The organism is Virgibacillus halodenitrificans (assembly GCF_001878675.1).
GTDB lineage: Bacteria > Bacillota > Bacilli > Bacillales > Amphibacillaceae > Virgibacillus_Q > Virgibacillus_Q halodenitrificans.
In genome coordinates this window covers 230,222-287,892 of sequence record NZ_CP017962.1, presented here as the reverse complement: position 1 = coordinate 287,892, position 57,671 = coordinate 230,222, and the positions used below count along the sequence as shown (strand labels likewise).

General features: G+C 38.3%; 55 protein-coding genes and 2 riboswitches (2 of these 57 running past the window's edge). Of the genes, 12 read left to right on the top strand and 43 right to left on the bottom strand.

Annotated elements, in window-relative coordinates; translation table 11 throughout:
* Window positions 1–468: the 5' portion of a TrmB family transcriptional regulator gene (locus tag BME96_RS01545; protein ID WP_019379057.1), read on the bottom strand. The gene continues 291 nt to the left of window position 1, outside the view; the window shows 468 of its 759 coding nt (coding positions 1–468); it begins with the start codon at window positions 466–468; its stop codon lies beyond the left edge, outside the window.
* 142 nt (window positions 469–610) lie between these two features.
* Here BME96_RS01545 and BME96_RS01540 point away from each other — a divergent pair, with 142 nt between their 5' ends.
* Complete coding sequence (locus BME96_RS01540; protein ID WP_071648099.1) at window positions 611–1,765, top strand: MFS transporter; 1,155 nt, start codon at window positions 611–613, stop codon at window positions 1,763–1,765.
* 143 nt (window positions 1,766–1,908) lie between these two features.
* Complete coding sequence (locus BME96_RS01535) at window positions 1,909–2,280, top strand: carboxymuconolactone decarboxylase family protein (protein WP_019379055.1); 372 nt, start codon at window positions 1,909–1,911, stop codon at window positions 2,278–2,280.
* A 147-nt stretch (window positions 2,281–2,427) separates the two neighbouring features.
* Here BME96_RS01535 and BME96_RS19475 read toward each other — a convergent pair whose 3' ends face one another.
* The 3 genes from BME96_RS19475 to BME96_RS19745 all read right to left on the bottom strand — a co-directional run bounded on the left by BME96_RS19475 (window position 2,428) and on the right by BME96_RS19745 (window position 4,374).
* Window positions 2,428–3,387, bottom strand: coding sequence for a DUF5667 domain-containing protein (locus tag BME96_RS19475; protein WP_156035926.1), 960 nt, complete (start codon window positions 3,385–3,387; stop codon window positions 2,428–2,430).
* A 16-nt stretch (window positions 3,388–3,403) separates the two neighbouring features.
* Window positions 3,404–3,901 (bottom strand): hypothetical protein, encoded by a 498-nt coding sequence (locus BME96_RS01525; protein WP_071648098.1) that lies wholly within the window; start codon window positions 3,899–3,901, stop codon window positions 3,404–3,406.
* A 61-nt stretch (window positions 3,902–3,962) separates the two neighbouring features.
* Window positions 3,963–4,048: riboswitch (cyclic di-GMP riboswitch) on the bottom strand.
* Between the two features lie 176 nt (window positions 4,049–4,224).
* On the bottom strand, window positions 4,225–4,374 hold the full coding sequence (locus tag BME96_RS19745) for a hypothetical protein (protein ID WP_197035839.1): 150 nt from the start codon (window positions 4,372–4,374) through the stop codon (window positions 4,225–4,227).
* A gap of 169 nt (window positions 4,375–4,543) precedes the next feature.
* On the opposite strand from BME96_RS19745, the gene BME96_RS01520 reads away from it, so the two are divergent.
* Genes BME96_RS01520 through thrB form a run of 3 tightly spaced genes read left to right on the top strand, consistent with a single transcriptional unit; the run spans window position 4,544 to window position 7,789 of the window.
* Window positions 4,544–5,872 (top strand): homoserine dehydrogenase, encoded by a 1,329-nt coding sequence (locus BME96_RS01520; protein WP_071648097.1) that lies wholly within the window; start codon window positions 4,544–4,546, stop codon window positions 5,870–5,872.
* Window positions 5,841–6,902 (top strand): threonine synthase, encoded by a 1,062-nt coding sequence (gene thrC / locus BME96_RS01515; protein ID WP_019379050.1) that lies wholly within the window; start codon window positions 5,841–5,843, stop codon window positions 6,900–6,902. The genes BME96_RS01520 and thrC overlap by 32 nt, the downstream gene beginning before the upstream one ends.
* Entirely contained in the window at window positions 6,899–7,789 is an 891-nt protein-coding gene (gene thrB / locus BME96_RS01510) for a homoserine kinase (protein WP_026041509.1), read from the top strand. Before thrC ends, thrB begins: the two co-directional genes overlap by 4 nt.
* Window positions 7,790–7,839: 50 nt before the next feature.
* Here the strand turns inward: thrB and argF are convergent, their stop codons facing one another.
* The 3 genes from argF to BME96_RS01495 all read right to left on the bottom strand — a co-directional run bounded on the left by argF (window position 7,840) and on the right by BME96_RS01495 (window position 12,229).
* A complete protein-coding gene (gene argF, locus BME96_RS01505; RefSeq protein ID WP_060681764.1) occupies window positions 7,840–8,811 on the bottom strand; it encodes an ornithine carbamoyltransferase in 972 nt (323 codons plus the stop codon).
* Between the two features lie 295 nt (window positions 8,812–9,106).
* A complete protein-coding gene (locus BME96_RS01500) occupies window positions 9,107–10,303 on the bottom strand; it encodes a class I SAM-dependent rRNA methyltransferase (RefSeq protein WP_071648096.1) in 1,197 nt (398 codons plus the stop codon).
* A 669-nt stretch (window positions 10,304–10,972) separates the two neighbouring features.
* Window positions 10,973–12,229, bottom strand: coding sequence for a CYP152 family fatty-acid peroxygenase CypC (locus BME96_RS01495; RefSeq protein ID WP_071648095.1), 1,257 nt, complete (start codon window positions 12,227–12,229; stop codon window positions 10,973–10,975).
* Between the two features lie 204 nt (window positions 12,230–12,433).
* Between BME96_RS01495 and BME96_RS01490 the strand changes: the two genes are divergently transcribed.
* Window positions 12,434–12,874 (top strand): YaiI/YqxD family protein, encoded by a 441-nt coding sequence (locus BME96_RS01490; RefSeq protein WP_060680693.1) that lies wholly within the window; start codon window positions 12,434–12,436, stop codon window positions 12,872–12,874.
* 32 nt (window positions 12,875–12,906) lie between these two features.
* Here BME96_RS01490 and BME96_RS01485 read toward each other — a convergent pair whose 3' ends face one another.
* The gene (locus tag BME96_RS01485; RefSeq protein WP_060680691.1) at window positions 12,907–13,377 is read right to left on the bottom strand and encodes an acyl-CoA thioesterase; all 471 of its coding nucleotides are present in this window, start codon (window positions 13,375–13,377) and stop codon (window positions 12,907–12,909) included.
* A 118-nt stretch (window positions 13,378–13,495) separates the two neighbouring features.
* A riboswitch (cobalamin riboswitch) is annotated at window positions 13,496–13,675 on the bottom strand.
* Window positions 13,676–13,814: 139 nt separating this feature from the next.
* On the opposite strand from BME96_RS01485, the gene BME96_RS01480 reads away from it, so the two are divergent.
* Window positions 13,815–14,948 (top strand): conserved virulence factor C family protein, encoded by a 1,134-nt coding sequence (locus tag BME96_RS01480; protein WP_019379038.1) that lies wholly within the window; start codon window positions 13,815–13,817, stop codon window positions 14,946–14,948.
* A 282-nt stretch (window positions 14,949–15,230) separates the two neighbouring features.
* On the opposite strand, the gene BME96_RS01475 is transcribed toward BME96_RS01480, so the two are convergent.
* Window positions 15,231–16,181 (bottom strand): calcium/sodium antiporter, encoded by a 951-nt coding sequence (locus tag BME96_RS01475; RefSeq protein WP_019379037.1) that lies wholly within the window; start codon window positions 16,179–16,181, stop codon window positions 15,231–15,233.
* A 171-nt stretch (window positions 16,182–16,352) separates the two neighbouring features.
* Between BME96_RS01475 and BME96_RS01470 the strand changes: the two genes are divergently transcribed.
* Entirely contained in the window at window positions 16,353–17,120 is a 768-nt protein-coding gene (locus tag BME96_RS01470; protein ID WP_071648094.1) for a DUF3891 family protein, read from the top strand.
* 478 nt (window positions 17,121–17,598) lie between these two features.
* On the opposite strand, the gene BME96_RS01465 is transcribed toward BME96_RS01470, so the two are convergent.
* Together BME96_RS01465 and BME96_RS20030 are read right to left on the bottom strand one after the other, a co-directional pair.
* The gene (locus BME96_RS01465; RefSeq protein WP_040954131.1) at window positions 17,599–18,702 is read right to left on the bottom strand and encodes a mechanosensitive ion channel family protein; all 1,104 of its coding nucleotides are present in this window, start codon (window positions 18,700–18,702) and stop codon (window positions 17,599–17,601) included.
* 150 nt (window positions 18,703–18,852) lie between these two features.
* Complete coding sequence (locus tag BME96_RS20030) at window positions 18,853–18,975, bottom strand: hypothetical protein (RefSeq protein ID WP_019379033.1); 123 nt, start codon at window positions 18,973–18,975, stop codon at window positions 18,853–18,855.
* A gap of 224 nt (window positions 18,976–19,199) precedes the next feature.
* Here BME96_RS20030 and BME96_RS01460 point away from each other — a divergent pair, with 224 nt between their 5' ends.
* Both BME96_RS01460 and BME96_RS01455 read left to right on the top strand, forming a co-directional pair.
* On the top strand, window positions 19,200–20,795 hold the full coding sequence (locus tag BME96_RS01460) for a catalase (RefSeq protein WP_019379032.1): 1,596 nt from the start codon (window positions 19,200–19,202) through the stop codon (window positions 20,793–20,795).
* 179 nt (window positions 20,796–20,974) lie between these two features.
* Entirely contained in the window at window positions 20,975–21,637 is a 663-nt protein-coding gene (locus BME96_RS01455; RefSeq protein ID WP_019378839.1) for a GntR family transcriptional regulator, read from the top strand.
* Window positions 21,638–21,671: 34 nt separating this feature from the next.
* Here the strand turns inward: BME96_RS01455 and brnQ are convergent, their stop codons facing one another.
* The 15 genes from brnQ to BME96_RS01380 form a co-directional block, all read right to left on the bottom strand.
* Window positions 21,672–23,027, bottom strand: coding sequence for a branched-chain amino acid transport system II carrier protein (brnQ, locus tag BME96_RS01450; RefSeq protein ID WP_019378838.1), 1,356 nt, complete (start codon window positions 23,025–23,027; stop codon window positions 21,672–21,674).
* 191 nt (window positions 23,028–23,218) lie between these two features.
* A complete protein-coding gene (locus BME96_RS01445) occupies window positions 23,219–24,013 on the bottom strand; it encodes an SDR family NAD(P)-dependent oxidoreductase (RefSeq protein ID WP_071648093.1) in 795 nt (264 codons plus the stop codon).
* A gap of 38 nt (window positions 24,014–24,051) precedes the next feature.
* Window positions 24,052–25,065: an AraC family transcriptional regulator gene (locus BME96_RS01440; RefSeq protein WP_071648092.1), complete on the bottom strand. Its 1,014-nt coding sequence runs from the start codon at window positions 25,063–25,065 to the stop codon at window positions 24,052–24,054.
* Between the two features lie 273 nt (window positions 25,066–25,338).
* A complete protein-coding gene (locus BME96_RS01435) occupies window positions 25,339–26,670 on the bottom strand; it encodes a sensor histidine kinase (RefSeq protein WP_071648091.1) in 1,332 nt (443 codons plus the stop codon).
* A gap of 15 nt (window positions 26,671–26,685) precedes the next feature.
* Complete coding sequence (locus BME96_RS01430) at window positions 26,686–27,156, bottom strand: GAF domain-containing protein (protein WP_071648090.1); 471 nt, start codon at window positions 27,154–27,156, stop codon at window positions 26,686–26,688.
* The gene (locus BME96_RS01425; protein ID WP_019378833.1) at window positions 27,146–27,799 is read right to left on the bottom strand and encodes a response regulator; all 654 of its coding nucleotides are present in this window, start codon (window positions 27,797–27,799) and stop codon (window positions 27,146–27,148) included. Before BME96_RS01425 ends, BME96_RS01430 begins: the two co-directional genes overlap by 11 nt.
* Window positions 27,796–28,470, bottom strand: coding sequence for a sensor histidine kinase (locus tag BME96_RS01420; protein ID WP_197035838.1), 675 nt, complete (start codon window positions 28,468–28,470; stop codon window positions 27,796–27,798). Before BME96_RS01420 ends, BME96_RS01425 begins: the two co-directional genes overlap by 4 nt.
* Window positions 28,471–28,575: 105 nt before the next feature.
* Entirely contained in the window at window positions 28,576–30,072 is a 1,497-nt protein-coding gene (locus BME96_RS01415; RefSeq protein ID WP_071648089.1) for a nitrate/nitrite transporter, read from the bottom strand.
* Window positions 30,065–30,349 (bottom strand): hypothetical protein, encoded by a 285-nt coding sequence (locus BME96_RS01410; RefSeq protein ID WP_019378830.1) that lies wholly within the window; start codon window positions 30,347–30,349, stop codon window positions 30,065–30,067. The genes BME96_RS01415 and BME96_RS01410 overlap by 8 nt, the downstream gene beginning before the upstream one ends.
* A complete protein-coding gene (locus BME96_RS01405; RefSeq protein ID WP_040954123.1) occupies window positions 30,339–30,650 on the bottom strand; it encodes a hypothetical protein in 312 nt (103 codons plus the stop codon). The genes BME96_RS01410 and BME96_RS01405 overlap by 11 nt, the downstream gene beginning before the upstream one ends.
* Window positions 30,640–30,846 carry a hypothetical protein gene (locus BME96_RS01400; protein ID WP_040954122.1) on the bottom strand — a complete coding sequence of 69 codons (207 nt, stop codon included), beginning with the start codon at window positions 30,844–30,846 and terminating at the stop codon, window positions 30,640–30,642. The genes BME96_RS01405 and BME96_RS01400 overlap by 11 nt, the downstream gene beginning before the upstream one ends.
* Window positions 30,836–31,360 (bottom strand): Rieske (2Fe-2S) protein, encoded by a 525-nt coding sequence (locus BME96_RS01395; protein ID WP_040954121.1) that lies wholly within the window; start codon window positions 31,358–31,360, stop codon window positions 30,836–30,838. The genes BME96_RS01400 and BME96_RS01395 overlap by 11 nt, the downstream gene beginning before the upstream one ends.
* Window positions 31,361–31,372: 12 nt before the next feature.
* Complete coding sequence (locus tag BME96_RS01390; protein ID WP_019378826.1) at window positions 31,373–31,948, bottom strand: 4Fe-4S dicluster domain-containing protein; 576 nt, start codon at window positions 31,946–31,948, stop codon at window positions 31,373–31,375.
* Window positions 31,949–34,117 carry a molybdopterin oxidoreductase family protein gene (locus BME96_RS01385; RefSeq protein WP_040954120.1) on the bottom strand — a complete coding sequence of 723 codons (2,169 nt, stop codon included), beginning with the start codon at window positions 34,115–34,117 and terminating at the stop codon, window positions 31,949–31,951.
* Window positions 34,104–35,144 (bottom strand): hypothetical protein, encoded by a 1,041-nt coding sequence (locus tag BME96_RS01380; RefSeq protein ID WP_040956916.1) that lies wholly within the window; start codon window positions 35,142–35,144, stop codon window positions 34,104–34,106. Before BME96_RS01380 ends, BME96_RS01385 begins: the two co-directional genes overlap by 14 nt.
* Before the next feature lie 134 nt (window positions 35,145–35,278).
* Between BME96_RS01380 and BME96_RS20135 the strand changes: the two genes are divergently transcribed.
* Window positions 35,279–35,551 carry a Uma2 family endonuclease gene (locus BME96_RS20135; protein ID WP_083547395.1) on the top strand — a complete coding sequence of 91 codons (273 nt, stop codon included), beginning with the start codon at window positions 35,279–35,281 and terminating at the stop codon, window positions 35,549–35,551.
* 102 nt (window positions 35,552–35,653) lie between these two features.
* Here the strand turns inward: BME96_RS20135 and BME96_RS01370 are convergent, their stop codons facing one another.
* The 12 genes from BME96_RS01370 to BME96_RS01315 all read right to left on the bottom strand — a co-directional run bounded on the left by BME96_RS01370 (window position 35,654) and on the right by BME96_RS01315 (window position 50,589).
* On the bottom strand, window positions 35,654–36,376 hold the full coding sequence (locus tag BME96_RS01370) for an EcsC family protein (RefSeq protein WP_060680676.1): 723 nt from the start codon (window positions 36,374–36,376) through the stop codon (window positions 35,654–35,656).
* 63 nt (window positions 36,377–36,439) lie between these two features.
* Window positions 36,440–38,038 (bottom strand): ABC transporter permease, encoded by a 1,599-nt coding sequence (locus BME96_RS01365; RefSeq protein ID WP_071648088.1) that lies wholly within the window; start codon window positions 38,036–38,038, stop codon window positions 36,440–36,442.
* The gene (locus BME96_RS01360; RefSeq protein WP_071648087.1) at window positions 38,038–38,946 is read right to left on the bottom strand and encodes an ABC transporter ATP-binding protein; all 909 of its coding nucleotides are present in this window, start codon (window positions 38,944–38,946) and stop codon (window positions 38,038–38,040) included. The genes BME96_RS01365 and BME96_RS01360 overlap by 1 nt, the downstream gene beginning before the upstream one ends.
* Before the next feature lie 2 nt (window positions 38,947–38,948).
* Window positions 38,949–39,563 (bottom strand): TetR/AcrR family transcriptional regulator, encoded by a 615-nt coding sequence (locus BME96_RS01355; RefSeq protein ID WP_083547394.1) that lies wholly within the window; start codon window positions 39,561–39,563, stop codon window positions 38,949–38,951.
* 324 nt (window positions 39,564–39,887) lie between these two features.
* Window positions 39,888–40,355 (bottom strand): hypothetical protein, encoded by a 468-nt coding sequence (locus BME96_RS01350; protein WP_071648085.1) that lies wholly within the window; start codon window positions 40,353–40,355, stop codon window positions 39,888–39,890.
* An 85-nt stretch (window positions 40,356–40,440) separates the two neighbouring features.
* Window positions 40,441–42,156 (bottom strand): thiol reductant ABC exporter subunit CydC, encoded by a 1,716-nt coding sequence (gene cydC / locus BME96_RS01345; RefSeq protein ID WP_071649927.1) that lies wholly within the window; start codon window positions 42,154–42,156, stop codon window positions 40,441–40,443.
* Window positions 42,156–43,883 (bottom strand): thiol reductant ABC exporter subunit CydD, encoded by a 1,728-nt coding sequence (gene cydD, locus BME96_RS01340; protein WP_071648084.1) that lies wholly within the window; start codon window positions 43,881–43,883, stop codon window positions 42,156–42,158. Before cydD ends, cydC begins: the two co-directional genes overlap by 1 nt.
* Window positions 43,884–43,910: 27 nt before the next feature.
* On the bottom strand, window positions 43,911–44,924 hold the full coding sequence (locus BME96_RS01335) for a cytochrome d ubiquinol oxidase subunit II (RefSeq protein WP_019378815.1): 1,014 nt from the start codon (window positions 44,922–44,924) through the stop codon (window positions 43,911–43,913).
* The gene (locus BME96_RS01330) at window positions 44,924–46,273 is read right to left on the bottom strand and encodes a cytochrome ubiquinol oxidase subunit I (RefSeq protein WP_071648083.1); all 1,350 of its coding nucleotides are present in this window, start codon (window positions 46,271–46,273) and stop codon (window positions 44,924–44,926) included. The genes BME96_RS01335 and BME96_RS01330 overlap by 1 nt, the downstream gene beginning before the upstream one ends.
* 326 nt (window positions 46,274–46,599) lie before the next feature.
* Window positions 46,600–47,352 (bottom strand): GNAT family N-acetyltransferase, encoded by a 753-nt coding sequence (locus BME96_RS01325; RefSeq protein WP_071648082.1) that lies wholly within the window; start codon window positions 47,350–47,352, stop codon window positions 46,600–46,602.
* A 2-nt stretch (window positions 47,353–47,354) separates the two neighbouring features.
* Window positions 47,355–48,443, bottom strand: a complete 1,089-nt coding sequence (locus BME96_RS01320; protein WP_231478662.1) for a diguanylate cyclase — start codon at window positions 48,441–48,443, stop codon at window positions 47,355–47,357.
* 103 nt (window positions 48,444–48,546) lie between these two features.
* Entirely contained in the window at window positions 48,547–50,589 is a 2,043-nt protein-coding gene (locus tag BME96_RS01315) for an ABC transporter permease subunit (protein WP_071648080.1), read from the bottom strand.
* 202 nt (window positions 50,590–50,791) lie between these two features.
* On the opposite strand from BME96_RS01315, the gene BME96_RS01310 reads away from it, so the two are divergent.
* Entirely contained in the window at window positions 50,792–51,133 is a 342-nt protein-coding gene (locus BME96_RS01310; RefSeq protein WP_071648079.1) for a 2Fe-2S iron-sulfur cluster-binding protein, read from the top strand.
* 969 nt (window positions 51,134–52,102) lie between these two features.
* On the opposite strand, the gene BME96_RS01305 is transcribed toward BME96_RS01310, so the two are convergent.
* The 5 genes from BME96_RS01305 to BME96_RS01290 form a co-directional block, all read right to left on the bottom strand.
* Window positions 52,103–52,495 carry a thiol-disulfide oxidoreductase DCC family protein gene (locus BME96_RS01305; RefSeq protein ID WP_071648078.1) on the bottom strand — a complete coding sequence of 131 codons (393 nt, stop codon included), beginning with the start codon at window positions 52,493–52,495 and terminating at the stop codon, window positions 52,103–52,105.
* A gap of 46 nt (window positions 52,496–52,541) precedes the next feature.
* Window positions 52,542–54,431, bottom strand: a complete 1,890-nt coding sequence (abc-f, locus tag BME96_RS01300; protein WP_071648077.1) for a ribosomal protection-like ABC-F family protein — start codon at window positions 54,429–54,431, stop codon at window positions 52,542–52,544.
* Between the two features lie 198 nt (window positions 54,432–54,629).
* Window positions 54,630–54,746 (bottom strand): RAxF-45 family protein, encoded by a 117-nt coding sequence (locus tag BME96_RS20100; protein WP_019376945.1) that lies wholly within the window; start codon window positions 54,744–54,746, stop codon window positions 54,630–54,632.
* A 172-nt stretch (window positions 54,747–54,918) separates the two neighbouring features.
* The gene (locus BME96_RS01295; RefSeq protein ID WP_071648076.1) at window positions 54,919–55,770 is read right to left on the bottom strand and encodes a DUF72 domain-containing protein; all 852 of its coding nucleotides are present in this window, start codon (window positions 55,768–55,770) and stop codon (window positions 54,919–54,921) included.
* Window positions 55,771–55,955: 185 nt separating this feature from the next.
* Window positions 55,956–57,671, bottom strand: partial view of a serine hydrolase domain-containing protein gene (locus BME96_RS01290; protein ID WP_071648075.1) — the 3' portion only. The gene runs 108 nt beyond the window's last position; the window shows 1,716 of its 1,824 coding nt (coding positions 109–1,824); the start codon falls outside the window, past its right edge — the gene reads right to left on this strand; the stop codon is at window positions 55,956–55,958.

Genomic DNA, 57,671 nt, shown 5'->3' with positions numbered 1-57,671 from the left:
CACATGCATCGTAACTTGGAGTCCGTGTGCATACTTGTTTTCAAGTAAAGGCAATACTTTTTGTAAATCTCCGGCCCATCCTGAAATAAAGATAGAAACAGTTGCTTCCTGGATTAACTCTTTTAAGACAACCTGTATGGACTGGTCATCTTTTAATGTCCAGACACGATCATCTGTAGGGATATCTGTCGCTTCCATCTTTTTTAACTTTTCTATCTTATAGTTAAAGTCACCTTTTAATTTTTCAACTAACATTTCAATAGGCAAAGCGGCATATACTCTTTTCTTTTCCGTTGTCGACTCAAGAATTACACCCTTATCACCCAAACGATCAAGTACCTCATAAACTTTCGCGCGGGGCACGCCAGAGCGTTTAACAACCCTAGATGGATCCAGAGGTTCATTGCTTGTAGCCAAGGCTTGATAAACTTGGCTTTCATATTGAGTAAAACCAAATTGTTGCAGCATAATTATAATCTCCCTGAAACTTCCTTTATATAACCTATAATAGCATAATTCACTTATTTGTTCACAAGAGAACTTGCTCTTGTTTTTTTTCGTTATACAAGTTACTATTATAGTGGTAACTTAAGAGAGAGGGAAATGAATAATGGATAAACGTGTTTATTTACTGACAATCGTCTCATTTGTAGTAGGGATGGTCGAATTAATTATAGGTGGTATCCTTGATTTAGTGGCAACAGATTTGGGAATTAGCCTTGGAAAGGCCGGTATGCTTATTACCGTATTCTCACTCGTTTTTGCAATTGCTGCTCCAATCCTATTGGCTGCGACCAACAAAATAGAAAGAAAGAAGCTTACGCTGATTTCACTTGTTGTCTTCTTAGCAGGTAATATGCTAGCAGTAGTAAGTCCAACATATATTATACTATTTGCAGCTCGAATCATCTCTGCAGCGAGTGGCTCTTTACTTGTAGTTTTATGTATTACCATTGCTTCTAATATTGTTCAACCAAATTATCGGGGAAGAGCTATAGGAGTTGTGATGATGGGAGTTAGTGGCTCTCTTGTTCTCGGAGTACCACTTGGACTAATGCTAGGTAATGCATTCGGTTGGCGTGCTCCATTTATGCTTATATCTGTGTTAACTGTATTCTCATTTCTCGGGGTCTACTTTTTCATGGGTAAAATTGATCCAAAGCCATCGATTTCCTTAATTAAGCAGTTAGCTACTTTAAAAAACCGTAAAATATTCTTTGCTCAATTGACTACGTTTTTATTTTTGGCTGGGCATTTAACGCTTTATGCGTATTTGACTCCTTTCTTAAAAACAACAATGGGCTTAGACGGAACTTGGGTAAGTATCGTTTACTTACTATTCGGAGTGGCAGCAGTATTGGGTGGTGGTATTGGAGGCACATTCGCTGATAAATTCGGTGCCAAGCCTACTATTATTGGCGTAATTATAATTTTTGGCTTAGCTATTTTTAGCATTCCATATACAACCTTTGCAGTACCAGTATTTTTAATTGTTATGATTATTTGGAGCATGATGAGCTGGGCAATTACTCCCGCATTACAGAGTTATTTGATCGAAGCAGCACCAGAAACATCAGATATACAACAAAGCTTAAATAATTCTGCACTTCATTTTGGAATTGCCTTTGGTTCTTTTCTCGGAGGACTTGTTATTGAGCAATCAGGTGTAGAGCATAATGCAACAGTGGGCGGATTTTTCGTTATAATTGCGTTAGCTACTGCAACAATTTCCATGGTAAAAATGAGAAGCAAGGCATTGGCTTAAATTCAAAATGTTTTAGAAAAGAACCCTACTTCAAACTCTGAAGTAGGGTTTTTTTGCTTTATCGTACTATATGTATAATTTTGTTGCTTTCTAATAAGACTATACTATGCAATCTAAAACAACGGTGAATTGGAGTGAGTACAATGGAAGAAAATTATGAGGAAATGGAAAATTATTTTGATCAATCTATTATGGATTATAAACAAGGAAGCAGCAGATTTGAAAAAAGCTTCCCTAAAGTCACCAAAGCATATTTTGATTTTACAGACGCTTGTTTTCAAGAAGGATCTATCGGTAAGAAAGAAAAGCAATTAATTGCCCTTGGTATTAGCGTTTACGCACAAGATGAATACTGCATTATCTATCACACCAAGGGAGCAGTAGATAACGGAGCAACAGAAGAGGAATTTATGGAGGCTATTTCGGTTAGTGCAGCGCTAGGTGGGGGAGCAGCCTTTGCTCAAGGAGTAACGTTAGCAATGGATACCTATGATCACTACAAAATGAAACACTAAACTTCTATTTGATAACTGAATATTTCCGCTGAAGCATAAACCTGAAATAAATAAAAATAGAGAAAAAGAATAGCGAAAGGCCATCTCTTTTTCTCTATCGATTTTAGTACATTTCTATTTAATAACTAAATCTTGAAATGCCAGCTTTTAATCGTCATCCTCATCTTCTTCATGTTCTCTTTCAGCTTTCTCTTCGGCTCTTTCACGTTCCCTTTCTGCTTTTTCTTCTGCCCGTTCACGTTCTTTTTCTGCTTTTTCCTCTGCACGCTCTCGCTCTTTTTCTGCCTTCTCTTCAGCTCTTTCTGCTGCTTCCTCTGCTTTTTCACGATCCCTTTCTGCTTTCTCCTCTGCACGCTCTCGCTCTTTTTCTGCCTTCTCTTCAGCTCTTTCCGCTGCTTCTTCAGCTTTTTCACGATCTTTTTCTGTTTTTTCCTCTGCGCGTTCACGTTCTTTTTCTGCCTTGTCTTCGGCTTTTTCTGTTGCTTCTTCGGCTTTTTCGCGTTCCTTCTCTGCCTTGTCTTCAGCTTCTTCTGCTTTTTCCTCTGCTTCGTCTTCAGCATCGTCATCTACGTCTTCTTGATCATCTAAATGCAATCTTTTTTCTGCAAAAGCCTTATGAATTTTCTCTACTACTTTTTCTTGATTATTAATTGCTCTTTGAATTCCTTTCTTAGCGTCTTCAGGAATATCATCTCGAATCAAAAGTGATTTTAGTATCTCGGTTCGCTTTGCAATATAGGAAAGAACTTCTTTTTCCAGTGCATCTATTTCCTCTATCTCATCATCAGTTTTATTGACTTCAGCTAAATTTTCCTCCATTAATTCTCCGTGTATGTCAGCTTCTTGAATCAGTTTTTTTGCTGCAGCTGGATCACCCTGTTCAATTGCGAGCTGTGCTTCCCTTAATCGTTTTTCTGCAAATTGTTCTTGTAATAACACTTTATCACTAAAATCGGTAGTTATATCATAGGTTGCCTCTTCCAAATATCGGGTTGTGTCATATAAATCAGATTGTGGGTCTACCACCTTTAACGATTCTTCAGCAAAAGCTTGTCCACCTAAGATTAAGCTAAAGCCTATGGTTAAGCCTGTTAAACGTTTAATCATTTTTACAGCCCCTTTATTAATTCACTAGTATATTTTGTCTTAGTTTATTAATTTCATTATTTACTTCTTTATAGTCAGCTACCGGAGTAACAAAGGTAAAAATGTAGGTATAATCGCCTTGTTTTTCCAAATAAATGTCTGTACGGATTTTTGTTTTCATAGTTGATTCAAACGATATGTAATTTTCTTTTTCCTCTAAAATTTCCACTTTTCCGGCACCAGTTACCAATTCATTCTTAATTATTTTAAATGATTTTTTAGTAGTTAGGGAAGATATAATTGCGTTAATTGTATCTTTTTCAAACTTAGCATTTAATTTGTTTCCATTCATATTAGCTTTAGCTAATTTCCAACCATCGGTTTCTTTTACTTTCACATTAAATTCTTCATTTTCATACAACATTTTGAGATCTGCGGTTCCTGTACTCCCAGTCCCTTTTGCTTCCTTTGTGCCCCCACATCCTGCCAACAGAATTAAAACAAGAAGAAGTAGAAGCAAAGCACTTTTTTTCATTTTTTAGTTCCCCCTTTCAACAAAAAAACACATCGGCAATCGGATGTGTTGCATTCCTGTAACCGGTAGCTGGCAAGCGTTGGATCCCCTCCTTTAGCCCCTATAGCTTTGCGTCATTGGCTTTCACCAATTTTGCCATGATCAAATTACTTTAGTGTTAAACTATTTAAACTATACCACCCTATTAAATAGAAGTCAGCATATTATTTATAAATATCAAAATAAATTCTCTAAACGTATAATCTTGTCCGATTCCTAACGTTAATTATAGTTATAGCCACTTCCTTTAAATACTTCCATTAAATGATTTTACTATCCTTTTACTATTTACTTTTACGAAATATGGCTGTGAATAAGATTCCAGCGCCTAACCCGATCGCCCCTCCAGCTTCCAGTGCCCCAAAGAGAAGTCCAACCCCAGACCCTACAGACAAACAAGAAATAAAAATGAGTCCTACTCCCGAATAGTTCATTATATTAAACCCCCTGTGATTATCTTCCTTTTATTTAACTTATTACAATTGCTTCTTTTTTGTTACCTAAATGAAAGCGCTTAATTAATAATTCTAAAAATTCTCTATTGCCATACGTTTCCTTTCATGTTTAAATATCTATTAAATGAAAAAACTATGAGGTGATTTTGTGGGAAGCAATGTTTCAGTTGGTCTATTAGGTTTAGGAGTAGTCGGTTCAGGTGTGATTAAGCTTATTGAAAACCACCAGGAAGAGCTTGCACACCAACTCGGCTGTGGAGTAAATGTAAAGAGTGTACTAGTTCGGGATACGGAAAAAACACGTGATGTGCAAATAGATCGAACGTTTCTTACCACTAATCCAGAAGATATTTTAAACGATCCGGAAATCGATATCATAGTAGAGGTTATGGGTGGAGTTGAAGAATCATACCATCATATTTTAAAAGCATTCTCATCCAAAAAACATGTGGTAACAGCAAATAAAGATTTAGTTGCATTACATGGGCCAGAGCTTCAGGAAGCAGCAACCAAAAACCAATGTGATTTTTACTACGAAGCGAGTGTAGCAGGAGGAATTCCTATTTTAAGAGGGATTGCTGAGGGCTTGTCCTCTGATCGGATTCAGCAGGTAATGGGTATTGTTAATGGTACAACCAACTACATACTTACGAAAATGAATAATGAAGGCATGCCATATGAAGATGCACTAAAACAGGCTCAAGAGTTAGGTTTTGCAGAAGCAGATCCAACAGCAGACGTGGATGGATTAGACGCTGCTCGTAAAATGGCCATTCTGGGAAGACTCGCATTCTCTACAGATATTGCCTTAGAGGAAGTAGAAGTTACCGGCATTAAGGATCTAGATTTAGAGGATTTAAAATATGGAGATAAGTTAGGCTACACAATGAAACTCATTGGATTTGCGAACTGCAAGGATAAAAAGGTAGAAGTCAACGTTCAACCGACTTTTTTAGCAAAAAGCCATCCTTTAGCAGATGTTAAAAATGAATATAATGCCGTCTATGTTTACGGGGAGGCTGTAGGAGAAACAATGTTCTATGGCCCAGGTGCCGGTAGTCTGCCAACAGCTACGGCAGTAGTGTCCGATATTGTAGCTGTTATTAAAAATATTCGTTTAGGTGTAAATGGCAGACAATCTGTTGCACCAAGATTTAAGAAACAATTAAAAGCGCCTGACCAACGATTTGGACAATATTATTTACGTCTACAAGTAAAGGATGAGGTAGGAACTTTTTCCAAAATTTCTTCCTTGTTTAATGAGCTAAACATTAGTTTTAAGCGAATCCTTCAAACACCTGTTCAAAAACATCAACAGGCAGAGATAATTTTGGTTACTCATCAGACTTCTTTAAGCAATTTTACTACAGCTTTAGAAAGACTTAATCGTCTGGATGCAGTTATTAAAGTAAAGAGTTATTATAAAGTGGAAGGAGATGCTAAGAATGAAATGGCACGGTCTGATCAGTCATTATAAGTCATTTTTACCAGTAACAGAACATACGCCATCACTAACTTTACATGAAGGTAACACACCATTAATCCACTTTCCTGCTCTCTCAAGTCAACTAGGCATTGATCTGTATGGAAAGGTAGAAGGAATAAATCCCACAGGCTCGTTTAAGGATCGGGGAATGGTGATGGCTGTAGCAAAAGCTGTCGAAGAAGGTAGCACCTCTATTATTTGTGCTTCCACAGGTAACACCTCTGCTTCAGCAGCTGCTTATGCTGCAAGAGCAGGGTTAAAAGCAATCATTGTTATACCTAAGGGTAAAGTAGCCCTCGGAAAGCTGGCACAGGCTATTATGTATGGTGCAGAAATTGTAGAAATCGATGGTAACTTTGACGATGCATTGAAGATGGTTCGAAAACTTAGTGAAACATCTCCTGTGACGCTCGTTAATTCTGTCAATCCATATCGGCTTGAAGGGCAAAAAACAGCAGCTTTTGAGATATGTGATGAGCTTGGTGCTGCTCCAGATATACTTGCGATCCCTGTTGGTAATGCAGGTAATATTAGCGCATATTGGAAAGGGTTTAAAGAGTATAATGAATCCAAACAAACAGGACTTCCTAAAATGTTCGGATTCGAAGCAGAAGGTGCTGCAGCCATTGTTAATAATAAAGTGATAGAAAATCCGGAAACCATAGCAACAGCTATTCGAATTGGTAACCCTGCAAGCTGGGATCTTGCTGTAGCAGCAAGAGATGAGTCCCATGGGGCCATCCATTCTGTTTCAGATGAAGAGATTAGTAATGCATTTAAACTGTTACCACAAGTAGAAGGTGTTTTTGCAGAGCCTGGATCATGTGCCTCCATAGCCGGGGTTATTCAGCAATGTAAAGCTGGAACAATTCAAAAAGGAAGTAAAGTGGTAGCTGTGCTAACAGGGAACGGTTTGAAGGATCCACAAACAGCTATTGATCAGTTGGAAGTAGAAACTGTTTCCTTGCCTAATGACGAAGCTACTGTAACAGATTATATAAATAAATTGGTGAAAGCATGATGAATTTTAAGCTTTCCGTTCCAGCAAGCACAGCCAACTTAGGCCCTGCTTTTGATTCGGCAGGCCTGGCAGTACAGCTTTATCTTCATTTAAATGTAGAACAGTCAGATAGGTGGGAGTTTGTCCATACAACCAAGCTATTACCTGACTGCTTAACATATGAAGAGCATTTTATTTACCAAATTGCACAAAGAACTGCAGAACGTTATCAACAAAACCTTCCTCCAGCTAAAGTGACCATATCAAGTGATATCCCTTTAGCCAGAGGGCTTGGAAGCAGCGCTTCTGCCGTTGTTGCAGGTATTGAGCTTGCGAACCAGCTATGCAAACTCTCCTTGTCCCAAAAAGATAAATTACAAATCGGCACAGAAATCGAAGGGCATCCCGATAATATAGCTGCAGCTTTACTCGGAGGCTTAGTAATTACTGCCAAATTAACAGAGGATGACCTTGAATATGTCCATTTATCCGATATCGATTTGGATACCGTTGTATATATTCCTCATGTAGAACTAAAGACAGAGGCAGCTAGAAAAGTAATTCCAGATCATTTTTCCAAAAATCAAGCTACTACTGCCAGTAGTATCAGTAATGTAATGGTAGCGGCTTTGATAAATGGTGACTATGAACAGGCTGGGAAACTAATGGAGAGGGACGGTTTCCATGAACCATTTCGGGCAGAACTTATTCCAAATTACCAGCAAATAAAGCTACTAGCCAAAGAGCATGGCGCTTTTGGAACAGTCATCAGTGGAGCAGGTCCTACTATGATTTCATTTGCGTCTAAGGAACGAGGGGATCAACTTGCTAAAAAAATGGGACCCCTTCTTCCAGAACATCAAGTACGTATGGTAGAAATTGATAGAGTGGGACTACAAGTCTATTGATTAATGAAAGAAAAGCGATGAGCTGTGTTTTCTACACAGCTCATCGCTTTCTATTTATCTCCCATTAAGGCAGTCATTAACGCTTTTTGTGCGTGCAGGCGATTCTCAGCTTGATGGAATACAACTGAATGCTCTCCATCAATAACTTCTGTAGAAACTTCTTCTCCCCGATGTGCAGGTAGACAATGCATGAATATTACATCCGATTTAGCCATAGCTAGTAATGTACTATTTACCTGGTAATCTTTGAAGGCACTCAGTCGTTTTTCCTGTTCCATCTCTTGCCCCATGCTTGCCCAAACATCTGTATAAATAATATCCGCTCCATCTGTCGCCATCTCCACATTGTCTGTGACAATGATACCGCCACCATGTTCCTTAGCAAGTTTCTCGGCCTTTATAGTAATTGCTTTATTTGGTTGGTACTCTTCAGGGGCAGCTATAGAGATTTCCATTCCCATCAGCGCTCCACCAATCATTAAGGAATGTGCCATGTTATTTCCATCGCCGATATAACACATTTTCATCCCTTTTAGTTTCCCTTTTAATTCCTTAATCGTCAGAAGATCTGCTAATACCTGGCAAGGATGATACTTGTCTGTTAATCCATTAATGACAGGAATAGTAGAATGATGAGCCAATTCTTCAATCCCTTCCTGGGAAAAAGTACGAATCATTATTCCATCCAAATATCCTGACAGGACCTTTGCTGTGTCTGAAATTGATTCTCCTCTACCAAGTTGCAGGTCTCCTGAACTCAAGAATATCCCTGTCCCTCCTAATTGATAAACACCAGCTTCAAAAGATACACGGGTGCGAGTGGAAGACTTTTCAAATATCATCCCAAGCGTCTTGCCTTTTAAGGGCTCTACAACATTTCCTTTCTTTTTTTGTTCTTTTAGATATTCCGCCAAATCGAGTAAGTAGTAAATTTCCTCTGGTGTATAATCAACTAATGATAAAAAGTCCCGTCCATGTAAATTCAGTTGTTTATTAGTGATTTCTGCTAATTCAATACCCATGATTCACAACCCTCATTTCAGTTAGTATATGAATTATTATGCAATAAAAAGAATAATTATACAATAATAATTTGCTTATTTCTTTAAAAATATTTAATTTACATGAAACAAGCTGAAAAATATTCCATTATAAGAACGATGACTTGTGCTATTGGTCTCACTTTTTAGTAATTTGCTCTATTAATTTAATATCCGCGGGCTCGTGTTCAAGAGATATCATTTCATAAAAAAAGTACGATCAACAACAACCATTGATCGCACTCCTGTTTACTTTTAAACATTTGCTTGTATCCATTTAATTCTTTTTTTGTATAACCAATACTTTGAGATAATTGCCTTGAGGGAAATCTTTGTGGACCATAAAATCTCCTGGCAGGCGAAATTCCTCCAAAATTGAATAACCGACTTTCATTTCTTTAAATGCCTTTTCAACAAATCCTTTAAACTTTTTCATTCCAAATGTAGCATTATTAGTAGATGCAACAATCACACCATTCTTATCCGTAATTTCAATTGTATCTTTTAAAAGTGCCGGATAATCCTTCGCTGTACTAAATGTATGTTTTTTTGAACGCGCAAAGCTTGGTGGATCCAGGATAATCAGATCAAATTTCAGATTTTTGCGCTTAGCATATTTAAAATAATCAAATACATCCATTACACGAATGTCCTGGGCCTCATAATCAATGCCATTGACACTAAATTGCTCTATCGTTTTGCTTTTACTTCTTTTAGCCAAATCCACGCTAGTCGTCTTCTCTGCTCCCCCTAACGCAGCAGCCACGGAGAAGGCTCCTGTATAAGAGAAGGTATTTAATACATGCTTCCCTTTTGCATAGCGATCGCGTATCGCTTTTCGTACATCATGCTGATCCAGGAAAATACCAGTCATGGCACCGTCGTTTAGATAGGCTGCATAGCGAATACCATTCTCTGTAACAATAATTGGAAACTCTCCCCGTTCTCCTTTTACAAAATCATCGTCATCTAAATATTGACCTTTTGTATCAAACCGTTTCTTTTCATAAATTGCTTTATAATCTCCCAGTTCATCCAACACACGAATAACCTGTTCTTTGTAGACATAAATCCCTTCACTATACCAATTGATAACGTAATAGCCATCATAATAGTCAATCGTAAATCCGCCTACGCCATCACCTTCCCCATTAAATATGCGAAACGCATTGGTTTGAAGGTCATCATAATAAGATTGTCTCTTGTTAATGGCAATTAGAATTTTGTTCTTAAAAAAGGAATAATCAATTTTAGTATTTTTATTGCGGGTGAGTATCCAACCAATTCCTTTATTTTGCTTACCGTAATAACCCTTGGCAATAAATTGATTCGAGTCATCGGTGAGATGAACAATATTGCCTTCTTCTTTAAGCACTTCAACATTTTTTATTGTGTCTTTTGTAATCAATGGACACCCATTTTGATAGTTTCTTATAGCATTTGCTTTTACTTTTAATTCAACTACAGACTTCATATTTTCATCCTATCTGGTTTTTTTCCATTATCGCATGAGAAGCGAAAAAGGAAAAGATAAACACTGGTTTAGTACAAGCTAAATTCAGCTTGGAACTTAACCTTCTGCAGTTAGGTTCCATTTACTTTATGATAGACATTCGAGATCAATTTCACGCTCCCAATGTTCGTCATCCTCTTCATGATAGACATTCACGACCAATTTCACACTCCCAATGTCCGTCATCTCCTTCACGATGGACATTCACGCACGATTTCACGCTCCCAATGTCCGTCATCCTCTTCATGATAGACATTCGAGATCAATTTCACGCTCCCAATGTCCGTCATCTCCTTCATGATGGACATTCACGCCCAATTCCCCGCTCCCAATGTCTGTCATCCGCCTTATGATGGACATTCACGCCCAATTCCCCGCTCCCAATGTCTGTCATCCAATCTATGATAGACATTCACGCCCAATTTCACGCTCTCAATGTCCGTCATCCGCCTTATGATAGACATTCACACTCCATTTCCTGCTCTCAATGTCCGTCTTCTCCTTCATGATAGACATTCACGACCAATTTCACGCTCTCAATGTCCGTCATCCTCTTCATGCTCACTACAACAAAAACCAGGCCACTGTATTGATAGCCTGGTTTTAAAAATCTTCTTCTCTTTTATTAACTTATACCTTCTTCACATGAGTCAGCTTTATTCCACTCTTAGGAATGCTTGGCATAGATACCATGCTAAAACTTAAATCTTGTGTAGGTACCTGATAATCCAGCCTATTAACAAAATAATCGAGCACCACTTTCATTACTCGAACGGTAATCCATTCCCCCGCACAGCGATGTCCGAGGTAGTGATCTCCTCCACCTTGTGGAATAAAATCAAATGGACTTCCTTCCCATGTCTTGAAGCGTTCTGGCTCAAATCTATCTGGATTATCCCATAATCTATGATCATGATTGGTACCATATAAATCCAGCAGTGTTAATGTTCCTTTTTTAAAGGTGAACCCTTCCCATGTAAAATTCTCCTTCACACGAGCTCCGGCAAATGGGAAAAATGGATAGTAACGTCTTACTTCCTGCACAAACATTTGATAGTAGTCGCTACCATTTTCTTTTAGTTTTCTTGCTTGCTCAGGGAACTGCTGAACTGCCAGTGTTGTGAAGCTAATATAAATAGCGATTGCGACAATTGGTCTTAAAATGTTAAGTAATTCAACAGCTGCTACATCTGGCTCTAATAAATCACCCTGGAGATCTCTATGCCATGCGATAGTATACAATGCTGTACCTTCTTCTGGCATTCGCTCCTCGTTTCTTACTTGAGCAATTAAATCCTTCATCCAGTTTTCTGACCGGTTACGAGCTTGCTTCCCTTTGCGATAATTAACCCCCATAGAAACAGAGGATTCAATAATTGTACTTAAATCATCTGCTCGTTTGTTCACTTCCTTTGCCCAAAGTGGAACACCTGCCCACTCACAAGCAACCCGTGTCATTAACTTTTTTGCCTCTTCATAAAGAATTATCTGCCCCTTCTTTTCCCAGTCCGTTGCCATCGCATCCAAATGTTTATACGTAATGTTGTTTAGATGTTCCAATCGTTCCGAGGACATGAGCGACATAAACATTTGCTTCCGATGCTTATGCTCCTCCCCATCCAAAGTTTGTACGCCATTCTCTCCAAACAATGTCTTTTGAACGTGCTTGGGGGCTGCACCGCTTCTTTTAAATTTGGTATTATCATAAAAAATTTCCGCAGCCTCCTTACCCCCCATGCAAATAGCTTTTTGTCCAAGCAAGCGAGTTTCAAACAAATCACTTTGAAAGCTGTGTCGTCTATTTGGGATGTACATATATCCTTCTCGCAACAAACCTATACTCTGATCGAAGCCTGATTCTTTTGGAATTCCTCTTTGCCCCATCATTAATTCACACCTTTCACCATACATTCATCTTATTGTAAGCTCTATATATACTTCTAACCTTTTCCATTTGTTTTAAACATATTCGCTCACATGAATCCTAAAAACAATTTCTAATTCGCTGAAATTATATATTCTCCCTTGACAAAAAATCACTTCCGACTTATTATCACAATCAATTAAGCTAATTTCTAAGGAGATTTTCCGATGAAAATTTATGTAGATGCAGATGCCTGCCCAGTAAAAAAAATAGTTATTGAAGAAGCCACAAAAGCAGCTATACCTGTTACTCTTGTAACCAGTTTTTCACATTATTCTAATGAAGAGCAACCAGCTGGGGTTGAAACAGTGTACGTAGATACTGGGGCAGAAGCTGCTGACTATCGAATTATGAAACTTGCTAATAAAGGAGACCTTATCGTTACACAGGATTATGGTCTCGCTTCTCTTGGATTAGCAAAAGGATGTACCGTTTTACATCATAAAGGTTTTGCCTATACGAACAACAATATTGATCAACTTTTACAGACAAGGTATCTGAGCGCTATGGAAAGAAAAAGTGGAAAGCGTACAAAAGGGCCCAAAGCTTTAACAGAGGAAGATAGAAATAAATTTAGACACCTATTCTTAAAAAGCATCGAAAATTAAAAGACCAGCCTGATCATTCAGACTGGTCTTCCTCATTTTAATGCTGCGCGTCTTTCTCGATTCTCTTTTCGTTTAGGTGCAGCTGTGTGCAATCTTATTTCTTCTTCCGTTTCCGGGAAAACTTTCGGAACCGGCTGTGGTTTGCCAAATTCATTTACTGCCACCATTGTCAAAAAGGACTCGGTGGTTAGTTTTTCTTCATTTTTAATTAAGTCATGAGCGGTTACCTTCACAAACACTTCCATGGAACTGGTCCCTGTATATGTAACGAATGCTTCCAAAGTTAAAGAATCCCCAACTTTTGCGGAAGATAAAAAATCCACTGAATCAATCGATGCGGTCACCACCGCACTATTCGCATGTTTCATAGCCGTCAATGCCGCTATTTCATCTATATACGCTAAAACCTTTCCACCAAAAATAGTATCTAAATGATTTGTGTCTGGTGGTAACACTAATCGTGTTTGAATTGTTTTTGAATGCTTCATTGCTACTTGCTCCATAAACTTTCCTCCTCCATTAAAAAAAGCACCCTCTACATTAGAAGATGCTAATAATATACAAATCAAAAAAATCTATTTGCATAAGAATCCGCAACACCTTCCCATCTCCCGTAGGACTTAAATGTTCTTCCATATGGCAGGTCTCCTGGCTTAGAATCATTAAACCATCCACCTTCCCATTTTTATAATAGAAATAGTGGCTTTGGATGGTTCTCCTCATTACAGTGGCGGGACCGCGTTGGACTTTCACCAATCTTCCCTTTTCAACTTTACAGTCACCATAGGCAATGTATGTAATTCTCTTTATTATATCATTAAGTTATCTTTTTATCCTAAAAAATCATCTACCTCCTTCGCTAGTAAAATCAAGCCAATGGATATCAGCTTTCTTCTTTGATAAAATCATGGATAATACATATAAAAGGAGGAACATAAGCTTGAAAATAGTATCGATAGAGCCTACCCCAAGTCCGTATTCAATGAAAATTAATATAGATGAGCCACTTAAAGAAAATCAAACAGAAAATTATAAGCAGGATGATGACCTTTCCCACGCACCAGAATATGTTAAGCAATTATTTACTATTCATGGAGTTAAAGGTCTTTATCGTGTTGTTGATTTCATTGCATTGGAAAGGAATCCAAGAGTGCCATGGGAAGAAATCCTCCCTCAAGTAAGACAGACACTTGGTTCCGCAGAAGATCATGAAGAGCAATCTCTCCCTCAAAGTGAAACTAAGGAAGACGCTTTTGGTGAGATAAAAGTTTATATACAGATGTTTAGAGGAATTCCTATGCAAATTAAATTGCAGGAGGCTGAACAAGAGGAGCGTATTGGTTTACCTGAACGATTTGCAGCTGCAGCTATGGAAGCATCCAAGGATGCCGATAATTACCTAATGGAAAGAAAATGGATTGAACAAAGTCCTCGCTATGGTGATATAAAAGAAATAGGAGTAGAAGTTAAAGAAGAATTAGCTGCAACGTATGATACCGCACGATTAACACAACTTGTAGAAAAGGCATCCTCGGAAACTTCAGAAGATGTTCCACAACAAGCAAGGAAGACAGTCACATTAGAAATGTTGGATCAATCTGACTGGAAAGCAAGGTATGCTGCACTGGATCAGATGGACCCAACGCTAGAGGACCTGACGGTGTTAGATAAAGCGTTAGATGATGAAAAGGCTTCGATTCGCAGACTTGCGACAGCTTATCTTGGTATGATTGAGGAAAAGGAGGTTCTTCCATACCTCTATAAAGCTTTAGAGGATAAGGCTGTAAATGTTAGAAGAACTGCTGGTGACTGTTTATCAGATCTTGGATTTAAAGAAGCAACACCTGCCATGATAAAAGCTCTATCTGATAAAAACAGACTGGTTCGTTGGCGTGCTGCTATGTTTTTATATGAGGTTGGAGATGAGACTGCCATTCCCGCACTTCAAAAGGCCATGGATGATCAGGAATTCGAAGTTAGAATGCAGGTAAAAATGGCCCTTGCCCGAATTGAAGGCGGCGAAGAAGCAAAGGGTTCCATTTGGAGTCAAATGACTGAAGCTGCTAAACGGTAAGGAAGACAGGCTAGCCCCGTCATCGGACTTGGACTACGATAGCCTCCCATTAATGACGTTCGCGGCAACGTAAGTGAGAATGTAATGCTTAGTTTTTTAAGCGATTAGCTTAAGGGAGCTTTGGAGACAGATTTACTATTTTTCAAAAAGAGCTACGTGCTCCGGGACGCTGCTAACAGATTTAGCTTCGATCTCCATAATGTCATAGTTAAATCCAAAATTAAAGCCGAACCCCTAGTATTTCCTTACGTGATAACTAAAGGGTTCGGCTTTTCTTATTATTTAATTTCTAAAAATGATATACGCTAAGTAAACAACGTAAATGATTACTAAAACACTTCCTTCCACTTTTCCAATTTTATAACTGGTCCGTGAAAATAATAACAGAAGTAATGTTAGCACAATCATTACAGTAATATCTATAAAAACTTTGTTATTGACTGGTAATGGCGTTATAGCGGAGGAAGCACCTAATACAAATAAAATATTAAAAATGTTACTTCCAACAATATTACCTAATGCAATCTCGCTTTCCTTTTTCATTGCCGCTGTAATTGAAGTTACCAGCTCTGGCAAGGAGGTTCCGACTGCAATAATCGTTAAACCTACTAATGTCTCGCTCATTCCCAGCGAATAAGCAATCGTAGTCCCATTCGATACAACCATATCCCCGCCAATAATTATGCCGACAATTCCTAGTACTGTAAACAAAATATTTCTTGGCCACTTAACGTCAGGCGAGACTTCCTTTTCCGAATTATCCCGATTTCTTAAGCCGACTTCAATAACATAGTACATAAAGATAGACAGAAATAGAAGAAAGATGATCCCATCGCTGCGAGTAAGAAAATTGGCACTAACCCCTTCAAGGAAAATATCACTAATTAGTACAAGTAAGGCAATACTAGCAAGTAAAGTAAATGGAATTTCTTTTCGTACCGTCTCACTCTCAACCTTCAAAGGGTATAATATCGCGGCGATACCTACTACGAGGGTAAGATTAAAAATATTACTCCCGATTACATTTCCTAAAGAAACTTCAGAACTACCTTCCAATGCTGCTATAATACTTACTGTTGCTTCAGGAGAGCTCGTCCCTAAAGCCACAATTGTTAATCCTATTAACATTGGAGAGACTCGCAGCAATCTAGCTATATTAGATGAGCCATCAACAAATAAGTCAGCTCCTTTTATTAATAGTACAAAACCAATCAGTAATAAAAAATATGCCATGCATCTTTCTCCTTTTTTATAGATTGAAGCATTTATATAAAAGTCTATCCTACTTCTTGCTATATTGTAACTTAAGTCTTCTTATTATGTCACAAATATCCTCTTTGTGTATTCTTCCCTTAGGAAGGGTATAAAATAGTAAAAATTAAATGCTGAATGAGGTGGTACTCAATGATTGTACGAGAACATGAAAGGGAATTCACAATGATCGAACAACATCACCATGCAGATACATCTTTTCAAATAATGGGGAACTGGAGAGAAGACTTATTCAAGAAGAATGCTTTACGTAAATCGGTGGAGTATGCTATTGCTAAGCACGACTGTGGGTGGCAACCCTTTGATATCGAACCCTTCTGGAATGAGAAGGATCAAGCTCCATATACTTTTATGAACTTTCCGGAACCCGCTAAGATTGTTCTATATAAAAATGGAATAGATGAAGTAGAAGCTTCTGACCCTTATGCTGCAGCATTGTGCAGTGAACATTACTCGCGTTTTCTAGTTAATAATAAGGATCACGCCTCCAGAAAATTTATTCAACACGAAAAAGAAAGACGTGAACGAATTTTCTCAAGCATTTCTAGCTTCGACCAGGATGCTTTTGATTTCCATTATGCATTACTACAGCTTGGAGATAATCTTTCCTTATATCTTTGTTTAAATGAACCCGAACCTACAGCAGAGAGTATCCATCCTTTTTTTAAAAAGGGCGTAGCTGTATCCGAACCTCTGAAATCTTTTTTAGATGGAACTATCCAGCCAAATTGGAAGAGAGAAAATCATATTCATTTAGATCCATTTCCATTCAAGAACCCATTTACAGTCACCTTAATACAAAAAACAGTAAAGAAAACGGCCATTTCCGAACAGGGTTTGATAGATAGCTATATCAGCACACCTTACGAAGAATTAACCTACCATTTCACCGAAAAATAAGGATGAAGGAAATAGTTGTTTTGGTCATAGATCTTTGTAAAACTGAACTTTGATACAAGATTCTATTGCAAATGCATTTCTTTTATGTGTGTGGCACCAAAGACCAAGATAGGTTAAAACTCCGTAAACTTAGACTCGAGATATAAAAGTGCGTACATTCCAGCTTCTAATGATAATATAATATTTTTAAAAGTAACACTGAGCGGAGGAAAAATACGAAGACTTCTGGGGGAGATGAGGCATAGGTGAGACCCCGGAATGCTTTAGCATGAGGAGGCTCATCAGCCGCCCCCGAAAAGCGCAGTGTTTTTCCGTAGCGGTGGTCTAAACGACTTAAATATACAGTGTTCTTACAAAAAACCGTTTTTGTTTCTACCTTAGAATTTCAAAGTTACTTTGTAGTTTGTCCTTCTTGTAAATTATTGGATAACCTCAACATATCTATTAGAATCATAAAAAAGTGAGAACTAGCAAATAGCTAAGTTCTCACTTCTTGTTTTCGTTCTATTGCTATTGGGTTTATATAAGCACTTTCTTCCATAACTAGCTTTCTGGTTGGCAACGCAAGGGTTACTTGCTCCATTTCAAGTAAATCAAGGATGAAAAGATTGATTTCTTCCTTTACCTTGAGATATTTCCCCCAATCCGTTGTCTTTGTAAAGAAATATAAGAAAAGTTCAACCCCATTTTCTTTATATGCATCCACATTTACAAAAATGGTCTCCTGATGAATATCCCGATGACTTCGAAGCAGCTCCTCTACTTCGCTTATCACTTTTTCAATTTTTTCCCGTGGTGTATCGTAGGTTACTCGAAGTGTAAACGTAATCTGCCGCTTCCCCATCTTACTCCAGTTGGTGATGGCTTCGTTTGATAATGTCGCATTAGGAACTGTCACCACCGCTTGGGCAAATGTCCGTATTTTTGTACTTCGAAAAGAAATATCTTCTACCGTACCTTCTACGCTCGGAGTGAGAATCCAGTCACCTATTGTAAATGGTTTTTCTGTAATAATGATAATACCTCCAAACATATTCGCAAGCGCATCCTTTGCAGCTAACGCAAACGCCAGACCACCAATCCCCAAACCTGCTACAAAACCATTAATGTCGTATCCGAATTCCTGGGCAATGACACTAATACTAATAGCTACAATGATAAAGCGTAAGGCCCTTGAAAAGAGCGGAATAAGGATATTATCTATTTTCATATTGTATTTTTCGTTTATTTTTGAGAAAAGAGTTGATGAAGAAGAGGATAAATTAAACAACCCCCAACCAATCATAAGGATCACGCTTGATCTTATCACGTGCAAAAAGAAGGGATTAGATTGTGAAAAATAAGGAAAGTATCTTATAGCGATGTAAACCCCGGTAATAAAAATAAGTACTTGTACCGGTCTTTCAAATGATAGTCTCAACTGGGCGAAAAAGCCATTTAACCTCCCTCGCCCCAATTTTAATAAACCCAGAAACACATACTTAGCTAAATACTTTTTAAGTAAAAAAGACAAAAGTAATATAGTTGCTGATATGGATAATTGAATGATGTTGTCATATGAATAGAAGGACTCCCAAGACATGTATTTGATAACCCCCGTCTCAATAAATAACTTCCACCAGTATATTCATAGATGGGGGAAATATGACCTTGGCCGAGTAGATTCCTATTTGATGCTAGTGAGGAAGAGTTAAATCTTTTTGTCTTTTCACCGACAACTAGTATATTTCTATTATCTTGCCATTAGGTTAACAAATCCTTCTAGAAGTCTCCCATCGATCGCCTTCCATTTAAAGTTATGTTCCATCCTCACTTCCGCTATGCTCTTATACAGATCAAAGTTTATATTAATCATCACACGTGCTCCCTCCGTTATTTTGTTACTACTTAGTTTATCTTTTCCAGTTACAAATTTCGTCCATTTGGGGGCTGATCTTTGCCAATAATTCAGACCTACCGTTGATGGGAAATTTATCAGACCACAGACTGACCTACTCCTTGGAATTCGGGATAAAAGTTACCCTTTAGTTAACAATAAAAAAAGGTTAGCACATCAAAAATAGCGGAGGGATATAAATCATGCATAACCAACAGGATGAAAATCAGACACACATAGAGGATGAGGATTCCTTAACAACAAGACAAGGACATCCCGTGACGAACAATCAGAACATACGCACAGTCGGAAATCGAGGCCCAGCTACATTGGAGAATTATGATTTCATTGAAAAGATAAGTCACTTCGATCGAGAGAAAGTTCCCGAACGCATTGTACATGCACGTGGCGCAGGTGCTCATGGTTACTTTGAAACATATGGCAAGGTTGGTGAGGAACCTGTTTCGAAGTATACAAGAGCAAAAGTATTCCAGGAAAAAGGAAAGCAGACACCTGTCTTTGTACGTTTTTCAACAGTTGTTCATGGAAACCATTCACCGGAGACAGTTCGTGACCCTCGAGGTTTTGCAGTTAAATTTTATACAGAAGATGGCAATTGGGATCTTGTCGGTAACAATCTAAAAATCTTTTTTATCCGTGATGCTATGAAATTTCCTGATATGATTCATGCTTTTAGACCAGACCCTGTAACCAATATTCAAGATAGCCAGCGATTCTTCGATTTTTGTGCAAATTCTCCTGAAACTTTCCATATGGTAACTTTTGTTTACTCACCATGGGGAATTCCTGCAAATTATCGAATGATGCAAGGTTCCGGGGTAAATACGTATAAGTGGGTTAATAAAGAAGGTAAAGCTGTACTGGTGAAATATCACTGGGAGCCGAAACAGGGAATTAAGAACTTAACCGTTGAGGAAGCAAGTGAAATTCAGGCAACTAACTTTAATCATGCGACACAGGATTTATATGACGCGATTGAGCAGGGAGATTTTCCGGAGTGGGAGTTATTTGTCCAAATAATGAGTGATGATGAGCACCCAGAATTGGATTTTGATCCATTAGATGATACAAAACTATGGCCCGAGGACCAATTTCCTTGGCTGCCTGTTGGAAAAATGGTCTTAAACAAGAACCCGGAAAATTACTTTACAGAAGTAGAGCAAGCAGCATTTGGTACAGGGGTTTTAGTTGATGGGCTCGACTTCTCCGATGATAAAATGCTTCAAGGCAGGACATTTTCCTATTCGGATACACAACGCTATCGTGTAGGGGCCAACTATCTTCAGGTACCAATTAACGCTTCCAAAAAACGTGTCGCGACAAACCAGGAAGGCGGACAACTACGCTACCAAAACGATAAAGCACCAGGTCAAAATCCGCATGTAAACTATGAGCCTTCCTCGTTAGGCGGTTTAAAAGAAGCAGAGCAGTTTGGCACTGAATATCGCCCTATGATCAAAGGCAATTTAGTTAGGGAGTCTATTGACAGACAAAGCAATACAAAGCAAGCAGGTGAAACATACCGTAGATTTGAGGATTGGGAGAAGGACGAGCTGCTGCGAAACCTAATTGGTGATCTTTCCCAGTGTAAACAAGAAATACAGGACAAAATGATTAAGCTTGCAGAAGAAGCAGACGAACAATATGGGCGTCGGCTTAGAGAAGGATTAGCAGAAGCAACAAAAGATGGAACAAGTAAGAATCCACTCGGCGTTAAAGATGCAGAAAAGGCACCAGAACAAGCAATTAAGAAAGGCCATGACGCTGAACCTTACTAAATAATATCCGCTCACTACCCCAAGTAGTGAGCGATCTTTTTTTTACTTCATTTTCCAACTTCATTTCTTTATATAGAAAAAGTTGAATGAACCTCATATAGCAACTAATATATCAAATATCCCTATTTTATTGTATACTAAATACTATATACCTACATATAATGAGAGGATGACACTTCATGCCAATTCCTTCTGATCATTCTAAACCCATTCGCCAATCCGCCAAGGAAGGCGCTTACAATCAAATTCAACAATGGATTATTGATGGTACTTTACAGCCAGGTGAAAAATTAAACGATAACGAACTTGCAAAGGCTTTAGGCGTAAGCAGGACTCCTATTCGTGAATCCTTACAACTATTAGAAGTTCAAGGATTTGTAAAAATGTATCCTGGTAAAGCTACACAGGTTACCGAAGTAGAAGGAGAGGAGATTAAAGACCTTCTGCCTCCTCTTGCAGCCCTCCAGGTTTTATCTGCAGAGCTGGCGATTTCACATCTAACAGATGAAATAATTAATTTACTGGAAGCAACAAATAAAAGATTTGCAGAAGCTATTCGTTCAGGAAATTATTATAATGCACTCAGAATAGATGAAGAGTTTCATCAAATTATTGTTGATACGGCAAATAACCCATATATTCTGTCCATGGTCGCTTCTCTGCAAGCACATGTCAGAAGATTATTCTTTCATAACTCTATTATTCTTACTGAAAAATCCATACAAGAACATACCGAAATAATTGAAATTATGAAAGAAGGCTCTCCAGAAAAACTAGCACCAATCATGAAAGAAAACTGGCTGCGCACCATAAAAGAATTTCAGTTGTTAAATAAAGAATAAAAAAACAGATACTCCTGTCAGAGTATCTGTTTTTTTAAGCTTGAACGGTATTTAACTTTTGAAAACGTGCTACGATGCCTGTAACCAGGATAACTATAATAGCAGGAAGCAGCCATCCAAGTCCTTGTTCATATAACGGGAGAACATTTTCGTAAAAGGAAATAATCGGAACCATCCAGCTAAAGTAGTCGATGCCCAATGTTCCACATAATGTTTTTAACCCATCAATAGCACTTACCAAAAATGTAACTATAGTTGCAGAAACATAGACTAATCTTTTATCTTTAAAAATAGGTGATAAAAAAGCTAGTAGCATTAACACAATTGCTAAAGGATATAAGAACATGAGTACAGGTATAGAATAATTAATAATATTCGTCAAACCAAAGTTAGCAATCCCAAATGTCAAAACAGAGAAAAAAACAACGAACTGTTTATAGCTGAACTTCGGGAATAACTGCTGAAAATACTCTGCACATGCTGTGGTTAACCCAATACTTGTTGTCAGACAAGCAAGTGTAATAATAATAGCAAGTAAAACCGTGCCTAACATCCCAAAATAATGAGATGCAGCACTACTTAGCACAGGTCCGCCGGTACTAAATATACCATAAGTGGAAACACTGGTGGCTCCCAAATAAGCAATACCTACGTATATAACACCCAATAACGTAATCGCTACAAGCCCGGACTTTGCAGAGGCTATAAGAATCCCTCTCTTAGAGGTTACCCCCATAGCTCGAATTGCCTTAATGACAATAATTCCAAAAACCAATGATGCTAATGCATCCATCGTATTATAGCCCTCAAGGAAGCCTTGAATAAAGGCACCACTTCTATATCCTTCCTCAGGCGGCTCTGTTACGCCCATTGGCTTTATAACAACCATTGCCAATAAAACCACAATTAGAATAACAATGCCTGGTGCCAAAATTTTCCCTACATTATCTACAATCTTTGCTGGATTCAACGAAAACCAAAGGGTAATCGCAAAAAATAGCAAAGTAAAAATTAGTAAGCCAACTTGTTGATAACTTTCTCCTACAAATGGTGATATACCAACATCATAAGCAACCGTACCTGTACGAGGCGCTGCAAAGAACGGCCCAATGGTTAAATAAAGCATAGAAGTAAAAATGGTCGCATATAAAGGATGGATCCTACTGGCAAGCTCTTGAAGATTATTGCTTCCTGAAATACTCATAGCCAGAATTCCTAACAGTGGAAGGCCGACACCAGTAATTAAAAACCCTATAATAGCCGGCCACATATTTGTACCTGCATTTTGACCAAGTTGTGCCGGAAAAATTAAATTACCTGCCCCAAAGAACAGTGCAAATAGCATAACCCCTATAACCGTATAAGATGAGAATGATAGCTTTTCCTTCATATGCTTATTCCTCCCAGTTGCATTTCATATGTTGTATGCAATATATTGCAGGTGTTTATCATACTACCATTTCTATATAAATGCAACATACTTCGACAAAATAATTACACCCGGTAAAAATTGCCGTTCTATCTTATAATATTGTTATACGTTTTGTTTTGTAATAGTGTTTGTAATTCTAATAATAACTCCTAAAAAATAGTAGGTACCAGTCCACCGTCCATACGGAGCGGAGACCCTTTAAATGCTGATGAGAAAGGACTACAGACAAACGTAGTTAGCCGGCCTATTTCAGTAGGTCTAATAAATCGCTGTAATTCAGAGTGAGGCAGATTTTCGCTCATAAATGCTTTCTCTTTTTCCGAAAAAGTCATATCTTTATTAGCGTACATATCCTCAATGATTTGATGCACGTTTTCAGAGAGTGTTGGACCTGGCATGATTGTATTAACTGTAACGTCTTTTCCAGTTGTTAATTTAGATAAGCTTTTAGACAATGATAATAACATTGATTTTGTCATACAATACTGTGGCATTTGCCCTGAAGGCATAACTGCTTCTTCACTCGCAATAAAGATTATCCGGCCAAACTCATTATTTAACATTTTAGGTAAATAAAATTTAGATAATCCATTGGCAGCCAGAACGTTAGTCCGAAAGTATTTTTCCCATACTTCATCCTCAACGTCCTCATAATTCATAATTTCATAAATACCCATATTGTTAACTAAAATATCTATATTGGGATATTTTTGGAACAAAACTTCTCGTTGATGACTATCCACAATATCTCCAGTTGCATTTTGAGGAGAGGTAGTCGGAAAATCTGATTTTACTTCATTTACAATTCGTTCAACTTCTTCATAATCTCTTCCATTAATAAGGACATTAACACCTTCTTTGGCAATTTCTATTGCAATTGCTTTACCAATTCCTTTCGTTGAACCTGTAACTAAAGCTGTTTTATTGGTTAATCCCATATCCATTATATATTTCTCCTTTGCAAATATAGTTAAAAGCAAGATCAGTTTATTGAGTTTGTATCTAAATGTTTTGTGCGCCAACTTGATGGAGTGTTGCCTTCCCAATGTCGAAAGGCCCGATAGAATGAGTTTTGGTCTTCATATCCAACAAGGAAAGCCACTTCACCAATATCAAGTGAGGGATCTGCTAAGTATCCTCGAGCCTGCTCTTGCCGGACTTGTGCCAATAGATGATTAAAGTTTATTCCTTCGTCATGGAGACGGCGCTGCAAGGTGCGTTTACTTACTCCTAATTCTCCTGCAATCAGATGAAGGTTAGAGTCACCTCCGGCAAGGCTGCGTTTCATCATCCACTTAACCATTTCCGTAATAGATTTATTATTTTGATACCCGTTTAACGATTGATCTAATGAAGGCGTCAGGATTTCAAGCAATTCTGCATTATACGAGACAAAGAGGCGATCAAGGTCACTTTTGTGGAGCGTTAATTTGTTAAAATTTCCACCTATTTGGACATGGCACCCGAAATAAGCTTCGAGCGACTTGACATCGCCCATTAAATCGGATAGTTCTACGGATTTCGCCATTAATGGTTGGCCAGTTCCCCTGCGTCCTAACTCCAATAGAAATGCAAGCGTAATACCAGTTAACATCGGCGGACCTGGTTGATCGTTATGCAGCCAATCTAGTTTAATAGTACAATTCTCGCCTTCCTCTGTTATTTGTAAGCCTTCAGGGGGACATAGACGCTTATACCGAGCCATGCGTGTTAGTGCATCACGGTAGTTACGAGCATGGTAAGCCGCTAGAACAGTTGGAGGAAAATGAACTGTTTCAAAACCAGTCGTTAACTTGATAATAGCCTCAGCAGTGTCACCCATGATATCGGAATAAGCCTGCCAAATAGAGAAATATTGGGGGGCGGTGACAACTGGTTCATTAATAATAGTTAATGGAAGTCCAGCTTTTCGAACTACCTCATGTGAGGAAATCCCTAATTGATGCAAGCCTGTCCAAAATCCTGCTGGGAATTTAATACGAGCATAAGATGTCATTTATGAAGCCCCTCCCTTAGCTATTAATAACTTCACACGTTTATATTGCATCTTTCTTTTTCCAGGACAAGTATAATATTACCAATCCAATGTTGCTTTGTAACTAGCAAAAAGCGTCTCTCTACTAACTTATCACGTCAAATAAACCCTTTCTTATACGACCAAATCAAAAAAGGTACGTTAATTAAATAAACGTGTCCGATTAATATATTAGAGCCTCTTGGCATATTAAAACACTAAAAAGAGAGATGAAACCAATTCATCTCTCTTTTTTTACACCGGTACCTCCAGGATGACAGTTGTGCCCTGTTCTTTCTGCGACTTAACATAGAGCTGGCCATTTACCGATCGGGCTCTTTCCTCCATACTGATCAATCCGACCCCTTCAGATAGCGCCTCTGGATTAAAACCTTCCCCCTTATCCTCAATAACTACACGTATTCTTTTTTCATCTTCTCGAATAACAACAGAGGCTTGGTCCGTATTGGCATACTTACGCACATTTGTTAATGCCTCTTGAATGATTCGATATACAGTAATTTCTACATTATTATCCAGTCGATAAGGTAAAGAGCAATCAAAAAAGACATCCACCCCATAGTTTTCAGAGTATCTATTCAGGAAAGATCGAATGGCCGGTATTAACCCTAAATCGTCAAGTACAGATGGACGAAGCGCCCAGGAAAAGTCTCTCACTTCCTGAATTAGCTGTGTAGCTTCCTCTGTCATTTGTTCTACAAGTGGATGGTTAACCGCTGTACTTAGTCGATTAATTGTAATTAAATGACTGTACAAATTCTGTCCAATCCCGTCGTGAATTTCTCTGGATAGTCTCTTTCGCTCTTCCTCTTGAACGGTAATTATTTTACTCATTGTCTCTTGCAATTCTTCTTCAATTCTCTTTCTATCTGTGACTTCCGAGCGAATAGCTAAATACTGATATGGTTTCCCTTGGGAGTTAAGAAATGGCACAATCGTTGTGTCCACCCAGTAATAACTGCCGTCCTTTGCTTGATTTTTTATCTCTCCTGTCCAGACCTTCCCATTAGCAATTGTTCTCCAAAGCTCTCGCATAAACTCTTTTGGATGGTACCCGGAGTTAATAATGCGGTGATCTTTACCGAGTAATTCATCACTTGTATACTTAGAAATTTCGCAAAATTTATCATTTACATATTTAATTTGACCCTTTTGGTCTGTAATCGCAACAATAGTGGAAGCATCGAGTGCGTATTTCATATCCATCAATTCATCGACTACTTTTTGTGGCTCCATACCGGATAAAGTCTGATCATTATTTTGATGAAAAACAAGTAAGATTAACTCTTTTCCGTTCAATGGAAATTTATTTTTCCTCACGTAAAGGGGAAATCTAGTGCCATCTCCCTTCACCCCAAATTGCTGTGCAACTGTACCATGTTTAAGTGAAGCAATATTAATTCCGGGCAATAAGGAAGTAATATGTTTAATAGCTATATTTGTAAGTTCAAATAGTTGAGCAGCTTGTTCGTTTATAGAATGAACGGTTCCAGAAGCATCAATTACTATTGTTGCTTCTTCCTGATCATTTCTGCGAATTTCCCTTTGTTTCTGTTTATTTTTCATAAGACATCATCCCTCTTACTTAAAATAGTACGGTAATAATTTCTCTATTTCAGTAGTCATTTGCTTCACTTGCTTTATGTTTGTATCACTCCACACTATAGGGGAACGCATTCCCGCCAATAGAGCTCCTTTTGGCATGCCTTTAAAGTTTATTGGTACCGCATACACAGCAAAGAGTCGCTCTGCAAGCATAATCGGGTATTCAGTTGGTTTTCCGGAGATCCCATCCGGGAAGCTATCTATTGATAAAGCTGCTCCCGTAGAAATAACTTTTCCTGCTATTCCCTTTCCGTACCGGACAGTTATATACTTATACTTATTCGTTGTATTTCCACTAACAAAAGGCCATGTGATATTTAATCCCTCGGTTTGCTGTAGTGCTATACCAACAAAATCAATTTGCATATTCTCTCTTAGCATGTTGCACTCAGCTAAAAATTTCTCTTTTATTTCTGTCGACTTCTCTCTTTGATTATTAAATGCCATAGCCTAACAACCCTTTTTTCAATGCGTATGAAACGAGCTCCGGTCTTGTTTTCATCTGTAGTTTTTCCATTAAATTACTTTTGTGCGCTTCCACAGTCTTAACACTGATAACTAATTTTTCACCAATCTCTTTATTCGAGTAGCCTTTCGCAATTAGGGTTAAAACTTCTTTTTCTCTATCAGATAACAATTGATAGTTTTCCTGTCCATCCTGTTTCAGATTCCCTATATATTCATCCATAAGCCGCTTTGTAGCAGATGGATGCAGATAAGCATTTCCTGCACATACGGATTTAATTGCTTCAATTAGTTCTTGATGTGGAGCGCTTTTTAAGACACATCCAGAAGCGCCTGCCTGAATAGCCCGAAACAGATACTCTTCATCATCATGCATGGTAAGAATTAATATGGCTGTATCAGGAAGTTGCTTTTTCAGCTCAGAGGTAGCTGACAAGCCATCCTTTCCATGTGGCATACTTAAATCCATCAGCACAATATCAGGCTTTTCTTCCAACGCTTTCTCTATGCCTTCGTTTCCCTCGGAAGCCTCGCCTACAACTTCCATTTCAGGCACATCATTTAACATAACTTTAAGCCCCATTCTAACTACAGCATGATCATCAACCAATAGTATTCGAATCATCGTTCCATTCCTCCCTCTTGAATCGGCAGGAGCAGGGTAACGGTAGTTCCTTGTGCAAGTTCAGAGGTAATGCTAAATTCCCCTCCAACCTGCTTCATCCGTTGCTCCATAGCAGCCACTCCCTTCAAACGATGGTTAGCGATAGCCGCTTCTTTATCAAATCCTTTGCCTTTATCTCTAATATCTATTTTCAATGATTTCTTTTCCCATGTAAAATAAACATCGGCTTCATCCACCTCTGCATATGCTGCAATGTTAATCAAGGCTTCCTGGCAACATCGAAAAATAGCCAGACTAAGATTCTCCGATAATTCTATTCTTTCACCCGAACGATTCATATGAACAACCACTCCAAACGTGGACGTATACAAAGTAAAAAAACTTCTCAAAGCAGCTTCAAGTCCCAATTTCCCTAATGTAATCGGATATAGCTCTGCGGAAATAAACCTGATTTCTTCTATGGTACGCCTTAATAATTGATTTAGCTCCTTTGCATACTCACGCATACCAGGTTCTTGTATGCTTGATTGCAGAAACTCTAAACCTGTCGCTACACTGAAAAGCTGCTGCCCTGGCCCCTCATGTAATTCATTAGCAATCCGCTTCATCTCTTCTTCCTGTACTTGATTCATATAATTAGTAACATGAAAATCTTCTCTCAACTCAATCATCCCCATTCTCCCCAATATAAAAAGGTAGCCTTGGGACGTAAGCATTCGTTTCTGCTTTTACTCCAAGGCTAATGATATTCATATCGTAAGTAGCTATTAAACAACTTATCCTTTATCCGTTATATCACTAAACACACCTGCATATTGTGTAACCTCTCCTGCATCATCCCGAAGAGCATTTATAGTTAAGAACTCTAAATAGAGCTCTCCATTTTTGCGTTTGTTCCAAATTTCCCCTTGCCAAAATCCATGCCTGTTTAAATTATCCCACATGTTATCATAGAAGTCATTTGTATGCTTATCGGAACTAAGCATATTTGGATTGTTGCCAATTGCCTCTTCTTCACTGTAGCCTGTAAGCTCCGTAAAAGCAGGGTTAATTTTAATTATTTTTCCTTTTTTATTTGTTACCATCATTCCAAGTGGCGTAGTATTTAAAATTTCATCTGATAAGGCTAATCTTTTATTAAAGTACATCCAAATAACGAGAATCAGACTAGCAAGCGCTACCTGAGATAAAGCCATAAAGCCAATGGCGTAATGGCCGGTTACACTATACAAAGTGGTTAGCATTAATGGAGGGAAAAAGCCTCCAAGCCCTCCCATTGCTGCAACAATACCATTAGCAATTCCTGCTTGTTTATTAAAATACATTGGAACGAGTTTGAAGATGACCCCATTACCTATTCCACCAGCAATGGCGATAGCTAGTGTTCCAACTGTATATAATCCAATGGATGGAGCAAAGGATAGAATTAAGGCTGCTATTGTAAAGATCCCAAACACGTACATTAAAATAACAAATGGCTTAAAGCGATCTGCTAGCCAACCTCCCAATGGACGGAGAAAAGTAGTTAAGGCAATAAACCCAGCTGTACGAACTCCTGCGTCTACCGAATCCAAACCAAAATTATTAACTAAGAAGTTTGGTAAATAAACAGTGAAAGCAACAAACGATCCAAATGTGATGAAATAGAACAAACTGAACAACCATAGCTTTTCATCACGGTAAACCCCCTTAATCTGCTCTATAAGGGAAGCCTTTACTTTCATTTCTTCTTTTTTATCCCCGAGAAAGAAGTTTGCAACAACAAAGATTGCCAAAAGAACCATATAAAGCTGCACAGTTAATGACCAGCCAATTTGCCCTGCAATAACTGGTGCTGCGAAGGCTGTTATAGCTGTACCAATATTCCCAGCACCATAGATACCATTTACAAATCCGTGCTTTTCTTTGGCATAATACTTTGGTAGGGAGGTTACTCCGACAGAAAACACCGCTCCTCCAATACCTATAAATAAGCCTCCAATAATTAGATCCATGAAACTATTTGCGATACTAATGTAATAAACCGGGAATAAGAGTAAAATAAAACTGATCATGAACAGTTTTCTTGCTCCAAATACGTTAGTAAGATATCCCATTGGAACACGGAGAACAGAACCAAGAATTACAGGGACCGCCGTCACCCAAGAGGCCTGCTGTGGTGTAATATTAATATCCTCCATAATAAATGTTAACAAAGAGGATAATATAACCCACACCATAAAACCGACAATCAGGTTGGTTGTTTGTAATGGAAGCTGGACCTTTTTAAACATGTACTTTCACCTCTTTTTTAATTGCATAGTGTAATCTAGTCGTTTCGTCATAAGCTGTCCAAGCATGATCAGACATGTCTACTTTGCTGGACAATGGAACTGCAAAAAAGAAATGCTTATCAAAGTATATTCGCAGATGAGTGCTATCCGGGCAAAGTGTTGTTTTAAGTATATTTCTGCGAACCCATGGTGCCTGGTCTTCATTTTGATCACCATAAATACAAACGAAGACAGGATGATTTTTAAATTTATCTACGTCTATTGCTTTAACGTCCATTCGGGATACACCCTTTCGACACAGGATAAACCTTAAATTGATAGCCTTGTAGAGTCTTCCAGAATTGATCTTCTGCATGAGCTTCCAGGAATTCTACTATGTCTTCAGAGGACGCCCACCTGCTCATGCCTTTCACTTCCGCTACAACAATTTCAGCTCCATGTTCCATTTTCTCTTCCAAATGCCAATGCAAACGCCGTTCAAATTTAAATAATTCCTGAAAGTTACGATTCACAAATTCGGTTAGCGTACCTGTTGGCTCCTGAATAAAGCAAAAGTCTAAATATGTTTCACTTGCCACTTGCACCGCCTCCTTTGTGTTTTTCTTTCTTGTAAATAATGAAAGCTACCGGAAACAGAATTATCATAATTATCATATATAATAACACATTCCCATAATTTTCATAAAAAAACTGGTGAACAAGTAATTGCATACATATAATATCTAAAAATAAAATGATAGCCAGAGTGATAACTCCTATATAGCTACGCTTCATAACGTTTCACCCTTACTGCAAAAACAGAGCCTTGTTTAGTTTTAACAATGATTTCCGGAAGCGGACGTCTTGGAGGTCCAGCAGTTGGAGCACCAGTTTTCACATCAAATTTACCATGATGACACGGGCACACCATTTCTTGCTGATCTTTCACCCAATAAACAGGACATCTGAGGTGGGTACAAGCATTTTGATATGCGACAAATTCATTTTCACCCAACCGAATAAGCACAGCACTATCATGCTCGCTCGGATAGTGAAATTCTACTGAATCGCCTACTTTGACATCTTTTATATCAGCAATTTTATGCTCTGGATATTCTTTGTCAGCTAATCCCATTAATTCTTTTGCTGCAATCGTTCCCCACGGCAGGGAGGAAACAGCAAAAACTCCTGCCGCTCCGACCAATGTCTTCATAAAACCTCTTCTATCCAAAGCTCTCTCATTATTTCTGTCTATATTATGCGTATAATTATCGTCTTCTACTCGCACTGTATTCTTCTTTTCAGCCATAGTTTCTCCCCCCTAAAAGAGTTTTGTTGTTCCTTGCAAAATACCTGGCAAATTAACCTTTACGTTTGTTTCTCCTTCAAGATAAGGCATGCTTGTTACCCACTTATCATTACCAAGATCATGTTGACGTTGCTTTTGTTCAATCTCTTCTTCTGTCAGCCATTGCAACGTATTGGAAGGACATACACTTGCACACATTGGCGGGATTCCGTCCTTTGTCCGATCAATACATAAATCACATTTATACATTAGATTTTCTTCTTCATCAAACTTAGGAATTCCGTACGGACAAGCAATGGTGCAGTTCTGACAACCAATACATTTTTCTACAAGCGCTGATAGCACAGCTCCTGTTTCATGGATTTGGATGGCCTGTGCCGGACAGCTCCTCGCACAGGCAGGATCAACACAGTGCAGGCACATCAGAGGCATTGTCTGACGATTCACCAATGGGTTTACATCATACACATAGTTTCTGTTTCGTTGCTCATGTCCACCACATTGCGTACATGCAGCCAAACAAGATCGACAACCAATACAATTCTCCAGTTCGATATATAACCTCTTTTTCGTCTTATCTGCTGTCATTTACTGCACCTTCTTTGCTTCTAGTTTTTCTATTTGCGCAGCACATGCTTTGAATTCAGGCATTTTAGAGATAGGATCAAGTGCTGCTATTGTTAACAGATTAATAGATTGATCATGTCCAAAGTGGTACGGAACAAAGACTGTATCCTCACGAATGGCTTCGGTAATTTTCACTTTGTATTCAGCCTTTCCTCTTCTGGTAAAGAGAAGAACATGCTCATCATGCTTAATATTATATTTCGCAGCAGTTTCAGGATGTACCTCTACATACGGCTCCGGGCACATATCTTTTAAAAACTGAATTCTTCTTGTCTGGTTTCCTGATAAGTAATGATATACAACCCGGCCTGTTGTTAAACGTAATGGGTAGTTTTCACAAGGCTCTTCTGCTGCTGGTCTGTAAGGGAGAGCACATATTTTTGCTTTTTCATCTGGATGGTAGAACTTTTTATCAAGGAACATATGTGGTGTTCCTTGATCATCCCCATCCTTACATGGCCAAAATACCCCGTCCTGCTTGTCAATCTTATCCCATGTTGCTCCATAGTAATCTGCATTACCGCCTTTAGATGCCAAACGGAATTCGTCCGCCACATCTCTGGCTGTTTTTAAATGAGAAAAATGTTTACCTTTTCCTAAACGCTCTGCAAGCTCTACTTGTATTTGCCAATCAGGCTTAGACTCGCCAATTGGTTCCTGTGCTTTATTAATCTTAATAATTCTACCTTCCAGGTTCGTTACAGTGCCTTCATCTTCTGACCATGTAACAGATGGCAGGATCACGTCAGCAAACTCGGCAGACTCTGATAAAAAGAAATCAGAGCATACCATGAAGTCCAAGTTCTTTAGACCTGCACGGACAACATTCAAATTGGGAGCAGAAACTGCTGGATTTGAACAAAGCAAGTATAGTCCACGTATTTCTTTTTCATTCATTAACTCAAACATCTCATATGCTGATACTCCTGGCTTAGGCATATCACATGGCTCAATGCCCCAAACTTTAGATACTTCTTCCACGTGCTTTGGATTTGTTATTTTACGATAACCTGGCAAAAGATCAGACTTCTGACCATGTTCTCTTCCACCCTGGCCATTTCCCTGCCCGGTGAATGTAGCTACACCGGATTTCGGCCGGCCGATTTTACCAGTGATTAATGCCATATTGCAATAAGCAGATACATTGTCTACACCTTTATGCTGCTGCTCAATCCCTCTTGCAAACATGACGATAGCATTCGGTGCTTTACCGTATATTTCTGCTGCTCTCTCAATTTTTTCTACGGATACACCAGTAATTAGACTTGTTGCTTCTGGTGTAAATTCAGCAACCAATTCTTTTGTTTCTTCATAACCATTTGTATGGTTATCAATAAATTCACGATCTGTATAATTATTTTTAATTAATAAATGGAGAATTCCGTTAGCTAATGCAAGGTCCGTCCCTGGACGAAGGTCTAAATGCACATCTGCTCTTCTCGCGATAGGTGTTTCTCTTGGATCAGCTACGATCAGATAGCCGCCTCTTTCTTGCACTGCCCAAATACGGAACATAGAAGTTGGATGACATTCAGCTGTATTGCTTCCCGCTATAAATAAGCAATCTGTTTCGTGAATATCTGTCCAAGGTAGTGTTGATCCCCGATCTACTCCAAAAGTTCTTAGGAATCCACCTGCTGCACTGGACATACAGAAACGTCCATTGTAGTCAATGTATCTTGTTCCAAGTGCTACCCTTGCAAATTTCCCTGTCAAATAACATTTTTCATTTGTCATGGACACACCGCTAAATACAGATAGACTATCTTTTCCATAATCATTTTGAAGCTGACCGAACTTTTCAGCAATGAGGTCATATGCTTCTTCCCAGCTTGCTTCTCTAAAGCCTTTGTCAGTTCCTTTTAAGGAAGCATCATCACGAATTAATGGTTTTAAAATCCGATCCTTATGATTTGTCTGCTGATATGCAGTTACTCCCTTTGGACACATCTTCCCAACCGTAACCGGCCAGTCATAGCGTGGTTCCACGCCAATAATTGTATTTGTTGATTTATCTACTCGTAAGTTCATCCCACATTGCATCCCACAGTAACTGCAATGAGTTTTTACCAATGTTTCATTTGGATGTGTAACATTATCTATTTCACGGAAAAATTTATCCCTTTGCATTTTGATTTGCCTCCTTCACTGGCACTTCATGTGTAGCGACACCGGAAAAGCGTGCTATCCTATATTTTCTTCGACATGGCAGACAAAGCTCCGCCAAATTAAATCCGTCCTTCATATTAAATTCCAGTTGATTTTGATCCAGTACGTCAATAACATCCTTGGACTGTTCCGTAGATACGAACTCCGTACCACAGACCTTACATTGCTTCATGGATTTCTCCCCGTAATGCTCTCGATAGTTTTTAGCAAATACGCTCATTGGTCGGAACGGGATATGTGCAAGCTTTCCAAATGGAAGGTAGATAAGTGTAAGAATAACGGAGTACTGATGGATAAGTGACATAACGTAATGTCCTGCTCCGTGTAAAAATATATTTATAAAGGTTAATAGCAATCCAGTAATACTGATAAATAATAATAGATATAATGGCACAAAATCATAGAGGAATTTCTGCTCTGCTCTCGCCTGCATATTTTTCAATCTGCGATACAAGGCCATACACACTCCAGTGATTACCATAACGGCACTGAAATTCAACGCATTATAAGACATAAAAGCAATTAGTCCATCTGCAGGAACGGTCATGATGTTCATTCCCATCAGCACAATCGTATACATGCCGCCCTCTTCCATCGTGAAATACATCCAGCTGAAGACGAGGGGAAATGTTACAAAGCAAGAAATAATAACTCCCCAACCAATAAGTAAATGTTGGGTCCATCGGTAAATTCCCCTATTCCAGATAAACTTATATGTTGCTAAGTGGTTTGTAGCTGTTTTCGGAGTAGATTTTCGAAATAGTAGTTTTATCCCTTTTTTAATAATAATCTTGGTTGGAGGTCTCTCTCCCCAGGCAATAAAGCGATAAAAGAATCCTCCTAAGAACACCAGTGTACCAACCATGTATCCATATAAATTCATATCCACATGGGTAAACATCCTTGTTCCGATAAACATTAATATTAAAATTCCGAGCACTGTCAAAAACATGGATTTAGCGTAATGAGAGGCAAATGCATTATTTATTGAATTCTTCTTTTGTTTTTTGGGAGCATGGTGCTGATCTTGCACCGTTTCTTTTAAATTAGTAGCTTCCATTGGAATTCCCTCCATCTGTTTTTCTCTTACTTTCAGTATAGATGGATAGGTAATTATCGGTAATTAGGGAACTTCCCGATATTGGGAGGGGAATCCCCCTATTTTACTTTTGGTATGGTGGAAGAAGAGATAAGCATGAAAAGTTCCATAAGTATGAGCAGAGTGGTGTAAAGGAGTATTGGATTGTCGAGCCTCAGGAAAAACTGGTTAATGTGTTTCATCTTCAGGAAAATAACCAATTTGGAAGACGGGAAGTATACTCGGAGGAAAACAGAGTGCATGTAGCAGTCTTAGAAGGATTAGTTGTTAATTTGGAAATGGTTTTTGTTGAATAGCTGAATATTGAACTTATACATGTAAAAGCGATCCAACACGTTTTCGGTAATTGGATCGCTTTTTTTATACGTTTATTTAAATTTGGTTGTCGGGAGCTTCACCTAGGATAAGGACAAGTCCTTTATATAACGCATGCGGTATGCATTCATTGCTGTTTCCCCCAGCTTATCTAACAGGCTATGGTTGGCGTATGCACCTATAATAGCACCAAATCCCGGGACTAATTGAAGTAATTTTACTAAATCGATATGGTCACGGTACTCCTGTTGAAAGACTCTCCAATCCATATCAGCAAGACGGTCCTTCTCTCTTTCCCAATTTTCCAGTACATTAAATGTTTCTTTACGCATTTCATCACTTGAAAAGGCAAGCTGGAAAATATGAAGAAGAAATAAGCGCTCCTCATAAACTTTAGTATCGTATCCATAAATGGCGGCCGCTTCGAATAAAAACTTCATTTTAATAGATAATAGTAACGGAAAATCGGCCAGCCCCAGAAAAATACCACCTGCTCCTGTTCCAGCTCCTTCCACCACTGCTGTTTTACGATAGGATGCCAATTTTTCTTTTAAAAGTTTATCTCTGGCATAAAGGCTTACATCGTAAGGCTGCCGCTTTTTTGTTGTAATATCGGAACCAACCAAAATTGCTTTTATCATCTTTTTAATACTATCTGATATTACTGTATGCGCCTTCTCCGGAATATAGCTATTTACCTTGGTTTGAGCTTTCTTCGATAATTGATTAAACAGGCCGGAGCGCTTCAGTACCTTGCTTCTCCACTCCTGTATTTCTTTGTATACCTGTCTTTCATATGCACCCACTTGTATCACCCTTTACCTATACCCCATTATATCCATATATGAAAGAATTTTTTTCAAGACCGTTTATCCTATATCTCTTTTGTTGTAACCAATAAATCCTACAACCATTAAAATAATAGCAGTTAGCAGCAGCAGGCTAACAGGCAGCCACTCCATTTCTTCTACTGGCAATTGCAGGATATATCCAAATGGAGAGAGTTTGCCAACCCATTCAGGCAAATCAAATAATCCACCTAAATAAAGCACGAAAAAAGAATAAACGATATATATCCATATTATGCTTGCGAGCTTATGAAGTACTCCAATTAGAAAAACCACTACCCCAATCATGACGAGCATGGCCGGATAATATACTATTGCTGCTGAATATATAGACCAAAACGAAAAGGCATCATCCATCACAGCTGTTCCAGCAGCCCAAAGGCCAATAGCAGCTAAGGAAAGCATGATAACGCCGTTTATAATTGCAATTATCAAGTAACTGCCAAGTAACCTTGAGCGGGAAACTGCTTTACTTAACAAATGATCCACTCGATTTTTCTTTTCCTCACCCAGCAATTTATTTATCGCCATTATTGGTGGGACTGTCGCCAGAATGGCTATTACCATCATGAGCATTGGGATGAATTGCTCTGTCATTGAATAGCCTGCCTTATCCACCAGCATATTTTCAAGCATTTCATTACCTTCAAAAAACGTTTCTAAATCTCCTAACACAGATCCATAGGAAACTCCAATGACAAATAAACCAAGTGCCCATGCAATCGTCCCTGTACGCTGCAGCTTTAGAGCCAGCCCAATCGGATGTTGTAAAACAAGGGAAGCTGTTTCCTTCCCAGGTCTTGAAGGTAAAAATCCTGCCTCCAGATCTCTTATGATATTTAAAAAGGCTGCGATCAAAAATAGCACAATTGAAACTCCTACCATTAGTATAACGAGCCACCAGTTATTCGTTGCATACACTTCTGCCTGAGTAATCCATCCTAAAGGGGAAAACCATGACAATGCCTTATTGCTTACATCACCTACAGCTCTAACCAAATAAGCGATGATTAGCAGTGCAATAGAATATCCGATTACACTTCGGGAGTTCTCGGAAAGCTGGGAAAATAGGGCTGTCACTCCAGCAAAAATAATCCCCGTTCCTCCTAGAATAGCTCCATACAACAAAGAGCCCTCTAAATTCATAGTTTTTATCCCTAAAGCGTATAATCCAAATCCTGTAATGAGAGCAAGCAACACGTTTGTGCCTATTACTACAATACATGCCGCCATAAGATTCGCAAGTCTTCCTACAGGTAAGGAATGGATTAATTCACTTCGGCCTTCTTCCTCATCTCCGCGCGTATGCCTGGTAAGCAGGAGAATGCTCATCAATCCTACAACTAATGCTGTCAAGAGTAACATTTGATGTGCAGTCATAGCACCAATCGTGTAATTATCCAGATTTCCAGTGCCGACCATTGCAGTCATAGCAGGATTTTCCATGGTTATAGCCATGACATCCCTTTCCTGCTGTGTCGGATACATATCTTTAAAAGCCACAGGAACTACAAGAGTAAAGAAAGAGATGCCTAAAAGCCATAAAGGAATGCGGATTCGATTTTGTCTTCCTATAAACCGAAGCAAGAACCCCGTATTTTTTGAAAGAGATCGTTCCATCAGGAAGCACCTCCCGCCTTTATATTATCGTTGTTTTCATAGTGTCGCATAAACAAATCTTCCAATGTTGGTGGGGCACTTTCCAACTTCAACACACCGAACTTACTAATATGTTTCATTACCTCATCCAGATGCTCTGTATCAACCTGGAAGGAAAGTGCCTGTTCCATTTCTTCCAATGCATGAACTCCACTCAACTCCTCCAGCCCTTTCATAGGTTGCTTCGTCTCCACAAGCAAATGTGTGCGCGTTAAATGACGCAGTTCATTTAATGTCCCTGTTTCAATCATCTTACCTTGACGGATGATGCCAATACGATCACAAAGCTTCTCCACTTCGGATAAAATATGGCTGGAAAGCAAAACACTCTTCCCTTCTTCCTTCACCATCCCTACGCACTTCTGAAAAACCTGTTCCATTAGCGGATCCAGTCCTGATGTAGGCTCATCGAGAATATACAAATCCGCATCCGAAGAAAAAGCAGCTACAAGCGCAACTTTTTGCCTGTTCCCCTTTGAATACGTACGGCACTTTTTGGAAGGATCTAAGTCAAACATCTCAATCAATTCATCCCTTTTATTTTTGTTATTGCCACCTCTTAAACGGAGAAACAGATCAATAACTTCTCTACCGGTTAAATTCGGCCATAAGTTTACATCACCAGGCACATAAGCAATACGCTTATGTATTTCCACAGCATCCTTCCATGCATCTTTTCCGAATATCTCCACTTGGCCTGCAGTAGCTTTTATGATACCAAGAAGTACCCGAATAGTTGTTGATTTTCCAGCACCATTAGGACCTATAAAACCAAACACTTCCCCTTCATTTACTGTTAAGTCAACACCATCCAAGGCAGTAAACTTCCCAAATTGCTTTGTCAAATCAGTTACATCAAGGATACCCATCTTCATTCCCCCTGTTTTTTATAAAAACTGGTTTTCAATACTTCAAGATAGTCATAAAACTCTTCCCAATATGGCTCCATATCCAATTCACTTAATTTCTTTCCGGACAATTGTGTTATTAGCTCATTCTGATAACCTTCAATAGACCAGCGAAGGAGTTTAAATGCTTTGTCAACATCAACATCCTCTCGAAAAAATGTAAGATCAATTCCCTCATATATAATTTTGTTTCCAAGCTCTTGTAATTCTTGCATTCTTCTTTCAAGTTTCTGAGACAAATGGGCCTCTTTTGCTAATAAGATGGTACCTAGAAAGTTAAATACATGGGGATTCTCAGTAAAGGCCCGCATTTTAACTTGAACAGCCTGCTTCATTCGCTCAATGAAGTCAGATTGTGTTTGATCGATTTGCTGTAAGTATTCTTCCATAACGAGATCAAGTGAGTAATCTGCCAAGTATTGGTAAAGCTCCTGTTTATTTGTAAAATAATAGAAAAGCATCCCTTTACCGATTTGCGCATGCTTCACAATTTGATTGGTAGATGCCTGCTCAAAACCCTTTTTAGCAAATTCCTGAAGCGCTGCATGAATAATACGATTTTGTTTAGCTTTATCCAATTTTTTAAATTTCTCCGTAATGAGGTTCTCCCCCTTTTTTTAGTTTATGTTAATTGCAAAGTTTCAGACCAGTGTGGTCGATTTTATTGTAACTTAATTAGACCATAGTGGTCAATGTGGGTAGAGTGGTATACGGAACTTTTATTAAAGGGGCAATGGTGTTCTTCTCATTTATCGGAGGTTGCTCTCATTCTTGGCTGGTATCTCTCATTTGGCATGCCGGTTCTCTCATTCTACGGCGGTGTCTTTCATTTGGCATGTGGGTTCTCTCATTTATATTCCCATTAAAAAAAAGACAAGAGACTAACCCTTGTCTTTTTTCAATTATAAAATTAAATGCAGCACGAGCAGAAAGAAAAGCGTCATGCCAGAATATATGTGAACTTTTCGCTTTTTGATAGTGGGCCTATATAATCGCATCCATCCGGTGGCTACTTGGAGTGTTAAGATACTCGCTGTTAGGAGCCCGACTAGCATTTTTGGATAATCCCAATGAAATCCATAGCGTTCTATAACGAGTGTGCCATGAACCAAGACAAATATAAGCGCCAAAGATCCTACCCATTTATGATAAGGCAGAATTTTCTTTGAAAGTGTTGCAAGACGAACTTTCCTCTTGCGAATTGTTGAATCGCGTATGGTTGAAAAAACAGCATGCCTTGTCCAATTAAATATAATAAGTAAAGCCCCTACATAACCAAACCACACATATACAGAAATGGGAGCCTGATTAAACACAGACCAGATAACTACTAGTACGCCTGAAAAGTTTATATAAAACCATTTACTCATAAGTCACTCACCAAACTACATTATTTTCTACTTACATAACTATTAAATCATACATGTAGCAGGATAAGGTATAACTATTCTCACGTTAAAGCAAATTTTTCTCTATTTCTTTCATTTCATAGAAGTAACCTCTCATGTGCATGAGTTCTTCATACGTGCCACTTTCTACAATTTTGCCGTGATCCATTACAATTATTTGATCCATATTTTCCATTCCTGTTAATCGGTGGCTAATAAGCACAAGCGTATCATCCTTAGCTTGCTGAAAAATATGATCGTAAATCTTTTTCTCTGTTATTGCGTCAATGGAAGATGTAGGTTCATCGAGGAACCACAATTTTTTATTTTTCAATAAAGCTCTTGCTATTGCTAAACGTTGTTTCTCTCCGCCTGACAGGTTTTCACCTCTTTCATATACAGGATCATCTAGGTCAAACGAGTCGAGGTGAACCTTTTCCAGTGCTGCCTTAAGAGCTTCATCGGCCAGAGTAATATTCGCCAGTAACAGATTATCCCGGATCGTTCCATAGAAAAAGTGGTTTGATTGTAGTACCACATTCGCTTTGTCCCAAATTGACTCTTGCTCTACTTGAGTTAAAGGGATATTGTCAAAGCATATTTCTCCCTTATCTACAGCGTATATGTTCAACAATAACTGCATCACAGTCGATTTACCTGAACCGCTTGCCCCAACAATAGCTGTTTTAGAACCCGCTGGGAGATGCAAACTAATATTATCTAATGTTTTCCGCATGTCCCCTGGAAAAGCAAATTGGACATCTCGCATCTCTATATCAGGGATCTCTTTTAAATTCATTTGTTGTAAGTCATTATTATTTTGTCCTTTTTCAGTATCACTTACTACGGAAAACAAACGATTTGCAGCACGTTTAGTATCATTAAAATAGATAGGAAATATAGCCATTGGTGAAGCATCTTCAAATACAGTAATTGAAATCATAACAAGCATCGCCAGAAAGATTCCATCCAATTCACCCATCCCAATGAAATAAGCTCCCATAGCGAGAATAGACCAAGTTATAAATAGAGTAACAAATATATTCACTGATTGGCTAAAAAGAATTGCTTTATTTTCCATCTCCTGCTGTTCAATATACAGATCGGATGATTTTTCCAGCATTTCCTCTTTTCCTTGCAATTTCTGATAAATTTTCAAATCACGAAATCCATGGAGGAATTCTGCTACCTCTGTCGAAAGACTACCTCGATGTGTTCTGACATGAGAATCTATTTTTCGTTGTTTTAGAGCAAACAGGCCAGGGATGACGAATGTTGTCAAAATCAACCCGACAAATAACAGGATTGCCGCAAATAAGGAGAAAAAGGATGTAAACAGAATGGTACATAAAAACACCAAAACAAGCACAATTGGTGGATAAAACACGCGTAAAAAGTAATTCTGCAAACTTTCGACATCACCCACTATTCTCGAAAGGAGGTCGCCACTTCGATATTTTTGAAAAATACCAGGTGCTAGTGGTTCCAATTTTTCAAAGAAAGAAACCCGCAAATTACTTAAAACAGTGAAGGTTGCCCGATGTGAAAAGTATCTCTCCCCATATTTACTGAAGGCACGGATAAAGCTAAGCATTTTTACGGAAGCAATCAACAAAGCAAGTGCATAGATAGGGGCAGCCAAAGCCGCTTTTGAAATTAAATAGCCACTTGCAGCAAAAAGAAAGACAGTTGCTAAGCCTGCAACAAATCCAAAAAAGATTGATAAAACAATATCCCTTTTTTCCTTAAACATCAGCTTAGTAACAATGGCTAAATCATTCATCATGCTTCACCTTCCTGTTGTAAAGATACCATTCTGCGATAGTCCGGGACGGTTTGAAGTAAGTTGTCATGCTTGCCAGAGGCTTTTAATCTCCCGTTTTCCAAGTAGAGAATAATGTCCGCCTTTTTAATGGTATGGAGTCGATGTGCAACTGTAATTACCGTTGCACGCTCTGATAGCTTTTCCATAGAAGTCTGTAATACCTTTTCTGTATGCACATCCAAGCCTGTTGTCGGCTCATCAAAAAAGATAACAGATGGACGTTTTAAGAATGCACGTGCTAAAGCAACCCGTTGCATTTCTCCCCCTGATAGACCTCTGCCACCTTCCCCGATCCGGGTGTCATAGCCGTCTTTCAACATATTAATCATTTCTGCAATACCTGCTTGTTCGGCAGCTTGCTTAATTTCTGTCCTGGTAACAGATTTATTTGCTCCAATAGCTATGTTATCTGAAATAGTACCTGCAAATATATACGGATGCTGGGATATATAACTTAATTGATTAAACCATTCTTCTTCTTTGTAAGCAGGAAGTTCTTTCCCATTCACATAAATCTTTCCCTCAGAGACAGGAAGAAGCCCTGCTAAAAGATGTAATAAAGTAGTTTTTCCTGAACCACTCTTACCAACAATGGCTACATTTGCTCTTGGCTCTATTTCAGCTTGAATTCCATGCAGTGAGAATTGTTCGTCTCCATAGCTGAATCCTGCTTGTTGTATAGATATTTGTGGAGGTTGATGATTTGCGAGATCTTCCGTGCCCCATTCTACTGCCTGTTCCTCTTGCTGAAGCTCTTGCATCACCTTTTTGGCTGCGCCTATACTTGTTTGTCCATTATGAAAAGCGCTCCCTAAATCTTTCAAACCTGTATAATATTCAGGTGTAAGAATAAGTACCAAAAATGCAGTATAAAAGGTGATGCCATCAAAAATAATCAACTGAAGCGCAACTTCCAACGCTACAATACCAATGCTCAGCATGGATATTAGCTCCAGCATAAAGGAAGATGTAAAAGCTATTTTCAGAATTTCCATCGTGGCATCACGAAAGCCTAAGCTGCTCTCCTTAATCAGTTCCACCTGACGCTTAGCTTGTCCAAAAATTTTAAGTGTAACAAGACCCTGTAATGTATCCAAAAACCTGCCAGAAAACTCTCCAAGCTTATACATTTGCTCTTCAGACTTTTTCTTTGTTTGCAATCCGATAATAATCATAAAAATTGGTATGAATGGAGAAGTAATTAACATAATCAACCCTGTATTTACATTCTCCATAAATACAATCACTAAAATTAGTATGGGAATAAAGGCAGAACGAATCACTTGAGGAATGTAACTGCTGAAGTAACTATCCATTTCATCAACAGCATCCATCATCATACTAACCTTTTGCCCCGATTGTCCCTGCAAGGAAGCCTGCAGCGGATTTCTAGAATACTTTTTCAACAGAGCTTTCCGAAAGAAGCTCTTTGCCTGAGCACCTAGCTTAACTCCGGTTCGTCCACTCAGATAACTAAATAAGGTTCTTAAGAAAAATACGAAAAGCAGCCCTCCCAGTAACGGAAGGACTTCACTAAATGATTGCTTTTGTAAAAAAACGCCATCTATTATAGTAACTAACAGATAAGCCTGTGCTACAATCATCACGCCAATTAATATAGATAAAAGAAGCATAATTGTAAGGCTTTTTTTCTTTGTTAACATATAAGCTTTTAAACTAGTCATGAGCTCTATCCCCAATCTGGATAGTGTTTATTTCTTCCCTTTGACGTAATCTGCATTAAACAAGAAGAGCTTCATTAATAGAATTAAAGAAGGTACTAGTAGAAATAGACCAGCAATAAATACAATTATTAGCGCAATCCCTGTTGATTGATGGGTTGCATTCTCATAGATTGTAATATATGGATCCAGAATATACGGCAAATGACTTGCACCATAGCCGAAGAAAGCAAAGAAGAATTGCAGCATAACACTAATAAATGCCAAACCATAATACTTCCCAATATAAATTAATCCAAGTGATATCATGAAGAATCCCATAGACAAACCGAAAACCCACCATAGATCAAGCATACGATCATAATGTCTTTGGTTATGTTGTCCTAAAGCAATAAAAGTAGTCAATGCGGCAATTATTGTTGGGGTCCCCCAAAATAACGCATATTTTCGAACAAGCTTTAACGCCTCTGTATCATTTGCTCTAGATGCATAAAATGTTAAAAAGGTAGCACTTATATACAACACAGATACAATTGCAAGAAACACGACACTCCAAGAATATGGGCTCGTAAACAGCTTGAGATAATTCATCGTTATCTCTCCGTTTGTTTCCGTAATAAAACCACCTTCGGAGAGTGTTAATGCAGTGGAAAGGGACGCAGGGATTAATAACCCTGTTGCCCCATACAAGAACATATACACATTACTTTGTTTTGAACCATAGCTTTCAAACGCATAAAAGGAACCTCTGATTGCTAATAAAATTATCGCGATGCTCCCAGGCACGAGCAATGCTGTACCATAATAGAAAGCTGTATCCGGGAAGAACCCTACAATCCCTACAAAGAAAAACACAAAAAATACATTTGTTACTTCCCACACAGGAGAAAGATAACGGGAAATCAATTGATTAATAATATGATCTTTTTTTGTTTTCTTTGCATAGTAGGAAAAGAAGCCTGCTCCAAAATCAATCGAAGCAACAATCACATACCCATATAAGAATAACCACAATACAGTAATACCAATTATTTCATATGTCATTACGAATCACCTTTTTCAATTGAAGGATACTTTTTCTCCAATTCCACTTCTACTGGATTATTACGGAACAATTTACGTAAAACAATAATTCCTACCGTCGCCAGTGTTGCATATAAGAGGAAAAAGAAGATAAACATTAAATCTACATATGGAGAAGTTGTTGCAGCTTCTTCCACCTTCATAAAGCCTCTTAAAATCCATGGCTGACGACCTTCTTCAGCATAAATCCAACCGAATTCAATCGAAAGCATTGCCAGTGGACCACCTAATACAATCAGGCGAAGCATCCATTTATGATGCTCATTCCACTTTTTCGTCTTCATTAAAATTAAATAAAGTAATGGAATTAGCACAAGTGCCATCCCAATAGATACCATCAAGTCAAACATATAATGAATCCATAATGGCGGGCGTTCATCCTCTGGTATTTCCTCAAGTCCGGTCACTTCACTACTGAAGTCCCCGTGGGCAAGAAAACTTAATAACCCTGGTAATCGTATAGCACCTACAGGCATATCTTGCTCATTTAACCATCCAAACAGAATTAGATCTGCACCTTCCTCTGTTTGAAAGTGCCACTCAGCTGCAGCAAGCTTTTCAGGTTGTTCTTTTGCGAGAAACTTCGCAGACATATCCCCTGCTATTGCAGTAAGAATGGCAAAAATAAATGTAGCCATCATGGTTAATTTCAATGCTTTTTTATGGTATTCAGATGACTTCTTTTTTAACAGGCTAAATGCAGCAATTGTTGCAAGGATAGCCGCTACAGTTACATAAGAAGATGCCAACACATGAAATACCTTTGTTGGTGTAGCAGGATTTAACATTGCTTGAATAGGATTAATGGTCACAAAACCATCTTGTCCAGTAGTAAATCCTTCTGGTGTATTCATAAAGGCATTAACCGTGGTGATAAACACGGCAGACATTCCTCCACCAATAACAACCGGCAAAGAAAAAGCCCAGTGGATCATCTGGTTTTTAAAACGGTCCCATGTATATAGGTAAATACCTAGGAAAATTGCTTCAAAGAAGAAGGCAAAAACTTCCATAAATAATGGCAAGCTAATTACATTTCCTGCTACCTGCATAAAATTCGGCCATAATAAAGAAAGTTGTAAGCCGATTGCAGTACCTGTAACTACTCCAATAGCAACTGTAATAACAAATCCTCTTGCCCATCTTCTAGCCATCATCAGATAATGTGGGTCTTTCTTTCTGATTCCTATAAATTCCGCGATGGATATAAACAAAGGAACCCCTACACCCAGTGTTGCAAAAATAATGTGAAATAAAAGTGTCATGGTGGTGAGCAAACGACTCATTAACACCGGATCCATATCAAACACCCTAAAAAACCTCCCTGAAGTTAAAAATTATTTACAGCTGTTATTTTAATATTAGATTGCTCAGTACTGATCAAGCACGCATACTTCACAGTCATTAATTATTACTATACCCATAGTATAAACCATTATTTATACTAATTGTGTAGAAGTTAATGACGAATCTATGACATTAATTCGAACGAAATAAATTAGTTCAATTATATTTATATACCCATAGTTTTCCCTCTTCACACAATATTTAGTCAAAATCATATGCACCAATTTATTAATAAGACACTATCAAAAAAGCAACTATGACGAGAAAATCGCCTAGTTGCTTTTTAAGCTTAACATTTTTGTGCTTCATATTGAAAACCAAGACAATTATAATTTTGTCTTCGATACATTTCCCTTGGTGTGTCTTCACCATCTGCCACCAAAATGACGGTTTTATCCTTGTACACATCCATGACATACTTCTGTAGCTTACTGCCAATCCCTTGTTTTTGAAATTGCTCACGGACATTAAAACCATCTATTTCTACTGTTGTATCTGTGAGTATAAGATCAAGGGATCCTGCTGGCTCTTTTTGATAATAAGCAAGGATTTGCTTCACATTTTCTGATAGAAAATTATCTTGATGTACCTGTCTCTTCTGCTTAGCAAAGTCAACGCCGTTAACTGCTTCCTGCTCATATTGCAGTTCCATATATATTTCTAGATCTTCTTCTGTTACTTCTTTAATTTCAATCATGGAAGCCAGTCCATTTACTTTTGTAAATTGTTGTGGATGAATAGCATATAATTCCATGAAGCCTACTTCATATCCCTGCTCCTTAAGATGATGGGCAAGTTCTCCTGATATCTCCTCATTTTCAGGGAAGTAAAACTTCATATGATGTTGGTTTCGCATAAGATGATATTCCCTTAAATAAGCAGCCGCTTGATCAAACTCCGCTAATGTAGGCATATGTTTAAATTCGATATAATTACTATCATACCTTAGGGTCAATTTCGAATCGTGAACGTGAATATAACGTTCATTTTCGTATACAGTCTCCCCAATTTTTTGTATATTTTTAAATGAAATTTGATCCAATCCTAACCCTCCTTATATATTGTCACACGATTTCTGCCATTTTTCTTTGATTGATATAAAGCCTTATCAGCCTCTTCAATAATTGCTTCCATACTCTTCTCAGGTTTGGAAAAGCTCACGCCAATAGAGATAGTCAGAAATCCTCCCGGTTGTGTTTCTTCTCCTTCAAAAATATATACTTCCACAGATTTGCGTAAACGCTCTGTTATATCAGACACCTGTTGGAGAGAATTTTTCTGAAAGCACATAATAAATTCTTCTCCGCCATACCTTGCAACGAAGTCGCCAGCACCACAACTATCTGAAAGGATATTTCCAATTGTTCTCAGCACAACATCACCTTTGGGATGACCGTTGGCGTCATTATACTTTTTAAAATAATCCACATCGATCATCGCAATAGCAAATGGATCTTTCTGTTCTGCCATTTTTTGTAGTTTTTCTTTAAAATACCTTATATTCGGAAGCAGTGTCATTGCATCCTGATAGGATAACATTTCCAATTGATTGATCATATTTAAACTACGATGTACATCATTGAAGATGAGCCCCATCGACCATGCAGCGATACAAGCGAAAATGAACACCAATACTGTAATCAAAACAGTAGCTTCTGTCGAGAAGTACATCCAAACAGATTGAATGATCTCGAAAATGATAAAATAAAACATCATCTTGCTGAGGTTTAATATAGGATGATGGGTATCTTTTTGTTTATGTTTAAAAAATGCTCCAAAGCATATCGGCAGAATAATCGTTTGTATTATTCCAATTAATACCGTAGGACCACCTAAATATACCCTAAATATTAGTGGTATAATGCCTGAAAGGATACCAAGTCTCCATCCGCCAGCATAAGCAACAAAGAATAAAGGAACTGCCCGTAAATCTATTTTCATCCCTTCATATCCCAAAGGATTATACATTACTATTAAGGTTAAAATGGTAACAAAAAGGGGGTATACCCAAAAAGAACTGAATAATTTTTCGAATTTCTGTAAAAGTACTTCCTTTGCTTTTAACCCCAAAAACATTAATGCAATAATTAAAGCCATATTTTCCAAAAAATAAAAAAACAATTTTTCCATCATATGAATCTCCTATTTTCTTATGTTCCATACTAGTTTACCAATGTTAGTATTAAAGTCCATAGGGAAATCCTTGAATTATCATATTTAAAACCGAACAGTTTATCTATGCTTCTCTTCTGCCAATTTGCTTGAAATCTTTCTTTGAAAAGGCTGGCGTTTGTATGCTTGCTTTACCATTTTTCTTCTTCCTTGCTTTTTTAACCTTATAGATAACTCCAACCTTTACTTGTTGGACTTCCTTGACTCCCTGAATAATCAGTTGCATTGCAAAAATAGATAACACAAACGCAACCAGTGTCCATAAGTACCAATAATGTCCGGAAGAAATAGAGCCTCTGGCGACAGCTCCGATCATACCAGACCACTCATAACTAAGCGAACTGGGGGGATCACCCATCATTGGATCGAAGGACAACTTTGTACCTCCAAAGAAAAGATTAAATACCCCAAGGTGAATAAACACTAACAATACCTGGATAAATTGTTGTCCAAACAAAATGGTTAATCGCGGGCCTATATGTGGAAGGATGTGCCTCCAAAACAAATGAAAACTTCCTCCTCCTAAGACCTTCGCACTCGCAATAAATTCATACTGCAGAACACGGTTCATCTCTTTACCTATTAACACCATCGTCAACGGAATAACTAATACTGTTAAAATCGTTATTTCCAATATAATTCGTTCCGTAAAAGTGTACGCAAAACCTGATTGTGTTGGCATTAAAATTGGGCGGAGTAAGATGTACGCAATTAAACTTAATGGTAAAAAATGAATGGAATCTGTTAGTTTCTCAATTGCCTTTTGAAGCCGATAAGGCAGGGAAAAAGCAAATACAATTCCAAAAAATAACCCTCCAAGCACTCGGAGCAATGCAATCAGCAGCCCAAAAATAAGTGTATATTTCGCACCAATAATAAGCTGGTCTGCAATACTGAATCCAAGCTCTGTAGACCCAAACAGAAAAGCTTCCGAGGGCGGATGTGGAGGTGTGCTTCGTATCGTTACACCATCTTCTTCATACAACAACGTCGCCTGCTCCACAAGATTATCTGTCATCACAGAATAAAGGAAGCTATATCCAATAAGTACAATAAAAAAAGAGATACCCAGAGCAAACTTCCAATTTTTAATATGAGCGGTTACAAGACGAAATACTTGCTTGCTCATTTTTTTAAAGGAACTACCCATATTTTTCAGTTTATATAAGAAACGATGCCCAACGTATTCCATCCATCCGGCAAAACTTCCTCGCCTTGTTTGCTTATCACCTTTTAAGAAATTAAATTCCTTTGAAGTGACTTTCTCGCCCCCAATCCATAGATCTATGAACTGGAAAAAGAAGTAGAATGGTGTAAAGATAAGGATAAGAGAAAAGGCAATGGTCATTGGAGTAAAGCTTTCCAAGAGAAAGAATGTTAATCCATGCACATTAAATACACGCTCGATAATGAATTGACTCGATAGCGTCCCCCAAATTACTAACTTCAAATGGTAAAAAGAGCTTGGCATAATATTTCTCAGTATATGTTTTATTAATATACCTATACTGGAAATCCCCTTACTCTTCAAAAAAACAACATATTCCTTAATAAACTCTTCTTCTATTAATAATAAAAACAGCTTGAACAAGGTCACCATTGGAAGTATAGACAAAGTCAAAATTGGCGCAAGATAAACCTTATCTTCCATATAACCAGCAACAGCAAACAGGTGGACACCACTTGCTTTATAAACATAGATCACTAAGACCTGCAAAAGCGTAGCAAATACAAGGTCTGGAACGGATTCCAAGAAATCCAGGACACGCTTTATTGGTTGCAATATATGCTTCGGCAGGAAATTTGCAGAAAATGCAAGAATAAATGCCAGTCCAACTCCTAAAAGCAGGGCTCCAAGCAGGATTTTCGCTGAATACAAAAATGGTTCCCAAAGGACATCAAGCACAGAAAATTTACCAGGTGATCCTTCTACGGCATACAGCCAGCTATCGGGGTTTACAAATGCGACTAGGAAATCAGTTACTTGTTTAAGAAAACCCGGCGCTTCGGGGAACCCTAGACTAGAAAAATAATTTGGTAGTACACTAATAATTAAAATAGAAATAATACCAAGGATATAGAAAAAAACCATTCGAAAATATTTCATAAAAGGCCCCCAAAAATTTAAAATTGTTAAAATAATAATAACATTATTTTCTGATATATTAGTCTTTATTAACCAAATTTATCGAGAAAATGTTATCATCAGCCTATAATGGATATAGTTTTTTATAGAAAAAGCGCAAGGGATCATCTAGCATATTTCATGCGTAAGGATAATCGATTCACTCCCGGAAAGGGGATTCTCTATGCCTAGTATTACTTTTTACAATGGAACTAGCCTACTAAAAAAGATCGAAGCAACTAAAGGAAGAACTATACTTGCAATAGCCAAGCAAGGCAGGGTAGCTTTACGTCATAAATGCGGCGGTAAAGCCTCCTGTCTAACATGCAAAGTTACCATCCCCAATCAATCTGCAGTATCAGCACCTGAACCAAAAGAAGCACGGAAATTAGGGGAGAGCAACCTTGAAAAAGGCATCCGTTTAAGCTGCCAAACCCGTGTGTATGGCGACATAGAAGCAGTCATTCCCGAAGATCCATATAAAGCAAGAATCCGTGCATTGCTTGAACAAGCGAGACAGGAATGATTACCTTGGAGAGAGCTTTGTTATTGGACTGGTCTTCTTAGGATGCGGCTGCTTTTGTCCATTAGCGGCGCTCTATCGGGTGGGTCTTCTCAAGATACTGCTGCTTTTGTCCATTAGGGCCGTTCTATTGGACAGTTCTTCTCGGGATGCAGATGCTTTTGTCCATTAGACGCGCTCTATCGGACAGTTCTTCTCGGGATGCAGATGCTTTTGTCCATTAGACGCGCTCTATCAGACACTTCTTCTCCAGATGCAGATGCTTTTGTCCATTAGATGCGCTCTATTGGACAATTCTTCTCCAGATGCAGATGCTTTTGTCCATTAGCGACGCTCTATTGGACACTTCTTCTCGAGATGCTGCTGCTTTTGTCCATTAGGGCCGTTCTATTGGACACTTCTTCTCGAGATGCTGCTGCTTTTGTCCATTAGGGCCGTTCTATTGGACACTTCTTCTCAAGTTGCTGCTGCTTTTGTCCATTAGGGCCGTTCTATTGGACAATTCTTCTCCACATGCAGCTGCTTTTGTCCATTAGCGACGCTCTATTGGACACTTCTTCTCGAGATGCTGCTGCTTTTGTCCATTAGCGACGCTCTATCGGACAATTCTTCTCAAGTTGCAGATGCTTTTGTCCATTAGCGACGCTCTATTAGACACTTCTTCTCGAGATGCAGATGCTTTTGTCCATTAGACGCGCTCTATTGGACACTTCTTATCGTGATACTGCTGATTTTGTCCATTAGCGACGCTCTATTAGACACTTCTTATCCAGATACAGATGCTTTTGTCCATTAGGGCCGTTCTATCGGACAATTCTTCTCGAGATGCAGCTGCTTTTGTCCATTAGACGCTCTCTATTGGACACTTCTTCTCAAGTTGCTGCTGCTTTTGTCCATTAACTACACTCCTCCTCCGCATATGCACCTGTCCAGTTCGCCCATAGTCATGCCACTCTCCCATGCTGTTCTCTCCTATTCTAAAAATCTGTTACGTTCCTCTTGAGTTGGCAACCTGCAGCTTTCTTTCTTACCGAACCATGTATATCGGTTTCTCGCAACAACTTGATATACTGCATCCCTCCACGGTTTTGGTACAATTAATAAAACTACACCGAGCTTCCAAATTCCTTTCAGATGCTTGCTAATTCGAAGAGCTGCGGAGGATTGGATATACCAGTTGGAATCATCAATATAGACCAGACTATCTACATCTTCAGGAATCTTACATTCCTTTACCAGCCTAATCCCTGCTTCACTTTGTAATGAAGCAAATTTAAACTTCTGCTTAGGATCACGCTTCATAATAAATTGAACACTCTGATCACAAAAATTACAATCTCCATCAAACAATATAATTTTAGACAAGGAGACAACACCTCCTTAATGAATTTTTACAGTTAAAAGACTTCCTCTAATCTAGCGCTTCCATTAGTTGCTCATATACTTTCTCAAGTTTGAATTCTAATTTCTGTTTCTGCCCAAACAACGATTGCATTTCTTCCAAATCGCCGGTTTCTTCCAACTTTATGTCCAATTCGTTTATCTCTTGTTCCAGCTTCTCCACTTCTTTTTCATAAGTTGCTACAATGTCGCTTTCTTTTACTGTATGATCTTCTGATGGCTGAACTGGACTAGCTTTCTTTCTGTTATCTTCCTTTGGCTTTCCGCTCGACCTCTTCTCTTCCAACTTCTCCCTTGCCCAGGTATAATTGCCTGCGAATGCATGGACTTTCTTCGATTCAATCCAATATATTTTTTGAAACAGTTTGTTAAGAAAATAACGATCATGAGATACAGCCACAATTGTACCATTAAAGTCTTCCAATGCTTCCTCCAGCACTTCCCTTGATTCAATGTCCAGGTGATTAGTGGGTTCGTCAAGTATGAGCAGATTTACATCTTGATACATGAGCTGTGCCAAACGAAGCCTCATCCGTTCACCACCACTAAGCTGGGATACCTTTCGAAACACCGTATGTCCGTAAAATAAAAACCTCGCCAGAATGCGCCTTGCTTCCCCCTCCGTAACTGCAATTTCTTCTCTAAATTTGTCAATTACTGTTTCATTCTCAATATCCTGATAGACATTTTGTGACAGGTAGCCAACCTTCACATTACTCCCTATTTTGACAATACCTTCATCTGGATCATGGTCCCCAAGAATTAAATGAATTAATGTCGATTTCCCTGTTCCATTTTCTCCAACGATCGCCACATGATCTTGATATGTCACATGTATATGAACGTTTTGAAAAAGGACGCGATCTCCAAATTGCTTGGAAACCTCCTCAAATATAATCACATCTTTTCCACTCCTGCCGCCTGCCTCCATCTCCAAATTCATTTTCTTTCGCTGTAGTACCGGGCGGGCTAGTTTTTCCATACGCTCCAACGCTCTTTCCATATTTCTTGCCCGTTTATGAAGCCCTTCATTTGGGGGATTAGCTCTGTTCGCCCAATCTCTGAGTCGCTTTATGGCTTCCTTCATCTTCTTCATTTTCTTTTGTTGCTCCTGATATGCTTGAAACTCGTTTAATAAACGCGCTTCTTTTTCTTTTACAAATCCGGAAAAATCTGTATGATAACAATTTATTTCACCGTCCTCCAAGTCCAATACCTTTGTGATCACTTCATCAAGAAAATAGCGATCATGCGAAATTACTACGGTGGTACCCGGATACTCTTGTAAAAATTCTCCCAGCCATTCTACAGCCATGAGATCCAAATGGTTTGTTGGTTCATCCAGTAACAGTAAATCAGGCTGCTTAAGGAGAATCAGCGCTAAACCTACCTTTGTCTTTTCACCTCCACTTAGAGAAGCAAACGATCTGTCCAGCAATTGATTTATGTTTAAGCCATTCACTATTTTTTCTATAGCTGCCTCTATTTCGTACCCTCCACCTCGTGTGAATTGCTCCTGCAAATCTCCGTAACGTTTTATAAAGATGTTTAACTTCAACTCATCTATTTCCTCGCTCATTGCTTCTTCGCATACCCTCATACTTTCTGCTATTTCCAAGAGCTGTGAAAAAGCAGTCAGAAGCACTTCCTTCGTAGTATCTTCCTTTTCAAAATCAGGAATTTGCTTTAAATAGCCAATTTGTATGCCTTTCTTCCAGTGAATATGCCCTTCATCAGGTGTCTCTTCACCAGACAGTAACCGAAACAATGTGGACTTCCCACTCCCGTTACGACCGACCAAACCTATACGATCCTTCTCTTTAATTTCAAATGAAATATTTTCAAATATGGAATTTCCACCATACATCTTATTTACTTTATTTACACTGCATATTGTCATCTTTACTTCCTCCTAAAATAAAAAAAGCCATGAGGAAGACACACTTCCCCATGGCACTAAAAAATAATATAAAAAAGAGGAGCATGAAAAAGCTCCTCTTTTTTATACATAGACAGGCATAAGCTACGATTCATTTGACTCTCGCCTAATCCTTTATATGTGGGTATAGAGATGTTTTCACTGTTTTTGTATTGCTATTCAGTTGCTAAAAAAGGGCATACGTATCCCGTCAGCAACTGCAACAGCAAATTTTGCACGGACAAAATAGAGGAATTCATTCCAATATCCGCGCATAAAAACAGTAGTATTCAACATCCTAAACCCACCTCCGTTCTAAATAGTTACTATTATTCTATCCGTAATTCGAACAATTTTCAAGTATTTCAGTTAATTTAATTATAAGAGAGACTATTAAAGCACAAGCGCTCGCTTAGCACTGGTACAAACAACGCCTCAATTATAAGAGGTGGAGCGCTTTGATTGCACATTAAAATAAGTCCAATTGCCTTGGTGCAAGGCCCTCATACTGAATGTCCATCAGCCCCTGAAATTCCTTTGCATTCCCTGCAGCATCTCCACCTGAGTTATTGTTAAAAAGGACAATTATATCTTCGGATTCCTGTGTGAGCTTCTCTATCCTCTGCTTCCATTCCAAGAGCTCCTCCTGATTGTACTTATATAAATAACGCACATCGCGCCAGTTAGTATCTGCATTCTTTGGCTTATTCCACCCATGAACATTCCTGCCATGCATACGAACCAATGTTTTATTTGAATTGGTCACGACAGGAACGATTGGAATGGATCTGTCACCAGCCTGAGGTTCATCTGCAATGGAATGTATCCAGCCTTCCTTTTCCATAAAGTCCAGGGTGGATTGACGAAATTCATCCGAAAACCATGATTGATTTCTAAATTCCAAGGCAATAGGAATGTCTCCCATCCGCTGTTTACAATAACGGAGATAATTCACATTTTCTTTTCTGCAATCAAACCATGGGGGAAATTGAAATAATACCATCGCTAGTTTACCAGCATTCTGATACGGCACCAAGGATTCAAGATAAGCCTTAAACATATCCTCCTTTGTTTCAAAAGGGATATCTCCTCGTTGGTGTCCTGTCATTCCTTGATATGCCTTAACCACAAAGCGGAAATTTTCCGGTGTTTGCTTCACCCATTTCTCTGCATTACGTATTGGCTGGATAGCATAAAAGGATGTATCTACCTCTACTACTGGAAAATGGCTGCTATATTCGGCCAGTTTATCTTTTGATTTCAGGTCAGGTGGATATAAAGAGTGATGATCGCCCCACCCGGTTACACCTATATATATCACCCATGCTACCTCCTTTTTAGTAAGCTACTTTCCACAACATATTTATTATTATTATATTACAGGAAAGGAGTAACATTTTCGAATGAGAGAAGAAGGGATATAAAACTTGAACTTGCTGGTAAGAATTAATGCTTAATTGCCTCCTTACTTTCATCCCGATTTTCTTGTACAATACCTACAATCATCTAATAATAAATTTCCCAATACAAAATATTTATACATAAAATACCGGCAGACATAATCGTCATCACAGAAATACGTTTATTATAATTTACCAATCTATTTCTTTTTAGTTTTATAATTAAAAAACCACTAATTACTAGTACAATAACAACATAAATAAGGTTTAAAGTTAAGAATGGTTTAAGAAATGAATAACTCACCATCGATAAAGTCTTAAAAACGATCCAAAGGACATTTGTAAACATAAGGATATTTAGAAGATGCTGTGTAAAATGAAATATTTGCAAATTCTTTTTACTCCATATCCTTTTACATAGAGTAACGATCACATAGATAACAGAAAACATGAAAGCTAGTAACCCCAGAATAATTATTGCCCACTCCAGAAAATGTTTATAGGAAGGAATGTAAAGTAAATCTGAATATGTACTAGATAAAATCTTCTTATTTTGCGGGTTTTCTGAATAAACGTCAACACTATACATACTAAAATCATCGTCTGTTTTATAAATGCCAGGCTCCAGCTGAGAGTAATATAAGTCATTAATCCTAATAGCATCTGACCCTTGCTGTTTTGTATGGCTTCTTAGAAATAAACCATATAACTTGCTGAAACCATGTCGGGGCAACCGAGCTGGCTCATAAATACCTTTCCATTGAGATGAATTTTCCAGATGTAAGTCACTTTCAACATGTTCATACTTACCAAAAACGAGTTCAGGTATACCATGAGTGAATGTACTTTCATCCTTCATGTTCGTCAAAACTAAAACTCCCATACGATTTATTCTATCTACGTAAAAAGAAGAGCTAAAAGCCTTCGAATTTCCTCCATGCCCAAAAACACCCGGACTCTTTGATGGTAAATAAAATAAGCCATTTGCAATTCTGGGGATATTTGTTTTCGGATAAAATAAAGTTGGTTCAAACAGCTGAGTAATCGTTCTGTTATTCTTAAATAAAGGTGCCCCATCCTCAGCTAATAATGCTTGCAACAGCTTTTGCATGTCGCCAGCAGTTCCCATAACGCTACCTGCTGGAAACATGGGGATTGAGAAATTGTTGGATTGAATTAAACGTAATGCATTCGAATATCCATGCACCTTTTTTCTTTGTTCTTTTACCCATTTATTATCATCTTGGTGGGGATCTATTGCCGTTTTCGTCATATGAAGTGGTTCAAAGATATTTTTTCTTACATATTCCCGGTAGTCTATACCGCTAACTTCTTCCACAATATAAGCAGCAAGACCACTTCCATAATTTGAATAAGCAACAACATCTCCAGGCGAAAATACTTGCTTAATATCTGCGCTTTCAAGTACTTCTCTTAAGGAAGTCTTCTTAGTAGTTTGATGAATCATTAAATCTGTGTAACTATCGTCAAAACCAGCCGAATGATGCATTAAGTCATACATCGTGATAGGTTCTTCAAAATTCTTTGGGTAATGAAAATCATTGGGTAAATATATTTCAATATTTGTTTCTAAATCAAGCTTTCCTGCTTCTACTAATTGTAAAACACTAATCCAAATTAGAACCTTAGAAACCGATGCCCATTCGAACACAGTATTTTCATTAACTGGAACTTCTTTTTCTATGTTCGAATATCCCTTCATTTTATAGGTTATTTTATCATCAACTACCATTATTGTTGCTAAACCGGCAATATTCTCTTCATGTTTAACAATGTAATTCTCTAATTTATTTTCCAGAAA

Bases quoted from the DNA above. Each gene is read 5' to 3' on its own strand.
- BME96_RS01540 (WP_071648099.1), top strand. From the start codon at position 611: ATGGATAAACGTGTTTATTTACTGACAATCGTCTCATTTGTAGTAGGG.
- BME96_RS01535 (WP_019379055.1), top strand. From the start codon at position 1,909: ATGGAAGAAAATTATGAGGAAATGGAAAATTATTTTGATCAATCTATT.
- BME96_RS19475 (WP_156035926.1), bottom strand. From the start codon at position 3,387: ATGATTAAACGTTTAACAGGCTTAACCATAGGCTTTAGCTTAATCTTA.
- BME96_RS01525 (WP_071648098.1), bottom strand. From the start codon at position 3,901: ATGAAAAAAAGTGCTTTGCTTCTACTTCTTCTTGTTTTAATTCTGTTG.
- BME96_RS19745 (WP_197035839.1), bottom strand. From the start codon at position 4,374: ATGAACTATTCGGGAGTAGGACTCATTTTTATTTCTTGTTTGTCTGTA.
- thrC (WP_019379050.1), top strand. From the start codon at position 5,841: ATGAAATGGCACGGTCTGATCAGTCATTATAAGTCATTTTTACCAGTA.
- thrB (WP_026041509.1), top strand. From the start codon at position 6,899: ATGATGAATTTTAAGCTTTCCGTTCCAGCAAGCACAGCCAACTTAGGC.
- argF (WP_060681764.1), bottom strand. From the start codon at position 8,811: ATGGGTATTGAATTAGCAGAAATCACTAATAAACAACTGAATTTACAT.
- BME96_RS01500 (WP_071648096.1), bottom strand. From the start codon at position 10,303: ATGAAGTCTGTAGTTGAATTAAAAGTAAAAGCAAATGCTATAAGAAAC.
- BME96_RS01495 (WP_071648095.1), bottom strand. From the start codon at position 12,229: ATGATGGGGCAAAGAGGAATTCCAAAAGAATCAGGCTTCGATCAGAGT.
- BME96_RS01490 (WP_060680693.1), top strand. From the start codon at position 12,434: ATGAAAATTTATGTAGATGCAGATGCCTGCCCAGTAAAAAAAATAGTT.
- BME96_RS01485 (WP_060680691.1), bottom strand. From the start codon at position 13,377: ATGGAGCAAGTAGCAATGAAGCATTCAAAAACAATTCAAACACGATTA.
- BME96_RS01475 (WP_019379037.1), bottom strand. From the start codon at position 16,181: ATGGCATATTTTTTATTACTGATTGGTTTTGTACTATTAATAAAAGGA.
- BME96_RS01470 (WP_071648094.1), top strand. From the start codon at position 16,353: ATGATTGTACGAGAACATGAAAGGGAATTCACAATGATCGAACAACAT.
- BME96_RS01465 (WP_040954131.1), bottom strand. From the start codon at position 18,702: ATGTCTTGGGAGTCCTTCTATTCATATGACAACATCATTCAATTATCC.
- BME96_RS20030 (WP_019379033.1), bottom strand. From the start codon at position 18,975: ATGATTAATATAAACTTTGATCTGTATAAGAGCATAGCGGAAGTGAGG.
- BME96_RS01460 (WP_019379032.1), top strand. From the start codon at position 19,200: ATGCATAACCAACAGGATGAAAATCAGACACACATAGAGGATGAGGAT.
- BME96_RS01455 (WP_019378839.1), top strand. From the start codon at position 20,975: ATGCCAATTCCTTCTGATCATTCTAAACCCATTCGCCAATCCGCCAAG.
- brnQ (WP_019378838.1), bottom strand. From the start codon at position 23,027: ATGAAGGAAAAGCTATCATTCTCATCTTATACGGTTATAGGGGTTATG.
- BME96_RS01445 (WP_071648093.1), bottom strand. From the start codon at position 24,013: ATGGATATGGGATTAACCAATAAAACAGCTTTAGTTACAGGTTCAACG.
- BME96_RS01440 (WP_071648092.1), bottom strand. From the start codon at position 25,065: ATGACATCTTATGCTCGTATTAAATTCCCAGCAGGATTTTGGACAGGC.
- BME96_RS01435 (WP_071648091.1), bottom strand. From the start codon at position 26,670: ATGAAAAATAAACAGAAACAAAGGGAAATTCGCAGAAATGATCAGGAA.
- BME96_RS01430 (WP_071648090.1), bottom strand. From the start codon at position 27,156: ATGGCATTTAATAATCAAAGAGAGAAGTCGACAGAAATAAAAGAGAAA.
- BME96_RS01425 (WP_019378833.1), bottom strand. From the start codon at position 27,799: ATGATTCGAATACTATTGGTTGATGATCATGCTGTAGTTAGAATGGGG.
- BME96_RS01420 (WP_197035838.1), bottom strand. From the start codon at position 28,470: ATGATTGAGTTGAGAGAAGATTTTCATGTTACTAATTATATGAATCAA.
- BME96_RS01415 (WP_071648089.1), bottom strand. From the start codon at position 30,072: ATGTTTAAAAAGGTCCAGCTTCCATTACAAACAACCAACCTGATTGTC.
- BME96_RS01410 (WP_019378830.1), bottom strand. From the start codon at position 30,349: ATGGACGTTAAAGCAATAGACGTAGATAAATTTAAAAATCATCCTGTC.
- BME96_RS01400 (WP_040954122.1), bottom strand. From the start codon at position 30,846: ATGAAGCGTAGCTATATAGGAGTTATCACTCTGGCTATCATTTTATTT.
- BME96_RS01395 (WP_040954121.1), bottom strand. From the start codon at position 31,360: ATGGCTGAAAAGAAGAATACAGTGCGAGTAGAAGACGATAATTATACG.
- BME96_RS01390 (WP_019378826.1), bottom strand. From the start codon at position 31,948: ATGACAGCAGATAAGACGAAAAAGAGGTTATATATCGAACTGGAGAAT.
- BME96_RS01385 (WP_040954120.1), bottom strand. From the start codon at position 34,117: ATGCAAAGGGATAAATTTTTCCGTGAAATAGATAATGTTACACATCCA.
- BME96_RS01365 (WP_071648088.1), bottom strand. From the start codon at position 38,038: ATGGAACGATCTCTTTCAAAAAATACGGGGTTCTTGCTTCGGTTTATA.
- BME96_RS01360 (WP_071648087.1), bottom strand. From the start codon at position 38,946: ATGGGTATCCTTGATGTAACTGATTTGACAAAGCAATTTGGGAAGTTT.
- BME96_RS01350 (WP_071648085.1), bottom strand. From the start codon at position 40,355: ATGAGTAAATGGTTTTATATAAACTTTTCAGGCGTACTAGTAGTTATC.
- cydC (WP_071649927.1), bottom strand. From the start codon at position 42,156: ATGAATGATTTAGCCATTGTTACTAAGCTGATGTTTAAGGAAAAAAGG.
- cydD (WP_071648084.1), bottom strand. From the start codon at position 43,883: ATGACTAGTTTAAAAGCTTATATGTTAACAAAGAAAAAAAGCCTTACA.
- BME96_RS01335 (WP_019378815.1), bottom strand. From the start codon at position 44,924: ATGACATATGAAATAATTGGTATTACTGTATTGTGGTTATTCTTATAT.
- BME96_RS01320 (WP_231478662.1), bottom strand. From the start codon at position 48,443: ATGATGGAAAAATTGTTTTTTTATTTTTTGGAAAATATGGCTTTAATT.
- BME96_RS01315 (WP_071648080.1), bottom strand. From the start codon at position 50,589: ATGAAATATTTTCGAATGGTTTTTTTCTATATCCTTGGTATTATTTCT.
- BME96_RS01310 (WP_071648079.1), top strand. From the start codon at position 50,792: ATGCCTAGTATTACTTTTTACAATGGAACTAGCCTACTAAAAAAGATC.
- abc-f (WP_071648077.1), bottom strand. From the start codon at position 54,431: ATGACAATATGCAGTGTAAATAAAGTAAATAAGATGTATGGTGGAAAT.
- BME96_RS20100 (WP_019376945.1), bottom strand. From the start codon at position 54,746: ATGTTGAATACTACTGTTTTTATGCGCGGATATTGGAATGAATTCCTC.